Origin of the sequence: Agriterribacter sp. (genome assembly GCF_035444585.1) — a bacterium.
GTDB lineage: Bacteria > Bacteroidota > Bacteroidia > Chitinophagales > Chitinophagaceae > Agriterribacter.
In genome coordinates, this window is record NZ_DAOMOZ010000005.1 from 1 (window position 1) to 54,234 (window position 54,234).

Genomic DNA, 54,234 nt, shown 5'->3' on the forward strand with positions numbered 1-54,234 from the left:
TTTACCGGCTTAAAGGCGGCAAGATCTACACGGGAATACTACCAGATCAATGCCGACCTCACCGAAGAGCAATTGATAGAACAGGTTGCCGGGTAATTATTACCAGGTATTGGTGCAGCGTCATAAGATCAGTTTGGTTGACAGCACGATTGCTATTACAACAAAAGTACAGGGCATCATTAAAGGACAATATGATGCAGGATTGGCAAGAAAAATTGACCTGGGCAGGGTAGCGGTGAATATTTCAAACCTGCAAAGCAGGCGCCAGCAACTGATAAACGCGGTAATGCTGTATGAAAATCAGTTGAAATATGCTATGGGCATGCCGATACAAACTGCTATACAATTGCCGGATGTTGATTTCAGCTCTATTCAGCCCCGCCTGGCTGACGCTGCCGATATGCCTGATCTGAGCAACCGTACAGAGCTTAAATTGCTGAACCAGCAGGAAAAGCTATTGCAATACCAGAAAGAAAGTTACAAAGCAGAATATTATCCCTCGCTTTCATTATCGGGCAATTATGGCTACCAGACACTGGGCAACACCTTTCCCATGGGAAAATCGGGTGGTAGCAGCGGCGTAAACTGGTTCGATTATGCATCCGCCGGTGTAACGCTTAAAGTGCCTTTGTTTAACGGGTTTGCAACCCGCTCACGCATCCGCCAGGCAGATGTGGCGATCCGGAAGTTTAAGGAAGATGTTGATCAAACAAAGCTTTCTTTAAATCTCCAGTTCGAGAATGCAAAAACACAGATACAGAACAACCTGGTGATCCTAAACAATCAAAGGATAAACGTAGACCTGGCAAAAGAGGTTTTTGAACATACCCAAAATAACTATAACAATGGTTTGGCGCCATTAACCGATCTGCTCGATGCAGAAACTTCACTTACAGAAGCCAACAACAATTATGCAGCGGCATTGCTGGATTATAAGCTGGCAGAAATACAACTTACCAAAGCAAAAGGAGAACTCAGGTCATTATTAAAAAACCAACAACAGAATATGAAACGCCCATGAACAAATTTCCTTCACACAGGAGTATGTATATGGGGACGTTCCCTGCCCGTCCGGTCAGGCGGGCATTCGACCAATAAAAAATAAACAGATATACGAATGAAACAGAAATCAATTGTACGCACGCTGATCACTATTGTGATCCTTGCTGCTGCGGTTATATTTACCGGATCCACCCTCATGAAAAACAAAAAGGAGAATGCCGCTAAAATCGCAATAGCAGCACAAACAAATGGCAGTGTTGCTGTAAGAATAGCAACAACAAATCGCCAGCCGTTGCAACATGACTTCACCGCCAATGGAAATTTCATTCCTTCACAGCAACTGAATTTTTCGGCCGAAAACTCCGGACGGGTTACCAGCGTGCTGGTTGATGAAGGCAGCTGGGTAAGCAAAGGCCAAACGCTTGCTGTTATTAAAGCCGATCAGTTGAATGTGGATGTGGAAAGCGCCCGGGCTGCTTACAACAATGCCCTGAGCGATAAAGCACGTTATGAAAGCGCATTTAAAACAGGTGGCGTTACACAGCAGCAGCTCGACCAGGCAACACTGGCTTTAACCAATGCCGAAGCAAGGTTAACACAGGCGAAACTCCGTGTAGCCGATACCTATGTAAGATCATCAATCAATGGTGTGGTGAATAAACGTTTTATTGAACCCGGCGCCGTGGTTTCCCCGGGCACACAGATGTTTGAGCTCGTAGATGTATCACAACTGAAATTACAGGTAGCCGTTAAAGAAAACCAGGTAGCGCAATTAAAGCAGGGCGATGATGTGGATATCAGGGTAAGTGTATTTCCCGATAAATCATTTAAAGGAAAGATCACTTTTATTGCCGCCAAGGCAGACAACAGCCTGAGCTTTCCGATGGAAATAGCGCTTGATGCTAACCCCGGGAATATGATCAGGGCCGGCATGTATGGCACTGCCGTATTCAGCTTTCCTTCGGCAGCTCCTGTTATGGTAATACCGCGCAGCGCTTTTATCGGCGGTGTTGGCAGCAACCAGGTTTTCACCGTTGGAAAGGACAGTACCGCAGTATTAAAAACAATAGTTTCCGGAAGAATAACGGGCGACCAGGTAGAAGTGCTGCAGGGGTTAAGCGAAGGTGAAGCTGTAATTACCAGCGGGCAGATCAATCTTTCCAACGGGACTAAAATATCAGCAGTGCAATAGCATATAGTGATTTACTAAAAAACAATTCAATGAAAATTGCAGAAATATCCATAAAACGGCCAACACTGGTGATCGTACTGTTTGCAGTATTGATACTGGGTGGCCTGTTAAGTTACAGCTCGCTCAATTATGAGCTGCTCCCGAAATTCTCCCCGGGCGTGGTAACGGTAACCACTGTTTATCCGGGAGCATCGCCGGCCGAAGTAGAAAACACGGTATCCAAAAAAATAGAGGATGCGGTGTCTTCTATGGAAAATATCAAAAAGCTTGAAACAAAGTCCTTTGAAAGCCTTTCTCTTGTTACCATTACACTGAACAGCGGTACGGATGTTGACCTGTCGCTGAATGACGCACAGCGTAAGGTAAACGCCATTTTGAGCGATCTGCCTGATGATGTTGACCCGCCATCGCTCAATAAATTTTCGGTAGATGATCTGCCGGTGATGACGTTGTCTGCAACCGGTACAATAAACGAGGCTGATTTTTATGATCTGATAGACAAACGCATCGCATCGGTTTTATCGCGTGTTCAGGGGGTTGCCCAGGTTAACCTTATCGGCGGACAGGAAAGAGAAATACAGGTAGATATAGATGCAGATAAATTGCAGGGTTTCGGGTTATCATTAAGCCAGGTGCAGAATGCTATATTGGTTTCCAATCTTGATTTCCCTACCGGGAGCGTACAAACGCGCCAGCAGGACATCCTTATCCGTTTGGCAGGAAAATACAATTCGGTAGAAGAATTGCGCAACCTCGTAGTGTCCGGTAAAAATGGCGTGCAGGTACGCCTCCGCGATATCGCGGATGTACAGGATGCGCAAAAGGATGTTGAAAAGCTGGCAAGGGTAAATGAGCAGAGCGCCATTGCCTTGCAGATCATCAAGCAATCCGATGCAAACGCGGTATCCGTAAGTGAAAAGATATCTGCTGCCATTGAGCAATTGCAAAACGATTATGCCGGTGCCGGATTGAAGATGGATATTGCCAACGACAGCTCGGTATATACGCTGCAATCCGCCAATGCGGTGATGCACGATCTTATACTGGCTATCGTGCTGGTGGCTTTTGTGATGTTATTCTTCCTACATAGTGTACGCAATGCCGTTATTGTAATGGTGGCTATCCCGGCCTCGCTCATCGCTACTTTCATCGGCATGAGCCTCCTGGGCTACTCCCTCAACCTGATGTCTTTGCTGGCGCTGTCGCTGGTGGTAGGCATACTGGTAGATGACGCGATAGTGGTACTGGAAAATATCTACAGGCATATGGAGATGGGAAAGAACAGGGTGCGTGCTGCCTATGATGCCACAAAAGAGATCGGGTTTACGGTTACCTCCATTACGCTGGTGATCGTAGTGGTTTTCATCCCTATTGCATTGAGCACCGGCCTGGCTGTCGATATTCTTAAGCAGTTCTGTGTTACGGTGTCAATTGCTACGCTGCTGTCGTTGCTGAGCTCCTTCACCATAGTGCCGTGGTTATCTTCACGATTCGGGAAGCTAGAAAAGATCACAGGCAAAACATTCTTCGGGAAGATCATAGTTGCCTTTGAAAAGGGATTGTCCGGTTTTACCGACTGGATCACCGGTATCCTGAAATGGTGCCTGGCGCATAAGAAAACCACCCTGGCTGTAATGGTAGCATTATTGTTTGGCTCATTTGCATTGGTAGGTGCAGGTTTTATCGGCGCGGAGTTTTTTGCAAAGAGTGACCGTGGTGAATTCCTCGTGCAGATAGAGATGCCTAAAGACGCGTCTGTTAAGCAAACCAATGCCATGGCCCAAAAAGCAGAGGAGTATCTAAAGCATAAGCCTGAGATCACAAAAATGATCACTACCGTTGGCCAGAGCAGCGACGGGGTAATGGCTTCCCGGTCGTCTGCTTACAAGGCAGAGATCAATGTTCAACTGGTGCCTAAAACCGAAAGAGCAGATGAATCAGGCATATATGCAGCAAAAGTAAAGCGTGAGCTGCAGCGAACGCTCGTAGGAGCGAAGGTGAAAACGGTTCAGGTGAGCATACTGGGAACAGCAGAGAACGCGCCGCTGGCGCTTGTTGTGACCGGCCCGGAACTGGACAGTGTGCTCACATTTGCCAATGCCGCTATGGCCGAGCTCAGGCAGGTACCGGGTGCTACGGAAATGCGTTTATCGGTAGAAGCAGGTAATCCTGAGATCAATGTGCAGGTTGACCGGGATAAAATGGCCGCGCTGGGATTGACCCTTGCCAATGTGGGTACCACCATGCAAACCGCTTTCAGCGGCAATACCGACGGCAAATTCCGGCAGGGTGAATATGAATATGATATCAATATCCGCTATGACAAATTCAACCGCCGGAGCATTGATGATGTAAGCAACCTGCTTTTTGTAAATGACCAGGGGCAGCAGATACGCCTTTCGCAATTTGCAGCGGTAAAAGAATCCAGCGGACCCAGCCAGTTGGAGCGCAGAGATAAAAGCACATCGGTTACCATTCAATCGCAGGTGGTAGGCCGCCCGTCCGGTACGGTTGCTGCCGAATGGCAGAAACGTTTCGATCAGTTATCACGTCCCGTAGGTGTGAACTATGTATGGAGTGGTGATATGGAAAACCAGAGCGAAGGTTTTGGTTCGATGGGCATTGCGCTGGTTGTGGCTGTTGTGCTGGTATACCTGATCATGGTGGCCTTGTATAACAGCTTCGTTTACCCGTTTGTGGTATTGTTCTCCATTCCACTGGCCATCGTTGGGGCCTTTCTTGCCCTGGCGCTCACCAATAATTCACTTAACCTGTTCACCATTCTGGGCCTGATCATGCTGATCGGGCTGGTGGCGAAGAACGCGATCATCCTGGTTGACTTTACCAACCAGCGTAAAGCGGAGGGGGCAGGCACTTACCAGGCGTTGATAGATGCGAACCATGCCCGTTTGCGCCCGATCCTGATGACTACCATCGCAATGGTAATAGGTATGCTGCCCATTGCCCTCGCCCGGGGTGCGGGCGCCGAGTGGAAAAATGGCCTGGCATGGGTGATCATTGGCGGACTGATCAGCTCATTGTTCCTTACGCTTGTGGTGGTGCCGGTAATGTATGCTGTGTTCGATAAGATCGTTAACCGCATCAACGGCAGAAAGAAAAAACAAAATATAGACGAACTGATGGTGGAAGATTATGTGCCGCATGAACATGCAATGCAGAAATGGGAGAAAGAGCATGCCGAACCCGTTTTTATGCCGAATTAGTGCAGAAAGATCAGGTTTATTGTTGCGCCGGCGGTTCAGTCGGCGCAATTTTTTTTAAATGTAGTTGCTGCTGCATTTCTCTGTTTTCAAATTTCCACGCTTTCACATTAACCCACGGTCTGACACTCCTTCGTCGCGTGCCGGCCGCTTCATTTGTCATGCTATTGTCATCAAAAGCTAATACTGAAGCTCTTTACCTTTTTCGAAAGATATTTTCCGTTTTACGTAAGCCTGTTGGTTGCATTGCATATACTTTCGCCACCGTTTAATCCAATATCGGAAAATTGATCGCACAGCCTGCCATTTCAACATTCAACAACAACCTGTTTCATGACGATACGCTCCTTTTTATTAGGGGATCTGCTTTTGCAGCATATTGCAAAGTATAAACGCCCAGCACAGGTCGGGCATAAGCGGCTATGTTAAAAATGCCGATGGGCCAATAGCTGACGCCACGGTGATTATCCGGGGTACTGAGCGTGGAACCGTGACCAACAAAAAGGGGTATTTTGAATTGAGTCGCGTGGGGCAGTCGAAAGTAACGATCGTTGTATCTTATTCGGGCTATCTAACCCAAACACAGGAAGTGTTACCGGGCGCATCAAAGCTCCTCGAATTCACATTGGCAAAGGATGAAAGGCAACTGCAGGATGTAACCGTAACCGCTGTCAACAAGGCACGGGAAGTTAAACATTCAGGCTTTTCGGTAAATGTGGTGGAAACAAAACAGTTTGCCAACACTACTGCCGATATCAACCAGGTGCTGAACCTTACCACGGGTATCCGTATACGTGAGCAGGGCGGACTGGGATCCAATTTCAATTTTTCCATTAACGGGCTGTCGGGCAAATCGGTCAAATATTTTATAGACGGCGTGCCTGTTGAAGTACTGGGAAGCGCCATGTCGCTGAATAACATTCCTGTTAATTTGTCGGAAAGGATTGAAGCATATAAAGGTGTGGTGCCGGTTCACCTGGGATCGGATGCCATGGGCGGCGCCATCAATATCATTACTTCGCAAAAGCAGACCAATTACATTGATGCAAGCTACAGCTATGGATCATTCAACACGCACAGGGCATCATTTACCGGGCAGTATACGCATCAAAAAACGGGCATCCAGGTAAAGGGAACGGCGTTCTATAATTATTCCGGTAACAATTACACGATGAAGGATGTGGAGATACTGGAAGGCGGCGTAAGGCATGGCAATGAAATTACGGACCTCAACGGAGCCGTTTTTGTACGAACCGATGCAAAACGTTTTCATGACCGGTATCAGTCGGCCATGGGACAAATTGAGATAGGGCTGGCAGAAAAAAAATGGGCGGATGCATTGTTCCTCGGCGTAGGCTATTCACAGGGGATGCAGGATCTTCAAACGGGTTTTGAGCAAACGATCGTATACGGGAACGTGACGCGCAAGAGCAGTGCCCTCAGCGGATCGCTCCGGTATAAAAAAGACAACCTGTTTGTGCACGGGCTCAGCCTGAACATCTTTGCTTCACAGTCGCGTGACAGTTATTTAACGGCAGACACCTTATACCGGCAGTATTACTGGGACGGAACCTGGACCGTTAAATCATCATCCGAGATGAATTCCATCAAAAGCCTTTCACGTATGAGCCGCCCGAAAACTTTTGCAAGAGCCAACCTCAGCTATGCTATCAACGAACAGCACTCCGTTAATTTCAATTATACAATTGACAGGGTGAAAAATGAAAATTATAATGAGCTTGTAACATCAGAAGATCCGCAGCCCGGACTCCTGAACAAGCAAATTGCAGGGCTGGCTTACCAGCAGGAATTACTGGACAAGCGGTGGGTGAATACATTTTTCGGGAAATATTACGGGCTTAACCTTACCGCCAATAAGTGGATCAACAATGAGTATACTGCTATAAGCCAAAGCCAGCCAAACTATGGATATGGCATTGCTACCCGGTACAAGATACTTCCTGAATGGGGCGTAAAGGCATCCTATGAAAAGGCATTCCGCCTGCAGGAAGTAGATGAAGTATTTGGCGATGGATTAAACGTGCAGCCCAATCCCGATCTGAAGCCGGAGCACAGCAATAATTTTAATGTGGGCATGTATTATGGAAAAACACTCCGGGAGCGCCACAGGTTCTATATCGAAGCCTCCGGATTTTACCGCAATGCGGCGGATTTTATTTACCCCGTTCCCGATCAAAGATCAAAAGCGCTGAAAAATGAGAACAAATCGAGCGTACGGATCACAGGGATGGAAGCCGAACTGAGATACGATTATATGAACCTGCTTTCTTTTAACGTAAACCTTACTTACCAGAACGCGGTAAATACTACAAAGTTCGGCGGCACAACATCCAGCACCCCCGAAGCAACCTATCTCAACAAAATACCAAACCAGCCGTGGTTGTTTGGCAATGCAGGTTTAAGCATTGGTAAAAACGACCTGCTGGGCAAGGATACAAGGCTGCAATTCAACTGGTATACACAGTATGTGCACTGGTTCTATCTTACCTGGGAAGCGTATGGCAACGCCAATGGGAAATCGGATATTCCCAATCAACTGGTGCACAATGCAACTCTTACTTATTCTTTGCAGAATGGTAAGTATAATATTTCCGCAGAGTGCAGGAACCTTTCAGACAATCCTGCCTTTGACAATTTCCGTCTGCAGAAACCCGGTAGGGCTTTCTCTATGAAATTCCGGTATTTTTTGAGATAACATTCATCATTTTTTAATATTCATAATCAACTACAATGAAGCTGCATTATTCTGTTACTAAATTATTGTGTGCATGTATGGTAATGGCTACGCTGAACGCATGTGAAAAAAATAACGATACAAACCCGGACCCGGATCCTGATCCCACCGAAGAGCATCAATATGCTGCCGTTGTATGCATAGGCAGTTGGCCGAGCACTGCCTATTATATAGCAAATGTTCCATCGCTTACTGAAGGCACTATTACCATACAGGGTAACGGTGCGGAAATGACCGGCAAAGTATATGCGCAGGATGTACCGCAGAAAAACGGCTACTACTACCATGCTAATGCAGGCAGCGGCCGTTTTGGCAAATACCATGTAGAAAACGGGACATTGATCGTTGATAAGGAAATCCCATATACCTGGCTCAACTGGAGCTCTTATGTGTGGGTAGACGATGAAACAATGGTAATATTCGGAACAGGCGCCGATGATGATGAAGTAAATGAAGGACGCTATTCGATTGTAAAAGTGGATGATATGACCATTACCAACGGGAAGCTTGATCTTAAAGCCTTCCCGAATGCAGACTTTACCAATTATAGTATCGGCTTTGCCGAATACAGGTCCGGAAAATTGTTTATCGGCTACCAGTTTGCTTCGGACGACTGGAGTACGTACCCGGTGATGAAGATTTATAACGAGTTGGATATTGCTGTGGTGAACTATCCCGACATGACATTGAGCAATAACATTTCGGATATCCGCAGCACTACGCCCGGCGGCCCGATTGTATATGCACCCTCTTCTTTTGTAGATGAAAACAACGACCTGTATTTTGTAACCGACCCGGTAAGCGGCTACGATTATGAATCTCCGTCTGTTATTTACCGCATTAAAAACGGGGAAACCGAGCTCGACGGATCGTACTACTTCAACCTGTCTTCCAAAACGGAGAACGGCATGGGCGCTGCGATGTGGTATATCGGCAATGGTAAGGCCATCATCCGTACAAGGGTAGCGGGAGAAACCATTGACCTCGATCATTTTTATACCATAGTGGATGTGAGGAACGGTAACTTTATCAAAAAGCTCGACCTGCCGGCCGACAAGGGTGAAAGAATGGTGCAGGCTGTTGTTGTGGAAGACGGTAAAGCATATATAGCTGTAAATGCCGAGGATAAAGATTATATATGGCAATACGATCCTTCCACGGAAGCGCTTACTCCCGGTGCTGAATTCATCGGTGGCATTGACTATATCCTGCGGCTGGAAAAAGTAAAATAAAGCATGCTTAAAAAACTAAACGCCTGGCTGCACCTGTGGCTGGGACTGGCATCGGGAATAGTGGTTTTAATAGTAAGCGTTACGGGGTGTATACTTGTATTTGAGCAGGAGATCAAAAGCATGGTCCATCCCTGGCTGCATGCCGAAAAACCTGCCGGCGCCGCTTATCTTCCGCCATCCGCATTGTACCAATCAGTGGCAAAAGGGCTGCCCGGCAAGGAAGCGCATTCGGTATGGTATCATGGCAGCAACCGTACAGCGCACTTAACGCTCGATGGTGATTCGGTGGTGTATATGAATCCCTATACCGCTGAAATAACCGCCGTTGTTGATCATGAAGATTTCTTTCATATCGTGGAAGAAGGACACCGTCATCTGTGGCTGCCTGTTGAGGTTGGAAGAGCAATTGAAGGCTGGGGCACATTGATCTTTTTTGTTTTGCTTGTAACCGGGGTAATATTGTGGTGGCCCAGGCGATGGAACAAAAAAGCTGTGAAGCAGAGTTTTACCATACGATGGAAGGCCAGGTTCAAAAGAGTGAATTACGACTTACACAATGTGCTGGGTTTTTATGCGCTCATTCTTTCTGTTATCATTGCATTTACCGGGCTCATGATGAGCTTCCCCTGGTTCAACAAAACGGTATTCCGGCTGGCCGGCGGGGAAATAAAGCCGCGTGTACAGGCGGTATCTGATACCAGCCTGGCAGGCAACACTGTGATGCTGCAGCAGGTAGATAAGGCCTGGCAGAAAGGCTTACAGGAGATAGGGCAGCACAATACCGACCAGGTGATCGTTCATTTCCCCGATGAGCCCGACGAAGCTATTTATGTATGTGTGGATATGTACAGGGGAAGCTGGAGAGATGTATACCTTGATCAGTATTCTCTTGCCGAGCTTCCCGCATCGGCGCCGCGGCTGGAAGACACGAAGGGCGGTGCATGGCTCAGGAGAATGAATTACGGCCTGCATGTTGGTGAAGTGGGCGATCTTACTACAAAGATCTTATATTTCCTGGGTAGTCTTATCTGCGCCAGCCTGCCAGTTACCGGTTTTATGGTGTGGTGGGGCAAGAAGAGGAAAAAAACAAAGAAAAAACTTCGGCCGCAACGCACCGTTGCATATATGCCTGCATATAATGAGTGACGTTGAACGCTGCGATCTTATCGTTGCATTTTCAGTTATCCGTTACCGGTAGAGCCAGTGGGGCAGGGGAGTAAGCGGGATGATCATGGGCCCCTGTTGTGCTTTCGCTATAAGGAAACATGTTTACGAAAAAAGGAAACTGACAATGAGGTGACAAAATTAATGGCAACTATATTTTCTTTTGCACACTGAACCACTCGTTTTTATAATGATGTATACCGTTTCTATCCTGTGCTGCTTTTCAGGATTTTTTATGCTGTACAATACTTCGCACAAAGCAAAGTTGTCAGTAAAAGGTGCAATTGAAAAGTGGCTTCAACAACATCCTGCCATTGCCAAAAGCGTGGGTATTTTACTGGTCATTGCCAGCTTTCTGATACTGGCTGCAAAGGATGGAACAGGGGTGGGGATATTTACCGCAACGTTGCTGCTGATGACAGCCGGATGCTTAACAATAGCCATAGCGCCATTGTATTATCTCCGGTTAAAGCATATTGCAGCACTCTCTGCCGGTATTTTTTTACTGGAATTTCTATTTTCTTAATTATGCCTGCAAATAAAAAATATCTTACCGCTTCGCCGGTGCAACGTACGCTAAAGATCACTGCCGGGGTTATAGGAGGATTTATGCTCACTACGGCCTTCCACCAGTTTGTGATGCTTTTCCTGTCAAAAAAAGATGTGTATGTAACCATGCATTTTACGGCTTATATGATGTGGGCATTTTTGATGATAGTGGCTTTTCTTGCCCGTAACGGGTGGAAAGTATGGGCCTGGTACCTGCTGACGGGCGCAGTATTGTTTGCACCGTACATATACCGGGTGCTTGTTAAGCAGTAAAGCAATGGCAATGAATTTAAGGAACTACAACATCTATTTTAATACACACACCGTTAGCGGTATTATCATTACAGCAGTTTTGTTCGTAATATTTTTTGCGGGATCTTTCTCGTTCTTTAAGAATGAAATAGCTGCCTGGCAAACAAATACCCCCAATAACATAGCCGCTAAAAGATCGCTCAATTTTAACCGGATCGTTGATACGGTTGAAAAAAATATAACCTTTACGGGCGTGAAGTATCCTTGTATGTCAACCCTCATTCCAGCAAGATCAATGTATATGTTTCCGCATCAAAAGACACTGTAAACAATAAAGAGAAGGGCGGCTTTTTTTATCTTGACCCCCAAACCTTTGCCACAAAAGATTATGAGGCGTCTTACGACCTGGGCGAATTTTTATACCGGCTGCATTTCCTGGCGCAGGTAAACAGCATAGGAAACCTGGGCTTCCCGCTGGGATATTATATTGCGGGCATTGTTGCCTTTATTTTCCTGTTTGCTTTGATTACCGGGCTGCTGGTACACTGGAAGAAAATTGTTTCTAATTTTTATTTGTTCCGCCCGTGGGAAAAGCTCAAAACCGTATGGACCGATCTGCACACTGCGCTTGGCGTGATCACGTTCCCCTTCCTTTTTGTATTTGCTGTAACGGGCGCTTATTTTTTGATCAGCTACCCGTTGTTTACAAAGCCTACTGTTGCTTTGCAATACAATGGTAACGAAGATTCGCTGTTTGCAGCGCTGGGTTACGGCAGCCATGAGCTGGTGCTGAAACAACAGCCTGCTGCCAGGCCGGATATCAATCATTTTGTAGACAGGGCCTATAAGCAATGGAAGGAAGCGGATGTCAATCATGTGGAGGTATTAAATTACGGCGATGCCAGCATGCAGGTGCATGTTGGCGGACTGATGCCCGCTTCCAAAAAATTCACCAGCTCGGGAGAGCTTGTTTTTGATGTGGCCAGCGGTACCGTGCTGAAGCACCGCGACCCTATGGAGCCTTCTTCTTATTCGGATGTGGTGGAAAATGCCGTGTATGTACTGCATTTTGGTGATTACGGAGGGTATGCTACTAAAATTTTTTATTTCCTGCTCGGGATATGCAGTTGCATTGTTATCATCTCGGGTGTGCTGATATAGCTTGTTGCGAGGGATAAAAACAATATTCCGGAGAAAAAACGGAAATTCAATCTCTGGCTCACGAGAGTGTATCTTTCTGTTTGCCTCAGCATGTTCCCTGTAACTGCTGCATCTTTTATAGCTGTAAAGCTCAATCCTTACGGCGGGATGGATTTTATTTATGCCTTTTATTTCTGGTTATGGCTGGCAGTTAGCATAGCATTCCTGTTCCAAAAGGATATCTATAAAATATGCCGCGACAATTTGCTGGCAGGTGCTCTCATCGGCATATGCATTCCCGTTGTAAACGGCATGGTTACCGGCAACTGGCCGTGGGTCAGCTATGCCGGTGGGTATCACGATATTTTGCTGGTTGATGTATTCTGGCTGCTGGTATCGTCGGGCGTTTTCATCTGCTGGTGGCTGATGGTTAAAAAACATCGCATGAGAGACAAGGTGATTCCTGTGCAAAGGGTAAAGGCTTCAGCAGGTATTCCTGTGTAACCCACGGCTTTCAGCGAAGCGACCTGCTTTCAGCTATGAGTGGAGAGCTTTCAGTCTTTCTTATATTTATAAAGCCTGTATCCGGACATGGCGTTTCTCCGTAGAATGCGGCCGGACATCATTTTCAAATTACCATATTTTCAAATTTTCAAATTGATACGCGGTCTGACGCTCCTTTCGTCGCGTACCGACCGCTTCATTTTCAAAATTAACCTCATTCCGTTCTCAGTGCCTTCACCGGATTGGCCATTGCTGCTTTTATTGACTGGTAACTTATCGTAATTAGTGCGATAAATGCTGCGATGAGTGTTGCCAAAGCAAATACCCACCAGTGAATGCTGATCCTGTATGCAAATCCGCGCAGCCAGTAATTCAAAAACCACCAGGCAACCGGGAATATGATCAATGCGCCGAAGAAAATAGATCTCAGAAATTGCCTGGATAACATGTCAACTATTTGTTTAACGCTGGCTCCCAGCACTTTTCTTATCCCTATTTCTTTAGAACGTTGTTCTGCCATATAGGAGGCCAAGCCAAAAATGCCGAGACAGGCGATACCTATTCCCAGCAATGCAAATGAGCTGAATAAGGCTGCAAGTCTTTTTTCGGAAGTATATAATTTTTCCAGTGATTCGTCTACAAATGAAATTTCAAAAGATTTCTCAGGAAAAGTTCTTTTCCATTCGTTTTTAATGTTTTCAATTGTCGCATGCACGTTTCCGGGATTGATGCGAATAAAAGTATAGCCGCTCGTCATACTGCCTTCTGCCTTTAAAGCTAAAGGAGCTATTTTATGATGGAGGCTAAGCCCGTTGAAATCCTTTACAACGCCAATAACAGTTCCCTGTAACGCAGGATAGTCCAATCTCATTCCAACTATAGGTTGTGGTAAACCCAGTACTTTAGCAGCAGTTTCATTCAGTATGATTGACCTGTCTATTCCTGCCTTTTTCAGCGCTTCCGGACTTAGCTTTTTATTATTATATGGTTCTAATGTATCCAAAGAATATTTTTCAGAGAAGTCTCTTCCTGCAGTGAGCTCAATGCCCATGCTTTTTATAAAATGAATGTCTGTAAACATCATATCTACTGAAATCTTCCTGGATGAATCTGCCCGGTCATCCCAGCTTCCGCTACCTCCATAACCAATGCCGGGACTCCATGAAGAAACGGATATATTTTTTATAGCGGGATTTTGCTGCAACCTGTTTTTAAATATTTCTACACTTTTGCCATACCTGTTAAAAGGGATCATCAGTAATTGTTCTTTATTGAATCCCAGCTTTTTGTGCTGGATGAAGCGGAGCTGCTGAAAAATGGCAATGGTTACAATGATGAAGAAAATGGAAACCCCAAATTGAAACACCACTAATGCTTTTCGCAATGTTACATTGAATGCATTCCTGCTTATTATTCCTTTTATAATGAATGCAGGCGCTTGTTTTGATAAGTAAAATGCAGGATAAAGTCCGGCTATCACTCCAAAAAATAGTATTCCCCCCAAAAAAGTAAGGAGTGAAGCAGTATCAAATACCATAAAAACATCCGGGTTAATATGTAATATCCCCGCAATGAAAGAAGAGAAAATAATTGTTAATACAATTGAAGCGGTGGTTGCCAAAAAGAAAAACATGATTGTTTCCGAAAGGAATTGTATGATGATCCCTTTTCTTTGGATGCCGAGTACTTTTCTGATACCTGTTTCTTTTGCACGGTGCAGCGAACGGGCAGTTGACAGGTTGATGTAATTAATGCCTGCAAGAAACAATAACAGCAGTGCAGCCAGTCCGAAAATATAGATATACCGGATGTCGGAGTTTACAGCTAATTCACCGCTGAAACTGGAATGCAGGTGAATAGCTGTCAGCGGTTGCAAAACGAGCTGTATATCTTTAGGAAAAGCATATTTTTCATAAACAGATTTAAACTTTTTTTGCAGCGATCCGGCTTCAGCATTATCTTCTAACAATACATATTGATATATTCCCGAATATGCTTTCCAGTTGAGCGGCCTTGAAGCCCAGGGGTAGTTTAAACTGGCAATGGCTTCTGCTTCAAAATGCGTATTGGCCGGGATGTCTTTTATAACAGCGGTTACGGTAAACGGTTCGCCCTGTCTGTTGGTTAATATCTGGTTTACAGGATTGCTGTTGCCAAATATTTTTTTAGCAGCAGATTCTGTAAGCACAATCGATTTTTTTTCGGACAATGCTTTTTGTGGATTACCTGCAATAAAGGTGAAAGGAAATACACTGAAGTAACTATTGCCCGCATCAATCGTTTTCACTTTTATATTGCCACTCTTTCCTGCAAACTCCTCGCTTCCCGGGCTTACCTGTACAAACTCCTTTACTTCGGGAAATTCTTTTTTAAGCATTTCAGCCAGGCCGGTTGGCAATTGTAATTTATTGGCATCTTCCTTTAACCGGGAGTTTTCGGTATAAAGCCTGTAAACTTTATCAGATGTGGGAAGATAGTTGTCATACGACAGCTCGTATCGTATATACAATGATATAAATATTACAGCGGTAAGGCTAACAGTTAACCCAAGAAGATTTATAGCGGAGAAGACTTTTTGGGTTTTCAGATTCCTGAAAATGATTTTTAAATAGTTTCTTAGCATAATTTAAGCTTTGAGCTGTCAGCCGTCGGCTTTCAGCAAATGAATATTCTTATATTACTCATTTCATTTTCACATTTCACTTAAATCGCGGTCAGACGCCCGTTTCATCCCGTATCCACCACTTTCTTTTTCAAATTTCCACATTTTCACATTTTCAAATTGCCCGATTTTCAAATTAACCTCACTCCGTTCTCAATGCTTTCACAGGGTTATCCATTGCAGCCTTATACGTACGGGCTACAATGATCAGTATGGTAACTGTACCAATAAAAGCAAGAGATACTATAAACGGTATACCGGTTATGGCTACCCGGTAAGCGTATGCATTCAGCCAGTTGTTCATTAATATATAGGCAAGCGGGCAAACCACTAATCCTGCTATTAGCACGATTGACAGGAACTCTTTTACAAACAGGACGATAATGGCTGAAACCGAAGAGCCCAGGATTTTCCGGATACCGATCTCTTTTATCCTTTTTTGTACACTCAAAGCTATTAGTCCCAGCACGCCAAGCAATACAATAACAAGCGCCAGCACGGTAGCGGTATAAGAAGCCTGCTGTAATTGTATTTCTGTTGTATATAATTTTTTGATGGCATCATCCATAAATGTATAATCGAATGGAGTGCCTGGTAAAAGCACGGACCATTTTTGCTGTAAAGCCGCTACGGATTCACGTATATTGCCCGCATGCAGCTTGAAAGACAGGAACCTGAAGATGGTATTGGTTTTAACATGTACGAATGTAACCGGCGGGATCGCTTTTTGCAGGGAACCGGTGTTAAAATCCTTTATAACACCTGCTATTGCAGCTTTGTAGCCGTTAAATCCCTGGAAAATGACTTCTTTGCCGATAGCATCATGCGGGTCGTTCCAGCCCAGTGCCTTAGCCTGCGTTTCATTGATAACGATCTTAGTGGCATCCACCGGCCCGCCTTCATTTCCAAAAAATTCTCCTGCCGCCATCGGGATATTAAAAGCAGACCTGTAGTATTCATCAGTGGTAAACTGTTGTGAAGAAACAGCATGGGCAGAATCGGAACCGATCCTGTATAGCGTAACCTGCCCGGCATTGTTATCGTCGGGCACTTCATAAGACAGTGTGGCATTGCTAACCTGCGGCATTGCTGCAAATTGCCTGCGGATCGTTTCCATTTTATCAACTCCCGGACGCGACCAGTCGCGCGGCAACTGTGCAGACACGATATAGTCTTTATTGTATCCCAGGTTTTTTGTAAAAAAGAGCTGCATTTGTTCCGTAATGATACATGCACAAATAAAAACAAGCGCTGCTGTGCCGAACTGGAATCCTATTAATAATTTCCTGAACAAAACATTGTCTTTTATTGCCCCCGGTTTGCCCTTGAGTGATTCAACTGCTTTAAGGGAAGATAAAACAAAAGAAGGGTAGATGCCTGCCAGGAACCCGATCAATACAATTAATACGGCCGGAATAAAAATGAAGTATAACGGAAAGACATTTAAAGAAGGGATTTCTTTGCCCAGTATATTACTGAACAGGTTTCGGGTTGCTGTATATATAAAGATTGCTGCTATTGTAGAAAAGAGTACAGTGATCACAGACTCCACCAGGAACTGAACGATCAACTGCCTTCTTAGTCCGCCCAGTACTTTACGAATGCCGATCTCTCTCATCCGCTCTGCTGATCTGCTCACCGATAAGTTTATAAAATTTACAATGGCCATCAGCAATATAAAAAATGCTATGCCCGACAGGGAAAACAGGGTTTTTTGGATCAACCCGTTATTGGCATCCAGGTAATACCGGCTTAAAGGAACAAGGTATGGGGTAAGGTTCTCTGCAACACCCGGCGGTGCATTTTGCTTTAACAAATGCTGCATGGGTTTTTCCAGTTCAATGGGTGAAACACCTTCCTGAAGCTCTATATAACCTACAATATAAAAATTAGGCCAGTCCATATTTCTGCCAAAGTAGCTGATGTTATCGGCCGATATATAGAATTGGTTATTGTTATTGTCGTTCAGCATCGTTACAGAATTTTTTGCAGGGCTCTTTAATACAGCGCTTATCATAAAATCATGCTTCGATCCGGAAAAATTTTCTATAGACAGGGTTTCTCCCGTTACATCTGTTTTACCAAAATATTTGATCGCCTTTTCCGCAGTGATCACCACTGAAAAAGGGTCATTAAAAGCTGTTTTTGCGTTACCATGCAGCACACTGAATCCATACATGCTTAACATCGTGCTGTCGCCAACCTGCAATCCTTCCCTGAAAACCTTATCTCCTTTAGATACATTCGATGTAATGCCATCCCAGCGGTAGTAGTTGGCTACAAGATGGGGGTAAGTTTCCCTTAGCGCTTTAGCCAGCGGGCCAACCGTGGTTAACTCCAGTCCCTGGTTGGGATTTTTCCATTTGCTTTGCAGTATATACTGCCGGTCAGGGTTTTTTAATGCGCTGTTCACATTCAGTTCACTCCATACGTACGCGCCAATAAGCAATGTAAAAGCGATGCCCACCGATAATCCTGAAATATTTATCAGGGTATGAAAACGGTTTTTTGTAATGTTCCGCCAGGCGGTTTTGAAATAGTTTTTGAACATAGTTGTAAGCTTTGAGCTTTCAGCAATCAGCCTTTCAGCCTTTCTTATATTTATAAAGCCTGTATCCGGACATGGCGTTTCTCCGTAGAATGCGGCCGGACATCATTTTCAAATTACCATATTTTCAAATTTTCAAATTGATACGCGGTCTGACGCTCCTTCGTCGCGTGCCGACCGCTGCATTTTCACATTTGTACTATTCGCTTCGCAACGCTTTCACCGGATTTGCCACCGCTGCTTTTATACTTTGATAGCCTACTGTTAACAACGCTATGCCGATGGTGAGCAAGCCCGCAAGTGCAAATATCCACCATGCTATATCAATCTTATATGCAAAACCCTGCAGCCAGTTATTCATTGCATACCATGCTACGGGAGTAGCTATTACTATAGCAACCAAAACCAGCTTTATAAAATACGATGACAGCAGTGCAATAATATTGGGAACGGAAGCGCCCAGCACCTTGCGTACACCTATTTCTTTGGTGCGTTGTTCGGCTGTAAATGTTGCCAGTCCCAGCAAGCCCAGGCAGGAAATGAAAACAGCGAGGAAAGCAAAATAATTGGAAAGCTTGCTGACAACCTGTTCACTTTTATACAATTTCATGTATTCGAGATCGGAAAACCGGTAGGTGAAAGGAAATTTCGGGTTTAACGATTTACATATTTTTTCGAGCCCGGCAATCGTTTCTTTGGTTTTACCTGCCCCCGTACGAACCAGTATAGTGCCCCATGTCCAGTTTTCATCCAACCTTAAGATCAGGGGTTCGATAGACTGGTGTATGGAATTGAAATGAAAATCTTTTAGTACACCGATGATCTTCCCGGGGCGGTTACCCCAAGACACAGGCTGACCCACAGGATCTTTGTATCCCATTTTCGCTGCGGCAGTTTCGTTCAGTAAAAAACCTGCGGAGTCTGTTCCGAAGTCCCTCGAAAAGTCACGGCCTTCTTTTAGCTCCAACTTCATTGTTTTTACAAAATCATAACCCACTACACCATCGGCGAATGACACAGCAAGGTTCGGTGCTTTGCCCGGCCACCCGATGCTGGTGGTATGGTGTTCAATTACAGTGGGGGAATTTCTCATTTTTGAAATGCTGAGGACACCTGGTATTTTGCCTGCTTCTTCTTTGAATCGGGCATAATTTTTAACCAGGTCGCCTTCTATAGGAATGTACACCAGGTTCTCCCGGTCGTAACCCAGGTTTTTTGACTGAACATAATCCATCTGCTTATAAATGACGATCATGCCCACAATAAACACAATGGAGAGCGCAAACTGGAAAACCACCAGCACTTTACGGAAAAATGTTGCGCTCCAACTGAATCTCAGGTTACCTTTCAGCACCTTTACGGGCTTAAGCGAAGACAGGAAAAAAGCCGGATAGCTGCCTGCCACCAGGCCTGTAAACAATAGCAGCGCTGCTAAAAACGACCAAAAGAAGGAACTGGTAACGGGAACGTATAATTGCTTACCGGTGAGCGTATTAAAGGCCGGCAACAGCAAGGCTGCTAAAATTACGGCAATTAAAACCGAGATGGATGTCAGCAGCATGGCTTCTCCTGTAAACTGGCCGATCAGCGCATACCTTGATGCGCCAACAACCTTTCGAACACCAACCTCTCTCGATCGCTTGGCAGAACGGGCAGTGGCCAGGTTCATAAAGTTGATGCAGGCAATCAGCAGGATAAAAGCAGCTACCAGGGTAAACAGGCGTATATATTCAATGCGGCCACCATCAATTTTACCGTTTTTGAAAGAAGAATGAAGGTATTTTTCAGGGAAAGACTGTAAGTCCAGCTCTACAACAAAACCTTTTTCTTTTTGCCTGTAATTGTAAACAAAATCTTTGATCTTCGCCTTTACTTCCACGGGATCAGCACCGGCAGTGAGTTGTACATAAGTAGAAGGACTTGTATTCCCCCAGTTGTTTACCCATGCATTCTCTTTTACAAAAGCTTTCCAGCTTCTCAGAAAATCGAATTGCAATGAAGAATGGGGAGGTATATTTTCAAATACAGCAGTTACCTGCAATTCATCTTTATTTTCGTAACGGATGGTTTCGCCGATGGCTTTTTGCGGGCTTCCAAAAAAGGCTTCGGCCATTCTTCGCGAAATGGCAATGCCTTTAGGTGTATTCAATGCTGATGCCGGTTTTCCCTCCAGTAAAGGAAAGCTGAACATGCTGAAGAAATCAGCGCCCGCAAAGAATCCATTCATTTTATTGATCTTTGTTCGCGCTTCAAAGGTACTGAGCGTGCCCGGCGCCGCTGCATATTCCAAGCCGCTGGCGTATTGGATTTCGGGAATTGCTCTTTTGAGCTCATCTGCCAGGAGTCCCTGCGTTGAATAGCCGGCTTCCGCTTTGCCATCGTAATACTGCCGCTCGTATACCTGGTACAACCGGCTGCCATTGGCATGGAAGCCATCAACACTCTTTTCATCCTGTACCCAAAGCATGATCAGCAGGCTGCAGGTTATTCCCAGTGCCAGCCCGGAAATATTAATGGCCGAGAACGCTTTGTTGCGGACCATGTTGCGCCAGGCGGTTTTGAAATAATTTTTGAACATAAAAAGTGATTTCTGATGTATGACTTCTGATTTGTTGATTTTTGATTTAGGCTGTGGGCTATGAGCTTTGAGCCATCGGCTATGAGCTGTCAGCCATCGGCTATGAGCTGTCAGCCATCGGCTATGAGCTGTCAGCAATTTTTATTTACAAACTCCTGCATTCGGATATCTCATTTTCTTTCGTCGCGTAACGGCTGTTTCATTTTCAAATTTTCAAATTACCCCGCGGTCTGACGCTTCTTTGTCTCGTGCCGACCGCTACATTTTCAAATTTGCATTACTCCGTTCGGAGTGACTTCACCGGGTTTGCCATCGCCGCTTTTATTGCCTGCGCACTCACTGTGATCAACGTGATCATCAAAGCCACTATTCCTGTTGCAACAAAAATCCACAGCCTTATTGATATGCGATATGCAAAATCCTGCAGCCACTGATGCATAAGATACCATGCAATTGGCGCTGCTATCAAAAATGCAATAAATACAAGTTTTAAAAATTCTGCCGACAATAATCTAATGACGCCAACAGCAGATATGCCTAATACTTTCCGGATACCTATTTCCCTTGTGCGATTGGTTACGGACAGATATGCAAGACCAAATAGCCCCAAACATGCAAGAAGAACAGAAATACCGCCTGCCCAGCTTATGATCCTGCCCCACCGCTGCTGCTCTTTATAAAAGTTATCAAATTTTTCATCAAGAAAATTATAGGTAAACGGCGTTGCAGGCGATATCTTTTTCCATACCGATCTCATTTTAGAAAGGATTGTCCCCGGGTCGCCCGGGTGGATACGCACGAATATTTTGCCGGGTTGAAAACCGGAAGGATAAAAGAACATCTGTGGTCGCACCTGATGTGTCAGATCCTCGAAGTTGAAATCCTTAATAACTCCAATGATTATTTTTGCCGGCTTATCAGCATCCCGCACATTAAATTGCTGACCTATAGCTCTCTCAGGAGAGGTTGAGTTCAATACCGCCTTTACCAAAGCTTCGTTTACAATTACAGCGCTTACGGTATCTGAGGTTAATGCAGGATCAAAATTCCGTCCGGCTATCAGTTGCATACCCATCACCGGAAGGTAATTTTCATCAACAGGATATTCTATCACCGTATTTATCTTCCCGTTAAAATTATATCGTCTGCCCATCTGGCCTTCCTGCGCTCCCAGTCCTATTGAGCCGCTTGTTATCCCGGATATTTGTGGCATGGCTTGTACTGACTGCTTAAATAATTCAAGAGCTCTCGTTTTATCATCCGCATTCACATTTATCATTACCACATTTTCTTTATTAAATCCAAGATTTTTTGAGTGCATAAAAGACAGCTGCTGCAGGATAACTATTGTTGCTATCAATAGCCCTATTGATAAAACAAACTGCAAGGTGACCAATGCCCTGATAAAAAAATTTGAGCCTTTTACCTGTATCTTTTTTCTCAATACTTCAATTGGTTTAAAGCCTGACAAAACGAGTGCAGGGTAGCTTCCGGAAAGCAGCCCGGTAAACAACAACAATCCCGCGAGCAAATAGATCATTTCAGGGTGATCCTTGAAAGACAAACTGATTGCCTGACCTGACAGCACATTAAAATAAGGAAGAAGGAAATAAGTGATCAACGCACCTAATACAGCAGAAAATAAGGTAAGCAGCAATGATTCGGCAAGGAACTGAAGCACCAGCTGCCTCCGCCGGCTGCCCAGCACTTTTCTGACGCCTACTTCTTTTGCACGTCCTGCAGACCTGCCAATTGCAAGCGTAGTAAAATTAATGCACGCAATGATCAATATTCCTGCAGCAATACAAACAAGCAGCCATATATCTTTTACACTTACCGCACCCCATCTGTCCACATCAACGCCCGTGTGCACTTTACGCAGCGGTTGCAAACCATACCCTGACGGAGACAGCCCTTTACCGTTCCATAAACCACTTTTAATAAAGCCTGCCTTTTCATCGGGGAAATATTTTTGTCTGAATACAGCCAGTTGTTCAGGTACTATGTGCGCATTTCGCCTGAGCTGAACGTATACATTAATACCGATAGTCATATTCCAGTTGCTCATACTGGCCTTTCCATCAGGTGTTTGAAGAATATTATCAAAGCTTGTCACTGCTTCAAACCGGATGGAAGAATTTTGGGGTACATTTTCAGCTATCCCTGAAACAGTAAAAGGCTCGTAGTGATCACCTGTTTTTAATGAAAGTTTTTTGCCGACAGGATCATCTGTGCCGAATAATTGCCTGGCTGTAGCCTCCATTATCACAATATTATGCGGTTCATTCAGTACAGTGGAAGGATTGCCTGATATTAACGGGAAAGTAAATACCGAGAACAAAGAGGGATCTGCAAACAAAATATGCACCGCCTGATCTTTCCCGTCCACCCTGACAGCATCACCACCGTCTTTTAATCTCACAAAATTTTCTACTTCAGGTAAATCTCTCTTCATTGCCGGGCCTAATGGCGTTGCAGATGAAGGCTCCATTCCCGAACGTGCTTTCTCACCCGTAAATGACCACCAGTCGTAGACCCTGTATATATTATCGGCATTAATATTAAAGCGGTCGTAGCTAAATTCTTTAACTGCATACAACAGAAAGATAGAAAAGCAGGCAAGGCCTGCCGACAGCCCTATAATGTTGATAAACGAAAGCAGCTTCCGTTGACGAAGATTGCGCAACCCGATTTTGAAGTAATGCATTACCATGTTACACCAGATTTATTTTAAAGTACAGTCATTCCTTAGGTCTTACTCTAAAACCAATGATTAGCTGCTTATCATCACTCCGTTCTTAAGCTCTTTACCGGGTTAGCCATTGCTGCTTTTATGGTATTCAGGCCTACAACTGCCAGTGCCAGCAGGAACATGGCCGCTCCAACCAAAATGAGAACCCATAAGTCAATATGAATATGGTAATTGTATTTTTTAAGCCATTTGCTCATCAGCCAGTAAGTAAGCGGTGCAGCAATTACAAATGCGATGATAACAAGCTTTAAAAATTCTTTCGAGATCAGCATAAGCAATTGCTGCACAGTTGCACCCAATATCTTACGTACACCAATTTCGCGAAACCGCTTTTCAATGGTAAAGGATGCCAGCCCGGCAAGTCCAAGGCAGCAGATGAATATTGCCAGCAGGGAGAATATATTGGCAAGCTTACCGATCAATTCCTCTGTAGTAAACTTTTTTTGAAACTCCTGGTCAACGAACTTATATTCAAAAGGCACCGAAGGATTGTATTTTTTGAATACAGCTTCCAAAAAAGAAATGGCCTTTTGAGCAGGTACCCCCGGCTTTATGCGCATAGTGTTCATGCTTGAGCTATTGCCATCAAAAACCATCAACATCGGATATGGCGGCTCGTACGGGGAAGTCATGATTATATTATCTGTTACACCTATTACCGTATAGTTCCTTCCATAACGCATTTGCATGCCAACAGGATTTTTAAGCTTCATTGCATCAACCGCAGCTTTATTGAGGAGCATTGAAGCTGAATCGGCAGGTGTTCCCGTAAAATCGTGCCCTTCCAGCATTTTCACACCCATTGCTTTTGCAAAGTCAACATCTGTGGCCAGCCCGCCCATAATTATCTGCGCATTGGCCGGCTTGCCTTCATAATCCGGCGCTCCTGTATTCCACCAAACTTCGGTAATGGGCGAAGAAGTTCTGGTAACACCGGTAACAATGCCTGAAGCAAGCAGGTCATTTTTTATTGCAACAAAATTCTTGTCTGTATCCGGTGTTGACGGGATCATTATAAGGTTATTGGGATTGTATCCCACATCCCGGCTTTTTACATGTTGTATCTGCTGGTACACAATAATTGTAGCAGAGATCAGCAAAATGGAAATCACAAACTGCAAAGTAACCAATACATGCCTCGGCAGTATTGTTCGCCTGCCTGATATTTTTGTTCCTTTTAAAACCTTTACCGGATTGAAAGATGATAGGTGCAGCGCCGGGTAACTCCCTGCAACAAAAGCAGTAAACAAAATAACGCCCGATGACATCACCCAAAATGCCGGTTTCATTATATTTAAGGAGAGATGCTTATCTACCATTAAGTTAAATGACGGCAGTAATACAACAACAACAATAATGGCCAGCACAAACGCAATGAGCGTTAAAATAAATGATTCACAAAAAAACTGGACTATCAATTGCTTCCTGCCTGAGCCTAATGTTTTTCTTATGCCTACCTCTTTGGCACGCTTTTCACTTCTTGCTGTGGATAGATTCATAAAATTAATGCATGCCACCAGCAGGATGATCATGGCAATAACAGAAAATAACCGTACATGCTCAATCAATCCGCCAATATTCTTTCCGGTCTCAAAATCACTGTATAACCGCCAGTGATCCATCGGAAAAACAAAATAACTGCTGATATCATCATTACCGTGCGCCCTCTTTATTTTGGTAATCGTCTTATTTAACAAAGCAGTATCTGCCCCGGGTGTTGTTTGTATAAATACATTCCATGATGAATTGATCCATTCATTCATTGAAGCTTTTGTATCAGGGTCGTCGTAATTAAATGGTCTTATCCAATCAAACTGAAAGGTAGAATTGCCCGGGGGATTTTCAACCACCGCGCTTACTTTTACATTCCTGTTATTGTCTATCGTTAAAACTTTATTGACAGGGTCTTCAGTTGCAAAAAATGCTTTTGCAGCGTCTTCTGTAAGGATAACAGATCCCGGATCTTTTAATGCTGTTGCCGCATTTCCTTTAACGAACCGAAACGAAAAGATATCAAAGAAATGATCGCTTACCACATAACCTTTTTTCTTTATCTTATTGTTGTTGTAAGCAAGTATATTTTGTTGCTGGTATGTTGTAACAACAGCATGCTTTATTTGCGGGGAGCTATGCTCAAGTTCCTTTGCAAGAGGCAGCGCCATGCTCCTGTCTGTAAAAATTTGATTTTTAAAATCGCGGTTAGCAATAACCTGGTAAATATTCTTATAATTTTCCTGAAACCTGTTGTACGTAAGTTCATCATACACCCATAGCACAATAAAAATTGCAGAAGAGATACCAATGGTCAATCCAAAAATATTGGTTATAGAAAATCCTTTATTTCTGCGAAGATTGCGCCAGGCGGTTTTGAAATAGTTTTTGAGCATAGAGGGTGATTTCTGATCCGCCCCGGCGGACAGGTTTGTTGATTTCTGATTTAAGCTGCGGGCTATGAGCTTTGAGCTTTCAGCGATTTTTAATTTATAAGCTACTGTATCCGGATATGCCGTTCTTCGCCGCGTACCGGCTGTTTCATTTTCAAATTGCCACATTTTCAAATTTTCAAATTAACCCGCGGTCTGACGCTCCTTCGTCGCGTGCCGACTGCTGCTTTTTGCTTCTCCGCCGCGGCGGATCGCAATGACGGCTCACTCTGAGCGCAATGATTTCACAGGGTTCGCAACTGCTGCTTTTACGGCCTGGAAGCTCACCGTTAACAAGGCGATCATTATAACAAGCAAAGCTGCTATGGCAAACAGCCACCAGCTCAGCGTAATGCGGTAGGGGTAATGCTGCAGCCATTTATCAGAAGCCATCCATGCGGCAGGGATAGCCACCACAAGTGCAATACATACCAGCTTTAAGAAATCTCTTGAAAGAATACCAACCAGGCCGTTAACGGATGCGCCCAACACTTTCCGGATACCGATCTCTTTTGTGCGTTTTTCGGCAGATAACACGGATAGTCCAAACAGCCCGATGCATGAAATAAAAATGGTGAGCCCGGCCCCGAACAAAATGATCTGTTTCCATTTTGCTTCCTGCTGATATGCTTTTAATTTCTGCTGGTCCTTAAAAACATAATTATAGGGATGCAGGGGGTAAAACTGTTTGAAGGTTTGCTGAAGATAATTGAGCACCTGCGTTTCTGTGCCGGGTTTTATTCTTACCGCGTACAGACCGTACAGGTTATCTTTTTTCATCGTGAACATTTGTGGGCCGATCTTTTGATCCAATGCTTTATTGTGGTAATCTTTTACTACGCCGATCACCGTATAAATTTCATTGTTGTGGTAAAAAAAATTAACCGTTTCACCTATCGGGTCTTTCCATCCTGCCTTTTGTACAAACGATTCATTCACCAGTATAGAATGAGCAGCATCACCGGGATGATCCTTTGAAAAATTCCTGCCTTTTACAATGGGTATTTTCATTAACGGTATGTATGATTCATCTACCGTTTCATAATCAAACTGCAAACTGGAATCATTGGATATTCTCGCCATGGTAGACCACCGCCCTCCATTTTTGGCTGCTGCTTCAAGGATATTGGGGTTTTTCTGCAATTCTGCTTTGAACAAGTCTGCTTCATCATGCTTTATCTGATCCTTGTACAGCTCAATAACATTATGATCATCATAACCAAGATCTTTATGCGTGAGATAATTGAACTGGGCGTAAATGGTAAACGTGGCTATAATTAAAAATGAGGCCAGCGCAAATTGGAGCACCACTAATGATCTCTGCAAATGGTTTTTCCCTTTTAAATTGAACCGGCTGTACAAAGTTTCCACAGGATTGTACCCGGATAAAATCAACGCAGGATAAAACCCGGAAAGCAGCCCGGTCAATAAAAAAAGTAAGATGTAACCCCCAATGAGCCTTGCATCAAAAAGATAAAAAAAGCTCAATGCCTTGTTGGCAAGATCGTTGAACAGGGGTAGTATTGTCCATACAACAACCGCCGCCAGGGAAAACGCGATAAAGCATAGTATGAAAGATTCGCCGAGGAACTGGAATATCAGTTGTCTTCTGTCGCCACCCACTACTTTACGGATACCGATCTCTTTTGCACGCTTTACTGAACGCGCAACAGTGAGATTCACAAAATTGATGCATGCGATCAACAACACAAATAACGCAATACCCGACAAAATATAGGAATACACCGGGTTGCTTGCATTGGTCAACCCGTTTTGAGCCGGCAGCTCCGTGCTCATATGCATATCAATATAGGGCTGCAGAAAATAGGTGCCCATTGAAGCATCATCTCCCATGCCGTATTTTTGTACCATTGCCTTAAAAGTATTTCCTGCATCGGCTTCGTAAAACTTCTGCATATTGCTTTCTATCGTTGGTACATTACTATTGGAATTAACCACAACAAATGTGTTGAGAAAGAAACTATACCAATTGTCGTTATTGAGGGCTTCTTCTTCAGATTCCCGGAAAGGAAGCAATATGTTGAACTGGATGGAAGAGTTTTGGGGAACCCGCTTAGCTACCGCCGATACCCGGTGCGGAGAGAAAACAGAATCGGCTTTCAGCATCACTATCCTGCCTACAGCATCCCTGGTGCCAAACTGCTTTATCGCTTCATCTTCCGAAAGCACAATTGACTTTGGATCCGTAAGACAGCTCTCTGGATCACCATGCAGTAAAGGAAAACTAAAGACAGAGAAAAAGGAAGAATCTACATACAACAGGTCATGGCTTTGTATATCAGTACCTTTTTTTATATCCTGCCTGCCGCTTCGTACACGAACGAAAGATTCGATGCCGGGAACATTTGCTGCAAACCGCGGACCCTGTAAAAACCCGGTATTGCCGCTTTTACGCTCTTCACCTTTATAGCTGTTTTTTGATACAATGCGGTAAATATTATTGCCATTCTTATGGAACCGGTCGTAACTCACTTCATCTTTTACATAGAGGATAATAAGCATGGCGCATGCCAGCCCAAGACTTAATCCAAATATATTGATGAAGGAATAGATCTTGCTGCGCCTGATATTCCGGAAGGCAGTGGTGAAATAATTTTTGAACATGATAGCTGGGGATAACTCAAATATTGTGTTTTCAAACAACCGGTATGCCATCATCCAACTATATGGTAATCATACACTTAAAAGGCCGTTTTGTAGTGATGGTGTGCGAAACCGGACGCATGGTGTACGAAAGCGGACAGTACAGTTGGAGGCTTTGAGCTATCGGCCGTCAGTTTTCAGCAATTAAACTTTTTACATTAATCCGGGGACTGATGCTTCTTTGTTGCGTGCTGACCGCTTTATTCACTCCGCAATGCTTTAACAGGGTTTGCCATCGCCGCTTTAATTGTCTGAAAGCTGATTACCATCAGGGTAAGAATTGTGATAGAAGCTCCCGCTATTAAAAATACATTCAATCCAATACTAATCCTGTAGGCAAAACCCTGTAACCATGTATTCATTGCCCACCATGAAACGGGGCTGGCAATAAGCATGGCTATGGATATCAGCTTCATGAAATCCTTTGATAACATGAATGCGATATTTTGGGTTGTTGCCCCTGCTACTTTGCGAATACCTATCTCTTTTGTGCGCTTTACTATGATAAAGGCAGCAAGACCCAGCAATCCAAGGAAAGCAAGCGTGATAGATAATCCGCCAATAATTGTAATCATGGTTGCTGCCTGTCTGTCGGATTGATATACTTCTTTAAAATGTTCATCAAGAAACTGAATACTGATATTCGGATCACCAGAAACAGACCGGAGCCCGGATTCAATATCTTTTATCACTTTAGACATTTTTGAAGCAGACAATTTGATATACAATTGCTTTTTGAACACCGGATTATTTATGGAGCCAATCAGCAAAGGTTCTATCCTGGAATGCATTGAACTGTAATTAAAATCTTTTATAACACCTACTATTATTCCCTGAGGCCAGCCACCGGATAAGTTGATCGGCTTGCCTACAGGATCGGAATAACCAATATGCTTTGCAAGCTTTTCATTAATTATATATTGAGTTGCGTTATTGTTTTCGCTAAAATCTGTACCTGAAATGATTTTCATTCCAAAGAAACCGGCATAGTTTGCTGTTACATTTTCAAAATTTACCGATACGTGCTTTTGTTGGCCGTCGGGAGCAGTATAGTCAACCTCGAAAAGAGATCCGGTTCCGCCCAACTCTGTATAACCGGTAGCAATATCACTTACTCCTTTTATTTGCAACAACTCCGACCGGATTACCGGGAATTTAGCTGCGTTCTGCATACTAAGCGGCACTTTTAGTATCTGGCTGTAAGAATAACCCAAATCTTTATTTTGCAAGAAACTGAGTTGTTGCATAAAAACGATTGTACTAATGATAAAAATCACTGCTATTACAAGCTGGCCTGTTACCAGTATGTTCCTGAAAGTAATGCGGGAACGATTCATTAATATCTTACTTTTTAATATTTCATTAGCTTTTGCAGATGAAATTAACCAGGCCGGATATGCGCCACCAAGAATTGTTGTGATAAACAGCACCAATATATACATAGCAACGAGATTGGATTGAAATAAAGTGGCTACTTCCAATGCGCGCTGCATAATATTATTGAGGAAGGGCAAAAAAATCACTGCCAGGAATATAGCTATTAGTAATGCCGAGAACACAGAAATGAAGGTTTCCGTAAGCATCTGCGATACGATATGAATACGTTTTGCACCAATGATTTTCTTTATCGCAATTCCTTTCCTCCGGTATCCTGAGATGGCTATGGTAAGATTAACAAAATTGGTGCAGGCAATTATAAATATAGCTATGCCAATAAGAATAAAAATTTTAATATACGTACCATCAATTTTATTATAATTAAATAAATCATTGCTTATATCAGTAGATTGTGCATGCACCTGCTTTAAAGGTTGCAAGCGTATATCAATAAACTTATTTTTGGAATGTATAGTTTCAGTTAAACCGGACTCAAGCGCAGCAATATTAATACCAGGCTTTAATTTAATATAGGCAGGTCCAATCATTGCTCCGTAATTGGTTCCCAAAAAGCTTTCTTCAAAATCGTGTGGCACCGGAAGCAATACTTCCGCCCGGATGTGCGAAGTTTCAGGAAAATCCGCGATAATATTATCCACAACCACATATAAAGAGGTATCACCTGAATGTAAAACCAGGGTTTTGTTTAAAGCACTTTCATTCCCAAAAAATTTAGATGCTGTACTTTGAGTAAGCGTTATGGTATTTTGATTGCGTACGAAATTGTTCTTATCACCTTCTACTATCGGGGGATTAAACATTCCCAAGAATGTAGAATCGGTAACAACAGCATTGCTTATTGTTATTTTTTTGCCAGCATATTCCAATATTATGGATGGATAAATAAATGGAATTGCAGGCAGAATACGGGTATAGCTTTCAATTTCCTGATGATTATTTTTAAGAAAAGGAGCTATAGGCGGGTCTATTGCAGCAGAAACCTGTGGTGCAGTACCATCGTAATGCACGTATTCATTCAATCTGAAAATATTGTCATTGTCCGGAACATGATCGTCAAAGCTGATTTCGTTATATACAAACAATCCAATTAATATACAGGCAGCAATGCTTATTCCAAGTCCTGCAATATTTATTATTGCAAAACTTTTATTCCGAATCAGGTTCCGGATCGCTATTTTAAAATAATCCGTGAACATAAATTGTAGCTTTTTAGCAATCAGATTTCAGCAATCATTAAGCATTCTAATATTTATCCGCGGTCTGACGCTCCTTTTGTCGCGTGCTGACCGCTGCATTTCAAATTAACCTCACTCTGTGCGCAACGATTTCACCGGGTTCGCCATCGCGGCCCTTATTGCTTTTATACTTACCGTTATCAATGCTATACCAAAAGTTATCAATGCTGCCAGGGCAAACACCCACCAGCTTACCGCTGTTTGGTAAGCAAAATTTTGAAGCCATTTGCTCATCACCCAATAACCGGCAGGCAATGCAATGCAGGTAGCAAGCAGCACGGGCTTCAATAAATCTTTCGACAATAAAACCACTATACCCTGCACCGAAGATCCCAACACTTTCCGCACACCAATTTCCTTGAAACGCCGGGTGGCGGTAAATGAAGCCAGCCCGAACAATCCAAGACACGCAACAAATATTGCGAGCATGGCAAATACAGATAAAATGGTTTGCTGCCGGATATCTTTTTTATACATATCATTGAACTGTTCATCCAGGAATGTATACTCTACAAGGTAAGCCGGCGCCACTTTGCCGTATTCCTTTTTAATAAGATCAATGCCTGCCTGAACATTCCCAGGCTTTAATTTTATCAGCACAACCCTACGGTCTTCTGCAGGAGAGATCACCAGCGGTTCTATATTCTCTTTTAATGTCTGAAAATTGAAATCTTCAACCACTCCTATGATCCTTCTCTTTGCATTGTCACGCACGGTATTTTGTATCCATTTGCCAATGGCCTGCTCGGGCGTCCAGCCCAGTTTTGCTGCGGCTGTTTTGTTTACCAGCACGGCACCGGTTGTGTCTGTTGGAAACGCTGCCGAAAAATCCCTGCCTGCGATCATTTTTAATCCCAGCACTTTTACAAAATCAAAATCTGCAAATTCTGTTCTTGCATTCCATCGTTCACTACGTCCCTCCACATCAAACACGTGCCCATCGAAAAAACCGCCCGGCTGTCCCGACATACACGATACAGCCTGCACAGCGCTTTGATTTTGCAAACCGGTTTTAAAAGCATTCATGTTGCGGTAAATATCATTATTGTCAATCGGAACGATCACGGTCTGCTCTTTGTTATAGCCGAGCTGTTTGTTCTTAATATAACGCATTTGTTTGGTAATGATAATAGTGCCAACAATAAGAAATACTGAAATGCTGAACTGTACCACCACCAATACCTGCCTGAATGATGCCCCGCTTTTACCCAGTCTTAATTTGCCTTTCAGGGTTTGCACGGGTGAAAATGCCGATAAGAAAAATGCGGGATAGCTGCCGGCCAAAAACCCAACGACAATCACAATGCCAATAAGGAACAGCCAGATGGATAATGCATTCCATGAAACAGTTAATGTGTAACCCAGCAACTGGTTATACCAGGGCATTGCCATTAACAGCAGGGCCACAGAAAGTATGCACGAGATGCTGGTAAGTAAAACAGATTCACCGATAAACTGCCAGATCAGGTTGTTGCGCAAGGCGCCCAATACCTTACGTAATCCAACTTCCTTTGAACGTTCTGCTGCGCGGATAGTGGAAAGGTTCATAAAATTGATACAGGCAATTAAAAGTATAAGGATAGCAATAGAAAGAAAAATGTATACCGCCGTTTTATCGCCATGCTTAACAACACCGCCGAATTCAGCAGGTGTTTCAAAATAAATATCTTTTAGCGGTGTAAGCGAAAGCGTCCAGTGAAATCCATACCTGCGCAAGTCGCTGCCTAAATATTTTTCAATGAAGCCGGGAAACTGTTTTTCTACCTGTGATCTTGTTATACCCGGCAATAGCTTTATGTAAGTATAAATGCCATTATTGATCCAGGTGGTCATCCAGGTTCTGTCTTTATAATTTTCAATCGGGATCACCAGTTCAAATTCAAGATGCGAATTGGAAGGAACGTCTTTGGCAATGCCGGTAACTTTAAGGGGAATATCTTTATCAAGCAGAACCGTTTGCCCGAAAGCATTGTCAATGTTCCCGAAATACTTTTTTGCAGTTGTTTCGGTTAATACAACGCTATGAGGCTCCTGTAATACGGTTCGCGGATTTCCTTTTAACAAAGGAAATGAAAAGAAGCTGAAGAAATTGCTGTCTGCATTAATTATTTTCTTTTCATGAAAAGACCGGTTGTCAATGGTAATAAGATTGTCGTTTTGATTGACCCGGACAACATTTTCAACCTGGCCTTTAAAATCATTCTGTAACGCGGGGGCGTACATGCCGGACAAATAAGACACACTTCTTGTCTGCCCATCGTTCTTATAACCCCGCATCACACGATAAACGCGGTCTCCGTCTTTATGAAAATGATCCACGCTGAATTCATTCATGATGAAAAGAAAGATCATCATGCAAACAGCGATACCAATGGTTAATCCGAGAATATTGATGAATGAAAAAGTTTTGTGCTTCATCAGGTTTCTGAATGCAATCCTGAAATAATTGCTAAGCATACAGGGTGATTTATGATTTCTGATCCGCCCCGGCGGACAAGTTTGTTGATTTTTGATTTAAGCTGCGGGCCTATGGGCTTTGAGCCGTGAGTTATCACGTTCGCAATTCATATCGTTACATTTACCGCGATCTGACGCTCTTTCGTCGCGTGCCGCCCGCTTTCATTTCCACATTTCTCACATTTGCTGTTACTCCGTTCGGAGTGACTTTACCGGGTTTGCCATTGCCGCTTTTATTGTGGTGTAGCCAACAGCCAGCCATGCTACAACCAGCGAGCAAATAATGGTTGCAATAAAAAGGCCGGCACCCATTGTTATCCTGTACACATACTGTTGCAGCCATTCATGCATAAAATACCATGCAATAGGCGTTGCAATAAGAAATGCAATTACGATAAGCATGGTAAACTCTTTCGACAACATCACTGCTATACCGTAAGTAGGTGCTCCCAAAACCTTCCGTATTCCAATTTCTTTTTTCCTTTGAGCTGCTATGAATGAAATCAAACCATATAGGCCGAGACAGGAAATAAAAATGGCAATCCCTGAAAATATTTTATACAATGTTGCCATCTCATTTTCCTGTTTATAAAAGGCAGCTAATGTTTGATCAAGAAAATCATATTCAAATACATAATCAGGATAATAGTTGTTCCATACTTTTTGCAATGAGCCTATAACCTGTTGTGCCTTTTGTAAATCAATCTTTATATTGGCAACACGATAGCTGCGTTTAATCGTTGTCATTACGGTGGGGCCAATAGCATCACGCAGAGAAAATGTATGATAATCCTTAACAACGCCTACAATTGTTCCCTGCCGGCCTGCAACATTCACTATTTTACCTACAGCTTTATCTGCGCCGGTTAATCCCATATTTTTAACAACTGTTTCATTCACCACAAATTCCCTTACTGTATCAGAAGGAAAATACATACGGCCGGCTATCAACTTCAGGCTGTACAGTCCGAAAAATGAAGTATCTGCCGGTTTCATCTGTACGATCATCTTTGGGTTTGATTTGTTATTATCATTTGTTTGAAAATCCGTAGCCCAGCCGCCGCTTCCCGCCGGGGTAAACAAGCTGAGGCTTACTTGTTTTACTCCATTGATTTTTTCAATTTCATTTTTCAGAACGTCAATTTTGGTATAGCTGAGGCTGTCTGACGGAAAACCTGCATTAATAACAGCTTCTTTAGTGAAGCCCATGTCTGCATTCCTGAAATATTCCATTTGTGATGCAACTATTAATGTTCCGATGATCAATGCCTGTGCAATTACAAATTGAAAAACAACCAAAGCTCTTCTTAAAGAAATGCCCCTTACACTTACATTAACTGAGCTCTTCAAAACATTGATTGATTTAAAACCCGATAAAACCAATGCCGGGTAAATACCTGACAAAAGCACTACTGCAAAAAATGTCATGAAAGCACAAAGAATAAAGCCGGGTTTCAAAAATGCAGTAACTGATAAATGGATATCCAGCAATCCATTTAAAAAGGATATACAGGCTATTGCAATGACCATTGAGCCCAGCAAAGCCAGGGAAGTGGTAATGCCGGTTTCACCAAGAAACTGTGCCATAAGCTGTTTCCTGCTGCTACCCAACACCTTTCGAACGCCTACTTCGCGAGCCCGGCCAACAGCCCTTGCCGTTGTAATATTTATGAAGTTTATACAGGCGATAACCAGGAGAAAAATGCCAATGATATTCAGTGCCAGTATAAGATCTTTACCAAAAGTGCGGCCGGTGAAGTTACCATAGCGCTTATCAAAATGTATTTCCTTTAATGGCTGGAGAGATAAAAAATAGCCGGGATTTACCGGTTTAATATGTTTATCGGTAAACTGATCAATCAATTTGCTGACCTGGCCTACCGATGCATTTTTATCCAGTTGAATAAAACAATAGTTATCATCTGAAATGCCTGACCAGTCGGCGGCACTTTGCGGGTTCATAAGCGTGGAGTAAGAAACAACAACGCCTAAAGGGAAGTCTGTGTTTGCCGGAGGGTTATCAAGAACGCCTGTTACTTTCATTACTCTTTGATACAGCTTCAACGTTTTACCCAAAGCAGCCTGCCAATCACCGAAATATTTAACAGCGATATCTTTCGTAAGCAACACTGTATTAGCATCATTCAGCGCAGTTTTTAGATTTCCTGCAATCAGGGGGAAGCTGAACATCTCAAAGAACCGGGGATCTGCGGAGCATACATTCTTTTCCCTGAACTTCTTTACTACTGTTCCATCTTCTGCCGTCGTGCTCACCTGAACATCATTGTCTCCATAAATGGCAGCAACACGTTTCAACTGTGGTATATCAGTACGTAAACCTTGCGTAACAGGAAAAGGTACACCGGTTCTGTATTCGCGGTTTTCTGCGGATCTTCCAATACGAACCACACGATAAATCTGGTCTTTGTTTAAGTGAAAATCTTCGAAACTTTCCTGGTACTGTACAACAAGAAAGATCAGGAAAAAGGCTGCAAGTCCTACCATTAGTCCGGCAATATTGATCATTGAATTACTCCAGTGCTTTTGCACGTTTCTTATTGCCGTTTTCAGATATGTTTTAAGCATATAATGGATTTATGATTTTAAACTTGTACTATTCTTATCTCCCTACCCCGCGGTCTGACGTTCCTTCGTTGCGTGCTAACCGCTTTCATTTCCACACTTTCACATTTCTCACATTTCCACATTAAATGCGCGGTCTGACGCTCCTTCATCGCGTGCCGACCGCTTTCATTGTACTATTCACTTCGCAATGCCTTAACGGGGTTCGTTATGGCCGCTTTAACAGATTGAAAGCTGATGGTAAGAAAAGCAATTAATATTGCCACTCCCCCCGCTACCAGGAATATCCACAAGCTGATGTTAATGCGATAGGCATAATCCTGCAGCCACCGGTGAACGGCTAACCCTGCTAACGGCCAGGCAATCAGGTTGGCTATCAAAACATATCTTAAAAAATCTTTGGATAGCATCAGCACAATATTTTGCAATGATGCACCCAATACTTTCCTGATCCCTATTTCTTTTGTTCTTTTCTCTGCGGAATAAGAAGCCAGTCCAAACAACCCGAGACAGGAAATAATAATTGCCAATATGGCCAATGTGCCTATAACGGTGCTGATTTGTGAATCGGCACGATAGATTTCCTGAAAATGTTCATCAAGAAACTGGTATTCGAAAGGAACGTCCGGACAGTTCTTTTGCCATACGGATTGAATAAAGGCCAGTGATTCTTTGGGTTTATTGGCATTGATCTTCACCGACATATTGCTGAAGCCCCAATTGGTCATATTGAACAGGAACATCGTTTCAATTTTATGATGCAAAGAATTAAAATTGAAATCTTTTGCTATACCAACGATCTTACCTGTTGAATCGAAGCCGAAATGTTTTCCCAATAATGACGACATATCAGCATTCGTATCATCTTTCATTAATTCTTTTGCTAATGATTCATTAATGATGTATTCCCGGCCATTGGCTGAAGGACCGGGTAAAAAGTCTCTGCCTGCAGCCAGTTTAATTTTATATGTTGCGAGGTAATCAGGATCAACTATAAGTCGTGTTGAAGTAAGCTGGCGCAATGGCCCGTCGCCTTTAAATTCAATGCCCGACTGATCGAGGTGACTGCCAAGCACATCCTGGGAAGCAGTAACAGACGTTATTAATGTATTTTGAAGAAGATCTTTCTTTAAAATATCAAATTTTTCAGAAGTCCTGTCACGAAACGGAATGGTCACTATCTGTTCACGGTCAAAACCGGTTGGCCTGTTTTTCATGTAATTCAATTGCTTTATCGCAAAAACAGTAGCTATAATGAGAAAGATGGCGGAGGCAAACTGTGTAACAACAAGCATATTTCTTAATGTTCCCTTGTTCTTACCGGTTTGAACGGAGCCTTTCAATACTTTAACAGGAAGAAAAGAAGACAAATAGGCGGCAGGATAAAGACCAGCCATTATTCCAAGGGTAATGGAGCCGGCAACGACGTAAAGCGCAGTTTGCCAGTTGGTGAAAATGGGAAAAGCCAGTTGCCGCTGGCTTAGCTGATTTACGGAGGGTAAAAAAAGCTTTACGAGAATAATGGCAAGGAACATGGCGACAAGCGACAGCATTACAGATTCCCCGATAAATTGAACGGATAATTGCCACCGGAATGCACCTACTGATTTTCTTATACCTACTTCCCTTGCCCTTTCGGCAGAGCGGGCAGTAGAAAGATTCATAAAGTTTACACAGGCGATCAGCAATACCACGAGCGCGATAATAAAAAAGATATTGGTGTAATTTTTATCGAACTGCTGGTAGTTGAATTTATCCAACCCTATATCTGTTGCGCCTGCATGTACGTCTTTTAACGGAAGGAGGAATAATTCATAATTTTTCCAGTTATCGTTCGACATATGATTTTTAAGGAAGGCGGGGAATTTGTTTTCAAGCGCAGCAATATCGGTGCCGGGCGTTAATTCAAGATAAGTATTCAGCCAGTTGCCTCCCCAATTGTTCATCCATTCCGGACGGGCAATGGTGCTGAAAGAAACCAGCGCATCAAATTGTAACTGGGAATTTCGGGGAATATTTTCCAAAACACCTGTTACAACAACGCGGGTAGTATCATTTCTGCCATAACTGGCAAGCGTTTTTCCTATAGGATCTGTATTGCCAAAGTACATTTCTGCTGCAGCCTGGGTCAGCACAATGCTATTGGGCTTCTCCAGCGCTTTGCTTCGGGAGCCTTTTAATAAGGGGAAATCGAAAATGTTAAGAAAGGTAGAATCAACAAAACATATTCTTTTAATGTATATTTTTTTATTCTCTAAGAATAACGGTTCATTTTCGGCTGCATTGATCCGTGTAAAATTTTTTATTTCGGGGAATGCTGCTTTTAATGTGGGTCCCATGGGGAACATGGTAAGAGCTACTTTTTGTGCGGCTACCATGCCCTCAAATTTCTGTACTTCGTTTAGCCGGTAAATATTTTTTGTATGGAAATTGTCAAAGCTTCTTTCATAAAAAACAAAAAGGAGAATAACTATACAGGCTGCCATGCCAATGGCAAGGCCGATAATATTAATTGCGGAATAGGTTTTATTCTTCCACAAATTTCTCCATGCGGTTTTGAAATAATTTCTAAACATAGAAATTGATTTATGATGCTTGGTTTGTTAATTCCTGATTTAAGCTGTGGGCTGGGCTATGAGCCATCAGCGATCAGCTTTCAGCGATTTCTAATTTACAAATTCCTGTATTCGGATACGATGTTTCTTTCATCGCATGTTGGTTGTTTTATTTTCAAATTTTCACTTTTTCAAATTTTCAAATAATCCGCGATCTGACGCTCCTTCGTCGCGTACCGACCGCTATCATTTTATTCTGTGCGCAACGATTTCACCGGGTTGGCCACCGCTGCTTTGATGGCCTGGAAGCTGATCGTAAACAAGGCAATGAGCATGGCTAAAGCACCAGCCGCTAAAAATATCCACCAGTCAATATCTATCCTGTAAGCATAGCCCTGCAGCCAGTTGGTCATTATCCACCAGGCAAAAGGAAATGCAACAATACAGGAGAGTAAAACCAGTTGGAGGAAATCTTTGGACAGCAGACCTGCAATGCCTGAAACACTTGCACCCAGCACTTTGCGTATGCCTATCTCCTTGGTTCTTCTTTCGGCGGTATATGCCGCAAGTCCAAACAGCCCCAGGCATGAAATAATAATGGTTAACGCCGCAAACACCTGCGACAACCTGCTGATCAGCATTTCATTGATGAACATCTGGTTGAACTGATCATCAACAAACCTGTATTCGAAAGGGTAGGCGGGGTTGTGTTTTTTCATTACGGCTTCTATTTTCGCCAGAGCCTGCTCTGTGTTTGCCTGCACTTTTGTACGCAGGTACAGCAAGCTTGTAACCTGTGGTATACAATAAAATATCACCGGGTCTGATTTGCCATACATGTTGCCATACACATAATCTGCTACCACGCCGGTTACTTTCAGGTTGTAATGTTGGTTTTCTCTTTGACCCGGAACCTGTAGTACTATACCCAATGCGCTTCCTCTGGTGATCAGCTTTGCCAGCGATTCTGTAATGATAATGTTGAACAACCGGTCAGGATATTTTGGCCCGAAATCATTCCCCATCTCCACCACGTCTGTTGATCTGAAGTCTCTTCCTTCATTGATATGCATACCTGTAACGGATATGAATTCGGGGCTCACCAATCGTTGTGAAATAAGAATATTGCTGTTGGGGTCTTTGCCCGGCCATGTAATATTGCCGGTATTGTTCCCGTCGTATATCGTTTCATGATCAGCGAGGGCCGCATTTTCGATTGCACCGGTAGCTATTAAATCGTACTTGATAGCGGAGAAGTTTTTCAGCATATCTCCCTGTAACCTCATCTGTAACAGGTTGTCTTTATTAAAACCGAGGTTCCTGGTTTTTACATGCTGAATTTGCCGGTAAATGATGATCGTTCCGATAATGAGCACGATGGAAACAGTGAATTGCGCTACTACCAGTCCTTTTCGTATAAAAGCAGCGCTGCCCGTTTTTAGTTTTATTCCTTTTAAAACAAATACCGGGTTAAACGATGATAAATACAGGGAAGGATAGCTGCCTGCTAACAGTCCGCATATCAATGTAACGAATAATAATGCTCCTATATGAACGGGATGATGTAAGCCCAGCGAAAGATCCTTCTGCACCAGGGCGTTAAATGCAGGCAATGCCAAAGACATTAGGATAACAGAAACCGCTGCAGCAAACGCCGCCATGCACAATGCTTCACCCATAAACTGGCCGATCAGTCTTTTTCTTCCTGAGCCCAGCACTTTCCTTACGCCTATTTCCCGCGCACGTTTTTCGCTGCGGGCCGTGGCAAGATTCATAAAATTGATGCAGGCAACGAAAAGAATGATCCATGCAATGATCGTGAACAGGCGTACATATTGTATTTGGCCTCCACCGGTTAGATTGCCATTATCAAACTGGTCGTATAAATGCCAGTCGTTCATGCTGAATAGGAATGCATGCACTACAGATTGTTCTGACTGCTGCTTTTGCCTGATATAATCGTATAGCTTTTTATTTACTGATGTCGGATTGCTTCCGGGCCTGAGCTCCACATAGGTATTGAGACAAAAATTTCCCCATGTCTGCGCCCAGGGGCTTTGCTGGTAAAAAATATCAAAAGGCGACAGCCATTCAAATTTCAGGGAAGAATTTTCGGGCAGATCCTTCAAAACACCTGTTACCACATAGTTCTGCTTATTATCCACCCTTACTGTTTTTCCCAGCACATTATTTTCATTGCCAAAGAACTTTTTGGCGGTCTTTTCTGTGATGACCAGGGAATGCAATTGTGAAAAAGCGCGCTTTGCATTGCCCTGTACAAAAGGCAATGTAAACATGCTGAACAATGAAGACTCTGCGTATTTCCCTGAAGCATATACCGGTTTATCTCCTATGGTAAAAAGCAGGGAGGTCTGATCTTCTGTTACCCGGCAGGCATTTACAATTTCAGGAATATCTTCCTGCAAAGCCGGCCCCATTACTCCCGGGGTTGAAGAAAAAGTAGCGGCGTACGTGTCGTAAAGCTGGTTTACCCGAATAATGTATAATTCATCTTTCTTTGCATTAAAGCTGTCGTAATTCACCTCATCCTCCACCCATAAAAAAATAAGGCCGGCGCAGGCGATGCCGGTTGCCAATCCGAAAATATTGAGGAAGCTGTACGTTTTATTCTTCCTGAGATTTCGAAAGATCGTTTTAAAAAAGATATGTAGCATGGAGAGTGTTTAGCTGTAATGAAACGTTGTGATTTCATGTTCCAATACCTGTGCCAAGCATGTAAGTTACTATAAACAAACACTTTAGGAATGTGCATTTAAAGAAAGCGTCCGAAAACGGACGGTGCCTGTTGCATTGCCGTACATGGCTCACCCACCGGCAACGGCCGGCTATTCATCACATGCTCAGATTATACCCTCGGTCTAACACTCCTTCGTCGTGTACCGAATTGTAAGCTTTGAGCCATCAGCTTTCAGCAATTAATGTCTTTACATTAATCCGCGATCTGACGCTCCTGCGTCGCGTGCCGACCGCTTTCATTTTCACATTCCGCTTTTCTCACCATTTTCAAATTTTCAAATTACCACATTTTCAAATTAACTTATTCCGTTCTCAAGCACTCTTTGAGAGCCGTAGCTATTCGGTTCGAAGGCTTTTCACAGGGTTTGCCATCGCTGCTTTGATTGATTGAAGGCTAACGGTGATCACAGTAATAAATAAAGCTATCAGCGCAGCAACAGCAAATACCTTCCAGCTTATACTTATCCTGTAATCATAGTTGGTAAGCCAGTTGCTGAGGTAGTAATACGCTACCGGTGCGGCTATTATACACGACAAACCCACGAGCAATATAAATTCTGTTGACAACAGCTTCCAGAGGTTAACCACACTTGCACCAAGCACTTTCCGGATGCCTATTTCCTTTGTTCTTTGTTCTGCTACAAAGCTTGCCATTCCAAACAAGCCCAGGCAGGAAATGAAAACAGCGAGTATGGCAAAATAAGATGAGAGCCTGCCAATGCGTTCTTCGGCAATGAACTTTGAACCAAAATCCTCGTCCACAAATTTGTAATCGAAAGGTACATCCGGAGTGTATTTTTTGAACTGCTGTTCAATCGTTTTTAAGGAAGAAGATGCGCTCCTGTGCGAATTTAACCGGATGATCAAATTGAACATATTATCCAGCTCGCCTACGTGATACAGGGTTGGGCGTACGGGATAGAAAGGAGACTCCTGCATAATATCCTTAATTACGCCAATGATGGTGAACGGGTGATCGTTCCATTTTAAGATCTTTCCCACAGGGTTGCTGAAGCCCAGGAATTTTGCGGCTGATTCGTTGATGATGAATGCAGCAGAATCTGTGGCAAATGCTCTTGAAAAGTCGCGCCCTTCTTTTATTGTCCATTTAACCGTTTTACCATAATCGTATGAAACATTATTATTGGGGAAATCAACTGCAAGATTAGGATCTTTACCTTCCCAGTCAAAGCCGCCATTGGTATTCCATACACCCGTAAGCGGGCTGTTTGAAGCGGTCATTTCTTCAATAGCGCCGGCATTCTTTAATTCCGTTCTTGTGGCATCAAAGTGTTGCTTTATCTCTTTTTCAAGGCCCATATTGATCAGCCCGTTGCGGGTATAACCAATAGGTCTGTCTTTTGCATACTGTATCTGCTGGTAAACGATAATGGTACCGATGATCAGCATTACCGACACCGTAAACTGCAGCACCACCAACACCCTTCTCGGGATATTTGCCCCTTTTCCAACCCTGAATGTGCCCTTTAAAACTTTCAATGGCTGAAATGATGAAAGATAGAATGCGGGATAGCTGCCTGCAAGCAGTCCTGTTATAAAAATGAATACAATGCTTGCGAGCCAGAATACAACATTGCCCCATGGCATGGCCATTTTTTTGCCTGCTACATCATTGAACAATGGCAACAGCAAAGCAACCAATATCATTGCAAATACAAATGCCAGCAGTACCACTACATACGACTCAGTAAAAAATTGCCTTATTATCTGCCAGCGCATGGAGCCGATGGCTTTGCGTATACCTACCTCTCTTGCTCTTTTCTCGCTCCTTGCCGTACTGAGGTTCATGAAATTGATACAGGCAAGTACGAGAACGAAAATGCCGATGATGCTGAACAGCCATACATAACGGATATTGCCACCTGTGTTTACGCCGTTTTTAAACTCACTGTGCAGGTTCCATTTGCTCATGGGCTGCAGAAACACTTCCCATTTGTATCTTTTTTCATCGGCGCCAACATTGTCCAGTTTTACATTTTTGATCTTCGCGGAAACCTTCTGCATGTCGGCATTGCCGGCAACCTGAACGAAAGTTTGTGAGAAATTGCTGCCCCAGGGATTTTTCATTTGTTTGACCCACGGATTTTGAATGAGCCACAGCTCCCATGGCATTATAATTTCCAGTTCACGGAATGAAGTATTATCGGGCAGATCTTCATATACACCTGTAACTTTCACATCGAGGGTTCTGTCGAGCCTGATGGCTTTGTTCATCGGGTCTTCATTGCCAAATATAGCTTTGGCAGCGGAGGCAGAAAGCATGATAGAATAGGGATCTTTTAAACCTTTTCTTGTGCCTTTCAACATTTTGAGGGTGAGCATATCGGGGGCATCGGCTTCAAAGAAAATACCTTTTTTGGTGAAATTCCTCTTGCCTGCTGAAAGCAGGTGACCACCCTGCCACGATGCCTGTACCACATATTTAAAATCACTGCCGTATTTTGCTCTTATCTCAGGTCCCATCAAAGCAGGATTGGCTGTTTGTGTTGCTGTTTCGCCATTAAAGTTGGCATGTTGCATTACCTGTGCAATGCGGTCATAATTCTCATGATATTTATCGTAAGACAATTCATCATATACCCACAAGCCGATCAGTATGGCTACAGCCATACCTGCTGCCAGTCCGCCAATGTTAATAGCGCTGTAACCTTTGCTTTTAATAAGATTACGCCATGCAATTTTGAAAAAATTTTTAAACATAGAAGTTGATTTCTGATTTAAGCTGTGGGCTTTGAGCCGTGAGCTTTCAGCAATTAAACTTTTTTAATCGCGGTCTGACGCTCCTTTGTCGCGTGCCGACCGCTATATTTTCACGTTACCGCTTTCCCCGTCATTTTCAAATTTTCAAATTGTCACATTTTCAAATTAATTCGCGGTCTGACGCTCCTTCGTCGCGTGCTGACCGCTGCATTTCTAAATTAATTTCATTCACATCTCAAACTCCCAACCGGATTCGCCACTGCCGCTTTAATCGCCTGGGAACTTACTGTTATCAATGCAATCAAAACCGCAACAATTCCTGCAACCAAAAATATCCACCAGCTTATATTGATTTTGTATGCAAAACTTTGCAGCCATTTATGCATGGCCCACCAGGCGACCGGCGTAGCAATTACAATGGACACAATTACCAACCTGATAAAATCTTTGGACAATAAACTAATGATGCCACTTACGCTTGCACCCAGCACTTTGCGAATGCCAATTTCTTTGGTGCGCTGCTCGGCTGAATAAACCGCCAGCCCAAACAATCCGAGGCAGGCAATGAAAATAGCAAGCGCGGCGAAAGTGGTAAACATACTGCCCGTGCGCTGTTCACCCTTGTACAAATTATTGAAATCCTCATCCATGAAAGAGTAAATAAAAGGTTGCGAACTCATTTGGTCGAATGAATGATACCGGCTTTCTATCTGCGAAAGCAATTGCGGAATATTCGCGCTTTTTATACGAAAAATAAATTGTCCTCCATATTTGGAATAGCGCATCACCAGCGGCTCAGTGGTATAACGCAGCGACCCTGCATTAAAATCTTTGACAACGCCTATAACATGAAATTCCTGTGTCTGGTTCGTTCGCGAATTAAAATCGTATAGCTTAGCATTCAGCGGATCTTTAAAACCCAGTGAACTGACCGCTGTTTCGTTAATGATGATCGCTGACGAATCAGTAGGCATATCCGGTGAAAAATTTCTTCCTTTTACCATTTCCATTTTCAATGTAGGAATGTAGCCCGCATCAACCGCCCAATCCACTAACGTTTGCGTCTGGCTTGCATTCATGGTTGCATCCTTTGAATAGGCATTCCTATTCCAGTTATTTGCAGTAGTGGTAGGAAGATCCTGGGTTAAAGCGCCGGCCACCACGCCGGATAATTGTAAAATCTCTTTCTTAAAAGTCTGCGTGTGTTCGCCGAGTGCATACGCATTGTTCAGCACCAGCACGTGGTCACGATCGTATCCCAGGTTTTTATTCCTGATGTAATTCAATTGCTGGTAGATAACGAGCGTGCCGGTGATGAGGATGATAGCTGTGGTAAACTGGAAGATGACCAGTGCGTTCCTGAGTTTATATCCCCTGACATTTAAAATAAATTTGCCTTTTAGTATTTTGATCGGGTCAAATGCAGACAATATAAAAGCCGGATAAATTCCTGCGAGCAGACCACAGATCAGCGCTACACACAGCAAAGCCGGGAATAGCCACGTATATAAACCGGAAGCCAGGTTAATTTCTTTCCCGGACAGTTGATTCAGCAACGGGATCAATAATATTATTAAAATGACAGAAAAAATAAAAGCTGCCATTGCCGTAAGCAATGATTCAGTTAAGAACTGCTTTACCAAATTTGCACGTCCTGAACCGATTACCTTACGCACGCCCACTTCTTTAGCGCGTCCCGCAGATTGGGCGGTTGACAAATTCATAAAGTTGATACAGGCTATAAGCAGGATCAGCAATCCAATGATCGCTGAAATATACACGTATTCGATATTACCGGAGGATTCTACTTCAGACGATAGCTGTGAGTACAGATGTATTTTCGTGAGAGGAATGCTGGCATATTCAAAATGTCCGCCATTTTTTTCAAGGTCTGAAAAGGAGCTGTGAACCATATTCATCAATTGCGGCTCCGCATATTTTTTCGCTGTTTGTTCCAGATAGTTGTCAAGTTCAGCTTGTGTCGTTCCTTTACGAACGAGTACATAAGTCATAAAGGAATTGCTCAGCCAGAAATTTGATGCAGATGATTCGAGGCTGGCCATAGATTTAATGAAATTAAAATGCAGATGCGACTGCGAAGGCATGTCTTTAATAACGCCTGTAATATTGTAGAGATCGGTATTATCCACTTTAAGTGTTTTGCCAATTACATCCAGGCTGTTAAAATATTTTTTTGCCATAGAAGCAGAAATAATCATCGAATTCGGATTGGATAATGCAGTTTCAGGATTTCCCTTAAGCAGATCAAGAGTAAATACTTTGAAAAGGTTGGTATCAGCAAAAAAGGCATTTTTTTCGATCAACGTTTCATCATCCTTTTTTACGAGCATATCGTTACCGCCCGAGATCCGTACCGTCTGTTCAATCCGGGGATAATTGGTAACCAGGGCATCCGCCATAGGTGCGGGCGTATAATTACTATTAAATCCGGTACCATTAACTTTGATATGAGTATTGACACGATAGATGCGATCGGCCAATTCATTATAGCGATCATACGACAGTTCGTCCAAAACGTATAAGCTGATCAGTGTAAATATTGCCAGGCCCAGGGCAAGGCCGATAATATTAATGGCAGAAAAAACTTTTTTTCTCACGAGGTTGCGCCATGCGATCTTGAAAAAATTTTTAAACATAGAAGGTGATTTCTGATTTGTTGATTTGAGCTATGAGCTTTGGGCTATGGGCTTTCAGCCGTGAGCTTTCAGCAATTAAATTTTTTACGTTAATCGCGGTCTGACGCTCCTTTGTCGCGTGCCGACCGCCTCATTCACTTCGCAATGCTTCAACAGGATTTGCCATCGCCGCCTTTATGGCCTTAATGCCAACCGTTATAAGGGCAGTGGTCAGCGCCAATGATCCTGCGGCAACAAATATCCACCAGCCAATATGAATGCGATAAGCGAAGTCCTGCAGCCAGCGATGCATAAAATACCATGAAAGGGGCGTTGCAATAGCCATTGCTATGGCAACAAGAATCAAAAAATCTTTGGAAAGCAGGGATGTGATATTCAGCACGGAAGCACCAAGCACTTTCCTGATGCCGATCTCCCTGGTACGTCGCGATACAGTAAATGTCATTAAGCCAAGCAGTCCGAGACAGGTAATTAAAATAGCTACTCCGCAAAAAACAGACATCAGGAAACTTAACCGTTGTTCAGCTTTATATTTAATATTGTACTCTTCATCAAGAAAGGAATAATTGAACGGGCGGGAAGGTGCAAATGACTTCCATACTTCTTCAATACGCTTAAGCATCTCCGGCAGGTTGCCGGGAGCAATTTTTAATAGCACTTCTCCAAAATAGCCGGGATGATTGAATAATACCACCGGCTGAATTTGGTCGTGCATGGAGCTGGTATGAAAGTCTTTCACCACTCCAACAATAGATCCCTTACCAGCTAAACCCAATTGTACTTCTTTGCTTATGACATCTTTAGCCCGTAATCTATAATGCCGCAGAAATGCTTCGTTCACTATGAACTCATTGACTGTACTGTCGCCTTTTATTTTTGCAGGATCAAAATTCCTGCCTGCCAGTAAAGAAATCCCCAGCGTTGACAGATAATGATCATCACCGGCTATACCACCTACCACATGCCAGTCGTTTTCCGACGCTGGATTTGCTTTTATGGAAAACCCATTTCCGGTAACGGTTTCAAAAGGCGACCTCCATGTTAGTGAAGCGTCCTGCACGCCGTTTATTTTTTTTAGTGCAGTTTTAAATGCATCCAGGCTTTTACGGATATCCGCATTGCCATGAACCACCAATACATGCTCTTTATCAAATCCTAGTTTTTCAGACTGCATAAACAGCAGTTGGGAACGAACAACAATAGCTCCTGATATCAGTATAATAGCGATAGTGAATTGCAGCACAACCAGGCTTCTTCTTACGCTTATTCCTGACTTTCCTGTTTTTTCGAATTCCCCTTTAAGGGATTCCACTGCCCCGTATTTTGACAGCAGAAATGCAGGATAAAATCCTGCAAGAAGCGATATCGCTACAGTAGCCACAATAATGCACAGCAGGAACTTTGCATTGAAAAGATAAAACGGAATTTCCTTTCCTAAAATATTGTTGAAACGGGGAAGCAAAAGACTTGTGGCAATAACAGAAATGAACATTGCTACTATAACGAGGAGGAATGATTCGGTAAGAAATTGAAAAAACAATTGCCAAAAGCCGGCTCCAATGGCTTTTCGGATACCCACTTCTTTACCCCGGGAAGAGGCTTTGGCCGTAGCAAGGTTAATATAGTTGGAACATGCTATCAGCAATACAAGAACAGCAACGGCTGCGAAAACAGTGATGTATTTCGGGTCAGTTACTATAAATATGTTTTTGAAGTTAAATACCTGCGTATTAAAATGCACATCTTTCAGCGGCTCTAACTGTAAATATGTTGCATTATCAGCAGTTGTTGTTTCACTTTTTGGATCCGGATTTACCCATTCATCTATTTTGTGCGAAAGCGCTGCTTCATTAACACCGGGTTTCAGCAATAAAAAGGTCGTGTAGTTGGGGTTATTCCAAACCTGCCTGGTTTCAAGGCTGTCGAATCCCTTAATGCTGTATAAAGAAGTAACAAAATCAAAATTAAAATGAGAGTTGGATGGAATGTTTTGAATGACAGCCCTGACAGTGAATTCTCTGTCATTGTTGAACAATAATGTTTTACCTACCGGATCTTCCTGCCCGAAATATTTTTTTGCCATATCCTTTGTAATCACAAGTGTGTTCGGATCGCTCAGAGCCATATCCAGGTTGCCGGATATTGGTTTGAAATCAAACAACCTAAAAAAATGAGGATCAGCGTAAGCAAAACCTTTTTCATCAAAAAAAATATTTCCGCGACTGATGGTTTGTGAATACCATCCCGGCAAAAACCGGGTAACATCCTCCACTTCAGGAAATCTCATTTTTAACTGGGGGGCAACAAATACCGGTACTGAAGGAGAAATCGTTTCTTTGGCGCCCATCAGCACATCATAATTTACCCGGTAAATGCGATCTCTTTTTTTGTGAAATGTATCGAAACTCATTTCATAGTAAACAAAGGACAATATCAGCAGGCTGCAGGTAATGCCAATGGTAAGACCAATTATACTGGCGCTTGCATAAAACCTGCTGCTTTTTAAAGCCCTGAATGCTATAATGAAATTTTTTTTAAGCATATAAAAATTGTTAGCGATCAGTAATCTGGTATGCGCTGCATATATCTTTTCAGGCTTTTCATCCGCAATAATATTTATTTCGTCACTCCGTTCGAAGCGATTTCACGGGGTTTGCAACGGCTGCTTTTATGGCCTGAAAGCTTACGGTAAGCAATGCTATAGCCAGAGCCGTTATTCCGGCTATGATAAATACGCTTCCGCCCAGTTCAATCCTGTAGGCAAAATCTTCCAGCCATTTGTTCATTGCATACCATGCAATGGGTACAGCAATGCACAATGCAATGAGTACAAGCTTCAAAAAATCTTTGGATAATAAAATGACGATCCCTGCCACACTGGCTCCAAGCACTTTGCGGATTCCTATTTCTTTAATGCGCTGGCTGGCAGAGAAAGTAGCGAGGCCGAATAGTCCGAGGCATGCAATGAAGACGGCAAGTATGGAAAACAACAAAGCGATCTGGCCCTGTTTTTCTTCCGCTTTATATTGCTTTGCAAAGTTCTGATCAAGGAAACTGTATGTGGCCTGGTTCGTCTTATCAAACCGGCGGTACACTTTATCAATGTAAGCAAGCCCCTGCGGGATTTTACCTTTTGCGATCCGCACATACAGATTGTCTTCATCCGAGGCTGCCGGCGGCATTACCATTACCAGCGGTTCTATTTTATGTTGCAGCGAATAGGTATGAAAATCTTTTATAACGCCAATTACTTTCTTAGGCGCTGTATTTCCATCGTCATCGGATGCTTTCAGTATTTGTTTGCCAACCGGTTCTTTCCACCCTAATTCCCTTACCAGTGTTTCATTGACCAGAACGGAACCGGATTGATCCGCGGGCATGGCATCAGAAAAATTCCTTCCCTCTATTAGTTTTATTTCCATCGTATTTACAAAATCAGCATCTACCATTAATTCCTGTGCTATTTTTGTATGATCCGAAGCAGCACCGTTATTTTCTTCATACTTATATCCATTACCCCCCAGGTTGTTATTGCCGATAGGATTGCCTGCTGCAGCCACGCTTTTTATAAGAGGGCTTTGCAACAATTGTGATTTTAATGCCGGTACCTGATCGCGAACCTTTTTATCATCAATATGAAAAGTGAGCACTTCGTCTTTGTTAAACCCGAGATTGGTGTGCAAGGCGTATTGTAACTGCTGGTAGATAATAACCGCGCCTGCAATCATTACCACTGTAATCACAAACTGGAAAACCAGCAGTGATTTTCGGAATAGTATGCTGCCGGATTGCCTTCCCAGTTCGCCCTTAAGTGCGGGAACGGGCTTAAACCTGGCTAAGAATAAAGAAGGGTAAATACCATTGATGAAGCCTGTCAGGAGCGAAAATGTAATTAAACAAAGGATCGTATTTAAAATACCAAAGCGGTTTGCCGGCAGCTCTTTTGCGGTAAGTTCATTAAACAGAGGAAGCGTTAGTGATACTATAAATGTTGCGATCAATGCCGCAATGCAGGTTACCAGCACTGCTTCTGTAATGAACATGCCTGCAATAGAACGTTTTCCTGAACCTATGGCTTTGCGTACCCCAATTTCTTTTATGCGTGAGGCAGAAAGCGCAGTAGTAAGGTTCATATAATTGATCATCGCAATGATGAGTATCAGCATGGCTATAGCGGCAAAAATATACACCCGGTTAATGTTACCGTTGGTACTAAGCTCGTATCCAAGATTTGAATGCAGGTGAATAGACGTAAGCGGTTGCAACTCCATTTTATAATCGGTAATACCCATTATTTTTTGAATGGTTCCGGCCGCAAAAGCCGGGAGCTTTTTTTCCAGTTCTGTATGATCGGCTCCTTTCTTTAAAAGCAGGTAAGTATAGATGCTGAAATTTTGCCAGTTGTCCGCATCTTCAGCAGGAAAGGGGCGTACTGCGCTAAAGCGCAAATGCGAATTATCCGGAATATCTTTAATGACCGCGGTAACTGTTGCAGGAAAATTTTTGTCAAAATAAATGGTTTGGTTAAAAGCCTTTTCGGCGTTGCCAAAAAGTTTTATGGCGAGACTGTTGGTAAGTACTACAGAATTGGGGTGGGAGAGGGCAGAAGCCGCATTACCGTATAAAAAGTTGTAAGAAAAAATATACAATAAACTTTTATCTGCAAATACGATATCACCCTGCTTTATGCTTTTATCTCCATAGGTAATGATGCCTCCGCCTTCGGTGTTAATTCTTACCGCATCTTCGATTTCAGGAAAAGCTGTTTTCAGTGCAGGTGCAAAGGGAGCCGAGGTCAGGGCCACGTGAATGTTATTATCACTCCACCGCGCGTGTTGCGCTACGCGTACTATTCTTTCGGCATTGGCATTGTAGCGATCGTAACTCAGCTCATCGGCGATGTATAAAACGATCAGCCAAAATGCGGCGAGCCCAAGCGCCAGCCCCAGGATATTGATGCCTGAAAAAATTTTATTTCTCCTGATCGTTCTCAGTGCTGTTGTGAGATGGTTCCTGAACATATGATTGCTTGAAGAATGAGCGGATAAAGCTATTTTTCAAGACCTATGCCACTTTGTAATGCACTGAAATGTAATCACTTATAATCCCTGATCAAAAATGTTGTGCGATAACGGACGGAAAGTGTACGATAACGGACGGTCGGTAAGAGGTTGCAGGTTTCAGGTATGAGGTATGAGTGTCTTGTCCTGAAGATAGGACGAATATTTGAGTAGGAGATATGAGTAGTGAATTCGAATTCCGGATTTCAGACTTCGGATTTTTTGATTTGCGGTTTCCGGGTTTATTCATTTTCACCCGCGGTCTGACGCTCCTTCGTCGCGTACCGACCGCTGCATTTTCAAATTAACCTCATTCTGTGCGCAGTGATTTAACCGGATTGGCCACTGCCGCTTTTATGGATTGATAGCTGATGGTAAGCAGCGCGATCATTACCGATACCAGGCAGGCCATTGCAAACACCCACCATTGAATGCTCACACGGTAAGAATAATCCTGTAACCATTTGTACATGGCCCACCACGACAATGGTGCAGCGATAACAAAAGACACGAGAACAAGCTTTAAAAAATCTTTCGAAAGCAATGCGGTAATACCGGTAACCGATGCGCCCAGTACTTTTCTAACACCGATCTCCTTCACCCGGTTCTCGGCCATATAGGTAGCCAGGCCAAACAATCCCAGGCAGGATATGAAAATAGTAAGCCCTGCGAACAATGCGGCAAGTATCCCCTGGCGTTGCTCATTCTCAAATTTTCTGGCATATTCCTCATCAACAAATTTGTAGTCGAAAGGATATTCGGGATTGTACTTTTTGAAAATGGCTTCGGCTGTTTTCAGGTTTTGCGCAACAGGCTGTTTATCGTTGAGCTTAATGAGCAGGGTCTGGAACCAGTTCGCTTTTGCGCCCATGATGAGCATCGGCCGGATGGGCTCGTAAGGCGAAGTAATGATAAAATCCTTTATTACGCCTATAATATGCCACGATATACCATTGTCTTTTACGGTTTTTCCAAGCGGATCTTTAAATTTCATCACCTTCAGCGAAGATTCATTGATGATCATTCCCGTTGAATCTGTTGGGAACTTTTTAAGATCAAAGTCGCGCCCCTGTACGAATTGCATGCCGGTGGCGGCTCCCAGCCCGTCATCGGCCACATAGCGGTAAAAATCCGTTTTATCATTCGGATCTTTCCCTTCCCATTCCTGGCCCCAGCCGTCGCTCCATACTTCCGTAAGGGGCGAATTGGTTTTTACAACCGATGTGGCTGCCCCGGAAGAAAGCAGCTCGTTTTTAATGAGCCCATAGTTTTTTTCAATATCATTTGTAAAAAAATGGTATACCAGGTTGTTTTTATCATATCCCGTTTCCCGGTTGCGGGCATAATCAATCTGCTGTTTAACGATGATGGTGCAGATGATCAGGATGATGGCGAATGTAAACTGCAGTATTACCAGTATTTTGCGTGGGGTAACCAACGCATGGGCTTTATTAAAAGTTCCTTTGAGTACTTTTACCGGTTGAAAAGACGAAAGGAAAAAAGCAGGATAGCTGCCGGCCAGCACGCCTGTAAATACAATAAAGCTTATACCCGCGAGCCATGTGTTAACATCCGCAAAATCAATGAACAGCTTTTTGTCGGTAAGCTGGTTGTATGCGGGTAAGCTGATCACTACAATGAGAAGAGCCAGCAGTGCCGCCAGGAACGAAAGCAAAATGGATTCTCCTATAAATTGTCCTACCAGGGTTCCTTTGCGGGCGCCCACCACTTTGCGGATGCCTACTTCTTTTGCCCTTTTTTCGCTGCGCGCCGTGCTCAGGTTCATAAAATTGATGCAGGCGATGAGCAGGATAAAAGCGGCTATAATGCCAAACAAACGCACAAATTCAATACGGCCGCGGCCGTCTTCCACGCCGTTGGTGAAGCTCGAATACAACCGCCATTTTTTCATGGGATATATGAACATTTCCCATTTATCCGTGCGGGCCTCTTCATCGTATTTCTGCTTCAACACCTGTAATTTAGGTGCTACGGAAGCCAGTGTGGCATTGGGCTTCAACATTACATAGGTGCGGGTGCTGTTGTTGCCCCAGCTCGAATCATCGCCACCGGTATGCCTTAAATACGACCAGGGTATCAGGTATTCGGAAGTAAATCTTGAATGATTGGGAAAGTCTTTTAAAATACCGGTTACGGTAAAATTATCCTTGTT

At 43.3% G+C, this 54,234-nt stretch carries 27 protein-coding genes; 11 read left to right on the top strand and 16 right to left on the bottom strand.

Annotation, left to right across the window (positions count from 1 at the left end):
- Nucleotides 1-85: 85 nt before the first annotated feature.
- From PLH26_RS00920 to PLH26_RS00965, 11 genes are all read left to right on the top strand, one after another.
- Nucleotides 86-1,021: a TolC family protein gene (locus PLH26_RS00920; protein ID WP_324584090.1), complete on the top strand. Its 936-nt coding sequence runs from the start codon at nucleotides 86-88 to the stop codon at nucleotides 1,019-1,021.
- A 96-nt stretch (nucleotides 1,022-1,117) separates the two neighbouring features.
- Nucleotides 1,118-2,194 (top strand): efflux RND transporter periplasmic adaptor subunit, encoded by a 1,077-nt coding sequence (locus tag PLH26_RS00925; protein ID WP_324584091.1) that lies wholly within the window; start codon nucleotides 1,118-1,120, stop codon nucleotides 2,192-2,194.
- Between the two features lie 29 nt (nucleotides 2,195-2,223).
- Complete coding sequence (locus tag PLH26_RS00930; protein ID WP_324584092.1) at nucleotides 2,224-5,418, top strand: efflux RND transporter permease subunit; 3,195 nt, start codon at nucleotides 2,224-2,226, stop codon at nucleotides 5,416-5,418.
- A 376-nt stretch (nucleotides 5,419-5,794) separates the two neighbouring features.
- Nucleotides 5,795-8,131, top strand: coding sequence for a TonB-dependent receptor (locus tag PLH26_RS00935; RefSeq protein ID WP_324584093.1), 2,337 nt, complete (start codon nucleotides 5,795-5,797; stop codon nucleotides 8,129-8,131).
- Nucleotides 8,132-8,166: 35 nt separating this feature from the next.
- Complete coding sequence (locus PLH26_RS00940; protein ID WP_324584094.1) at nucleotides 8,167-9,402, top strand: DUF4374 domain-containing protein; 1,236 nt, start codon at nucleotides 8,167-8,169, stop codon at nucleotides 9,400-9,402.
- Nucleotides 9,403-9,405: 3 nt separating this feature from the next.
- On the top strand, nucleotides 9,406-10,548 hold the full coding sequence (locus PLH26_RS00945; protein ID WP_324584095.1) for a PepSY-associated TM helix domain-containing protein: 1,143 nt from the start codon (nucleotides 9,406-9,408) through the stop codon (nucleotides 10,546-10,548).
- Nucleotides 10,549-10,756: 208 nt separating this feature from the next.
- Nucleotides 10,757-11,092: a hypothetical protein gene (locus PLH26_RS00950; RefSeq protein WP_324584096.1), complete on the top strand. Its 336-nt coding sequence runs from the start codon at nucleotides 10,757-10,759 to the stop codon at nucleotides 11,090-11,092.
- A 2-nt stretch (nucleotides 11,093-11,094) separates the two neighbouring features.
- Complete coding sequence (locus PLH26_RS00955; protein WP_324584097.1) at nucleotides 11,095-11,388, top strand: hypothetical protein; 294 nt, start codon at nucleotides 11,095-11,097, stop codon at nucleotides 11,386-11,388.
- 10 nt (nucleotides 11,389-11,398) lie between these two features.
- The gene (locus tag PLH26_RS21680; RefSeq protein WP_502876355.1) at nucleotides 11,399-11,695 is read left to right on the top strand and encodes a PepSY domain-containing protein; all 297 of its coding nucleotides are present in this window, start codon (nucleotides 11,399-11,401) and stop codon (nucleotides 11,693-11,695) included.
- The gene (locus PLH26_RS00960) at nucleotides 11,632-12,528 is read left to right on the top strand and encodes a PepSY-associated TM helix domain-containing protein (RefSeq protein ID WP_324584098.1); all 897 of its coding nucleotides are present in this window, start codon (nucleotides 11,632-11,634) and stop codon (nucleotides 12,526-12,528) included. The genes PLH26_RS21680 and PLH26_RS00960 overlap by 64 nt, the downstream gene beginning before the upstream one ends.
- Before the next feature lie 66 nt (nucleotides 12,529-12,594).
- Nucleotides 12,595-13,011, top strand: a complete 417-nt coding sequence (locus PLH26_RS00965; protein ID WP_324584099.1) for a hypothetical protein — start codon at nucleotides 12,595-12,597, stop codon at nucleotides 13,009-13,011.
- A 214-nt stretch (nucleotides 13,012-13,225) separates the two neighbouring features.
- On the opposite strand, the gene PLH26_RS00970 is transcribed toward PLH26_RS00965, so the two are convergent.
- From PLH26_RS00970 to PLH26_RS01045, 16 genes are all read right to left on the bottom strand, one after another.
- A complete protein-coding gene (locus PLH26_RS00970) occupies nucleotides 13,226-15,634 on the bottom strand; it encodes an ABC transporter permease (RefSeq protein WP_324584100.1) in 2,409 nt (802 codons plus the stop codon).
- Between the two features lie 181 nt (nucleotides 15,635-15,815).
- Nucleotides 15,816-18,224: an ABC transporter permease gene (locus tag PLH26_RS00975; protein WP_324584101.1), complete on the bottom strand. Its 2,409-nt coding sequence runs from the start codon at nucleotides 18,222-18,224 to the stop codon at nucleotides 15,816-15,818.
- Nucleotides 18,225-18,420: 196 nt separating this feature from the next.
- On the bottom strand, nucleotides 18,421-20,799 hold the full coding sequence (locus tag PLH26_RS00980) for an ABC transporter permease (RefSeq protein ID WP_324584102.1): 2,379 nt from the start codon (nucleotides 20,797-20,799) through the stop codon (nucleotides 18,421-18,423).
- A 277-nt stretch (nucleotides 20,800-21,076) separates the two neighbouring features.
- A complete protein-coding gene (locus PLH26_RS00985) occupies nucleotides 21,077-23,506 on the bottom strand; it encodes an ABC transporter permease (protein ID WP_324584103.1) in 2,430 nt (809 codons plus the stop codon).
- Between the two features lie 80 nt (nucleotides 23,507-23,586).
- Nucleotides 23,587-25,938, bottom strand: a complete 2,352-nt coding sequence (locus PLH26_RS00990) for an ABC transporter permease (protein ID WP_324584104.1) — start codon at nucleotides 25,936-25,938, stop codon at nucleotides 23,587-23,589.
- A gap of 261 nt (nucleotides 25,939-26,199) precedes the next feature.
- On the bottom strand, nucleotides 26,200-28,599 hold the full coding sequence (locus PLH26_RS00995; protein WP_324584105.1) for an ABC transporter permease: 2,400 nt from the start codon (nucleotides 28,597-28,599) through the stop codon (nucleotides 26,200-26,202).
- Nucleotides 28,600-28,838: 239 nt separating this feature from the next.
- Nucleotides 28,839-31,232 (bottom strand): ABC transporter permease, encoded by a 2,394-nt coding sequence (locus PLH26_RS01000; RefSeq protein WP_324584106.1) that lies wholly within the window; start codon nucleotides 31,230-31,232, stop codon nucleotides 28,839-28,841.
- Nucleotides 31,233-31,343: 111 nt separating this feature from the next.
- Nucleotides 31,344-33,728: an ABC transporter permease gene (locus PLH26_RS01005; RefSeq protein ID WP_324584107.1), complete on the bottom strand. Its 2,385-nt coding sequence runs from the start codon at nucleotides 33,726-33,728 to the stop codon at nucleotides 31,344-31,346.
- Between the two features lie 189 nt (nucleotides 33,729-33,917).
- Nucleotides 33,918-36,314, bottom strand: a complete 2,397-nt coding sequence (locus PLH26_RS01010) for an ABC transporter permease (protein ID WP_324584108.1) — start codon at nucleotides 36,312-36,314, stop codon at nucleotides 33,918-33,920.
- 173 nt (nucleotides 36,315-36,487) lie between these two features.
- The gene (locus PLH26_RS01015) at nucleotides 36,488-38,887 is read right to left on the bottom strand and encodes an ABC transporter permease (protein WP_324584109.1); all 2,400 of its coding nucleotides are present in this window, start codon (nucleotides 38,885-38,887) and stop codon (nucleotides 36,488-36,490) included.
- 230 nt (nucleotides 38,888-39,117) lie between these two features.
- Nucleotides 39,118-41,541 carry an ABC transporter permease gene (locus tag PLH26_RS01020; RefSeq protein WP_324584110.1) on the bottom strand — a complete coding sequence of 808 codons (2,424 nt, stop codon included), beginning with the start codon at nucleotides 41,539-41,541 and terminating at the stop codon, nucleotides 39,118-39,120.
- 418 nt (nucleotides 41,542-41,959) lie between these two features.
- A complete protein-coding gene (locus tag PLH26_RS01025; protein WP_324584111.1) occupies nucleotides 41,960-44,344 on the bottom strand; it encodes an ABC transporter permease in 2,385 nt (794 codons plus the stop codon).
- Nucleotides 44,345-44,568: 224 nt separating this feature from the next.
- Nucleotides 44,569-47,001 carry an ABC transporter permease gene (locus PLH26_RS01030; protein ID WP_324584112.1) on the bottom strand — a complete coding sequence of 811 codons (2,433 nt, stop codon included), beginning with the start codon at nucleotides 46,999-47,001 and terminating at the stop codon, nucleotides 44,569-44,571.
- A gap of 130 nt (nucleotides 47,002-47,131) precedes the next feature.
- Complete coding sequence (locus PLH26_RS01035) at nucleotides 47,132-49,543, bottom strand: ABC transporter permease (protein WP_324584113.1); 2,412 nt, start codon at nucleotides 49,541-49,543, stop codon at nucleotides 47,132-47,134.
- An 82-nt stretch (nucleotides 49,544-49,625) separates the two neighbouring features.
- The gene (locus PLH26_RS01040; protein ID WP_324584114.1) at nucleotides 49,626-52,022 is read right to left on the bottom strand and encodes an ABC transporter permease; all 2,397 of its coding nucleotides are present in this window, start codon (nucleotides 52,020-52,022) and stop codon (nucleotides 49,626-49,628) included.
- Nucleotides 52,023-52,371: 349 nt separating this feature from the next.
- Nucleotides 52,372-54,234: ABC transporter permease (locus PLH26_RS01045; protein WP_324584115.1), on the bottom strand; the 1,863-nt coding region annotated here is incomplete at its 5' end.

What these genes read in the sequence shown, in the direction of transcription:
- PLH26_RS00925 (WP_324584091.1), top strand. Translation starts at nt 1,118, where the DNA reads ATGAAACAGAAATCAATTGTACGCACGCTGATCACTATTGTGATCCTT.
- PLH26_RS00930 (WP_324584092.1), top strand. Translation starts at nt 2,224, where the DNA reads ATGAAAATTGCAGAAATATCCATAAAACGGCCAACACTGGTGATCGTA.
- PLH26_RS00940 (WP_324584094.1), top strand. Translation starts at nt 8,167, where the DNA reads ATGAAGCTGCATTATTCTGTTACTAAATTATTGTGTGCATGTATGGTA.
- PLH26_RS00945 (WP_324584095.1), top strand. Translation starts at nt 9,406, where the DNA reads ATGCTTAAAAAACTAAACGCCTGGCTGCACCTGTGGCTGGGACTGGCA.
- PLH26_RS00950 (WP_324584096.1), top strand. Translation starts at nt 10,757, where the DNA reads ATGATGTATACCGTTTCTATCCTGTGCTGCTTTTCAGGATTTTTTATG.
- PLH26_RS00955 (WP_324584097.1), top strand. Translation starts at nt 11,095, where the DNA reads ATGCCTGCAAATAAAAAATATCTTACCGCTTCGCCGGTGCAACGTACG.
- PLH26_RS21680 (WP_502876355.1), top strand. Translation starts at nt 11,399, where the DNA reads ATGAATTTAAGGAACTACAACATCTATTTTAATACACACACCGTTAGC.
- PLH26_RS00970 (WP_324584100.1), bottom strand. Translation starts at nt 15,634, where the DNA reads ATGCTAAGAAACTATTTAAAAATCATTTTCAGGAATCTGAAAACCCAA.
- PLH26_RS00975 (WP_324584101.1), bottom strand. Translation starts at nt 18,224, where the DNA reads ATGTTCAAAAACTATTTCAAAACCGCCTGGCGGAACATTACAAAAAAC.
- PLH26_RS00980 (WP_324584102.1), bottom strand. Translation starts at nt 20,799, where the DNA reads ATGTTCAAAAATTATTTCAAAACCGCCTGGCGCAACATGGTCCGCAAC.
- PLH26_RS00985 (WP_324584103.1), bottom strand. Translation starts at nt 23,506, where the DNA reads ATGCATTACTTCAAAATCGGGTTGCGCAATCTTCGTCAACGGAAGCTG.
- PLH26_RS00990 (WP_324584104.1), bottom strand. Translation starts at nt 25,938, where the DNA reads ATGCTCAAAAACTATTTCAAAACCGCCTGGCGCAATCTTCGCAGAAAT.
- PLH26_RS00995 (WP_324584105.1), bottom strand. Translation starts at nt 28,599, where the DNA reads ATGTTCAAAAATTATTTCACCACTGCCTTCCGGAATATCAGGCGCAGC.
- PLH26_RS01000 (WP_324584106.1), bottom strand. Translation starts at nt 31,232, where the DNA reads ATGTTCACGGATTATTTTAAAATAGCGATCCGGAACCTGATTCGGAAT.
- PLH26_RS01005 (WP_324584107.1), bottom strand. Translation starts at nt 33,728, where the DNA reads ATGCTTAGCAATTATTTCAGGATTGCATTCAGAAACCTGATGAAGCAC.
- PLH26_RS01010 (WP_324584108.1), bottom strand. Translation starts at nt 36,314, where the DNA reads ATGCTTAAAACATATCTGAAAACGGCAATAAGAAACGTGCAAAAGCAC.
- PLH26_RS01015 (WP_324584109.1), bottom strand. Translation starts at nt 38,887, where the DNA reads ATGTTTAGAAATTATTTCAAAACCGCATGGAGAAATTTGTGGAAGAAT.
- PLH26_RS01020 (WP_324584110.1), bottom strand. Translation starts at nt 41,541, where the DNA reads ATGCTACATATCTTTTTTAAAACGATCTTTCGAAATCTCAGGAAGAAT.
- PLH26_RS01025 (WP_324584111.1), bottom strand. Translation starts at nt 44,344, where the DNA reads ATGTTTAAAAATTTTTTCAAAATTGCATGGCGTAATCTTATTAAAAGC.
- PLH26_RS01030 (WP_324584112.1), bottom strand. Translation starts at nt 47,001, where the DNA reads ATGTTTAAAAATTTTTTCAAGATCGCATGGCGCAACCTCGTGAGAAAA.
- PLH26_RS01035 (WP_324584113.1), bottom strand. Translation starts at nt 49,543, where the DNA reads ATGCTTAAAAAAAATTTCATTATAGCATTCAGGGCTTTAAAAAGCAGC.
- PLH26_RS01040 (WP_324584114.1), bottom strand. Translation starts at nt 52,022, where the DNA reads ATGTTCAGGAACCATCTCACAACAGCACTGAGAACGATCAGGAGAAAT.